This is a genomic window from Pseudoxanthomonas suwonensis J47 (genome assembly GCF_000513955.1).
Lineage (GTDB): Bacteria > Pseudomonadota > Gammaproteobacteria > Xanthomonadales > Xanthomonadaceae > Pseudoxanthomonas > Pseudoxanthomonas suwonensis_C.
In genome coordinates, this window is record NZ_AZUZ01000006.1 from 1 (window position 1) to 56,152 (window position 56,152).

The window sequence follows — 56,152 nt, forward strand, 5'->3', positions numbered from 1 at the left end:
GCAGTACGAGCGGTGAGCCTGCTTGCGCGTGGCGACGCGCCAGTCCTCGCTAGCGCCTGTGTTCAGTCCCGGCGCGGACGCGGAACCGCGCGATGCGCCATACCCCTGTGCTGCCGCGGCTCCGTCCGGAGCCGACGCAACCTACGCTGTTGCTGTTGCTGTTGCTGTTGCTATTGCCGTGGCCGTTCCGGCCCACCCGGCAACCGCAACGAACACTACAAAGGCAGCACCTCGACCAGGTCCCCCGTCGCGTAATCGCGGGCCCCCTCCTCCAGCACGATCAGCACGTCGCTGTCGGCGGCGCCGCGCAGGCGGTGGGAACCGTCGGCGGGATTCGGGTAGACCCGCAGCACCGCATCGTCGGACTGGCCCAGGCGACCGCGCAGGAACTCCGCCCGCTCGTGCGCCTTGCGCCACGGCGCCGCCAGCCGCGCACGCCAGCGCGGCCGCGGCTCGCTGCGACCCTGCAGCCTGTCCAGCAGCACCCGCCCGAACACCGTGAACGTCGCCAGCGTCGACACCGGATTGCCCGGCAACGCCAGTACCAGCGCCCGCTCCGCCTCCCCGAACAGCAGCGGCATGCCCGGCCGCATCCGCACCTTCCAGAAATGGATCCGCCCGCGCGACTGCAGCCAGCGCGGCAGATGGTCCTTCTCCCCCGCCGAGACCCCACCGCAGGTCAGCACCACGTCGAAGCTGTCCACCGCATCGCCCAGCACCGCCTCGATCCGCGCCGGATCGTCCGGCAGCGTCGGCCACGCCACCGGCTCCAGCCCTAGCGCGCGCAGCTGCGCCATCAGCAGGTCCCGGTTGCTGTTGTAGACCTGCCCCGGCTGCAGCGGCATGCCCGGCTCGACCAGCTCGTCGCCGCTGGCGAACACCGCCACCGTCGGCCGCGCCACCACCGGCAGCCGGTCGATGCCCAGCGACGCGGCCAGCCCCACGCGCGCCGGCGTCAGCATCTGCCCCGCCTGCAGCACCTCGTCGCCCTCGGCCACGTCCTCCGCGCGCAGGCGCACATGCGCGCCGGGCTTGAGGCCCGCCGGCACGACCACGCGATCGCCCTCGACCGTCGCGTTCTCCCTGATCAGCACCGTGTCCGCGCCCTGCGGCATCGGCGCGCCGGTGGTGATGCGCACGCACTCGCCCGCGGCCACGACCAGGCCAGCGTCGAGTCCCGCGAACTGCTCGCCCACCAGGCGCAGCGTGGTCGGCGCGTCGGCCGACAGGTCGGCGTGGCGCAGCGCGAAGCCGTCCATCGCGCTGTTGTCGAAGGCCGGCAGCGGCGACGGCGCGGTCACGCCGGAAGCCAGCACGCGGCCGTCGGCGCGACCGGTGGCCACGGGTTCCACCGGCAGGCGGCGCGCGCTGGCGACCGCGCGCACGATCTCCAGCGCCTCGGCCAGGCTGATCCGGGTCGGGAATGCTTCTGTGCTCATCGGCGGCTCCGTTGCAGGCTGCTCACGGCAGCGCGATGCGCGCCACGGCCAGGTCCTGCGGGGTGTTGAGATTGCCGAAGCGTACGCCGGCGAAGCGCACGCGTGGCAGCTCCAGCCGTTCCTGCAACCGGCGCGGCGCCAGTTCGCCGGCGGCGATCGCCTCTGTGAGCGCGGTACGCAGCGGTGCCACGCGGTACAGCGCGACCAGTGGCTGCAACGCGTCGTCGTCTTCCGCCACCGCGCCGGCAGCGGAGGCGCCGCTGGCCAGCGTGCGCACCAGGCAGTCGTTCACGTCGAACAGGTCCACCGGCAGGGTCAGCAGCCATGGCGTGGTGCACGCGGCGGCCAGCGCCTCGATCCCTGCCAGCGGCCCACTGTCCGCCGGCAGGCGGTCGGGCACGGCCTGCAGCCCGGCTTCGGCATAGCGCTGCAGGTCGCGGTTGGCGCTGACCAGCACCGGGCCGGTCTCGCCGGGGAAACGGCGGGCGAAGCGCAGCACCTGCGGGATCCCGTCGCGCTGCAGCCAGGCCTTGTCGACGCCGCCGAGGCGGCTGCCGCGGCCGCCGGCCAGCAGGCCCAAGGTCAGCGCATCGGCGGCGAACACCGCCGCCATCTCACTTGCGCTTGACGTGGCGCATGAGCCGGCGCTTGCGCGCGACCTGGCGGTCGGTCAGCTCGTTCTTCTTCCCTTCGTAGGGATTGGCGCCTTCGCGGAACAGCATGCGCACCGGCGTGCCGACCAGCTTGAAGCGCTTGCGGAAGAAGTTTTCCAGGTAGCGCTTGTACGCCTCCGGCAGATCCTTCAGGCGCGTGCCGTGGACGACGAAGGTCGGCGGGTTCTCGCCGCCCGGATGCACGTAGCGCAGCTTGGCGACGTGGCCGCGCACGCTCGGCGGCGGGTTGGTCTCGTACGCGATCTCCAGCGCCTTGTTCACCTCGCTGGTGCTGAAGGTGCGGATCGCCGAGGCGTGGGCGCGGTGGACCGCGCGGAACAGCTCGCGCAGGCCCGAGCCGTGCTTTGCCGAGATGCGCACCGACTCGGCCCAGGGCACGAACGAGAGCTTGCGCGACAGCAGCGCCTCGGCCTGCTCGCGCTGGTAGGTGGTCAGGCCGTCCCACTTGTTGACCGCAATCACCAGGGCGCGGCCGGCGTCGAGCACCGCGCCGAGCACGGTGGCGTCCTGGTCGGTCACGCCCTCGGTGGCGTCGAGCATCAGCACCGCGACCTGGCAGCGCTCGATCGCCTGCATGGTCTTGACCACACTGAACTTCTCGACCGCCTCCTCGACCTTGCCGCGGCGGCGGATGCCGGCGGTGTCGATCAGCCGGTAGAGCTTGCCGTCGCGTTCCAGGTCCGCCGCGATCGAATCGCGGGTGGTGCCGGGGACTTCGGAGGCGATCATCCGCTCCTCGCCCAGCAGGCGGTTCACCAGGGTCGACTTGCCCACGTTGGGGCGGCCGACGAAGGCGATGCGCAGGCGGTCCGGATCGTTGTCCAGCTCCTCGCCGCTGCCCTCTTCCGGCAGGCGATCGAGGACCTCGGCGTGCAGGTCGTCCAGGCCCTGGCGGTGGGCGGCGGACACGGCCAGCATGTCGGCGAAGCCGTAGCGGGCGAACTCGCCGCGCACCGCTTCCTCGAAGGTGCCGTCGATCTTGTTGACGACCAGCAGCGTCGGCCGCGCCAGCTTGCGCAGCCAGGCCAGGATCTCGTCGTCCAGCGCCGAGGTCCCCTCGCGGCCGTCGACCACGAACAGGATCAGGTCGGCCTCGGCCGCCGCGGCGCGGGCCTGCCGCGCGGTCGCGCCGGCCAGGCCTTCTTCCTCGCCGGCGATGCCGCCGGTATCGACCAGCAGGAACGGCCGGTCGGGGTCCAGCCGGCACACGCCGTAATGGCGGTCGCGGGTGACCCCGGGTTCGTCGTGGACCAGCGCGTCGCGGCTGCGGGTCAGCGCATTGAAAAGAGTCGACTTGCCGACGTTCGGCCGTCCGACCAGGGCAACCAGCGGCAACATGGCGCGATCCCTGCCTGCATCCGTCCGTCAGTCCAGACGGAAAGCGGTCAGCCCGCCTTCGACGTTCTGCACCACGAGGATTCCATCGGCCACCTGCGGCTGGCCCTTTACCGCCTTGCCACCGACGCGCTCGCGCGCGGCGAACTGGCCGTCGGCCAGGCCCAGCCAGTGCACGTAGCCGTCGTAGTCGGCGACCACGGCGTAATCGCCGTGCACCGCCGGGCCGGTCAGCGAGCGGCGCGCCAGCGCCGGCTGCGACCACAGCGCCGCGCCGCTGTACTTGTCGAGCATGTACACGGTGCCCGCCGGGCTGGACAGCAGCAGGCCGGACGGCGCCGCGGCCATGCCGCCGATGCCGCCGTGCTCGCTCTGCCACATCGGCCGGCCGCTGGGGCCGTCGATGGCGATGGTGCGGTTCTTGAAGCTGCTGGCGAACAGCTGGGTCCCGTCGATCAGCGGCGCGCTGTCCACGTCGGACATGCGCTCCAGCTCGGTGCGGCCCTCGCCGGTGCCGACCATCTGCTCCCACAGTACGCGGCCGTCCTGCAGCGCGATCGCGGTCAGGGTGCCATCGTCGTTGCCCGAGAACAGTACCCCCGGGCCGTAGGCCAGCGGCGCGTTGCCGCGCACGGTCAGCGGCGGCAGCTCGTGCTCGCTGAACCAGCGGCGCTCGCCGCTGGAGGCATCGAAGGTCGAGATGCGGCCGTCGTTGCTGCGCACGATGACCAGGCCCTGGACCACCAGCGGGGCCACGATAACCTCGCTGGTCACCTTGGCGCGCCAGCGCTCGCTGCCGTTGGCGGCATCCAGCGCGATGACTTCGCCGCCCAGGCCGCCGACCACGACCAGGCCCTCGCCCACGCCGGGGCCACCGGCCAGGCGCAGGCCTTCCTTCTTGTCGGCCTTGAAGCGCCACGCTTCCTTGCCGGTGTGCAGGTCCAGCGCGGTGACCGTGCCTTCGGCGGCGGCCGCGTACACGCGACCATCGGCCAGCGCCGGGGTCTGGCGCGCGCCGATGCGCTGCTCGCCGTCGCCGAGGTTGGCCGACCAGATCTTGCGCGGCTTGATCGTGGCCTGGAAATCGACCAGCTCGGCCGGTTCGGCCGCCTTCTTGGCCTCCGCGTCCTTGCCGGCGAACCAGCCCTTCATGGTCGAGCAGCCGGACAGCGCAAGCGCCAGCAGGCCGGCGCCGGCAACGGCGCGGATCGTGTTACTGGTCAGCATGTCAGGTCGCCTCCGCCGGCTCGGGCACCTGGCCGCCGGTTTCCTGGAGCTTGAGTTCGATGCGGCGACGGGCCGGCGAGGCCACGTCGGTGCCGGTCAGCGCTTCGGCGTAGGCGTCGCGCGCCTCGTCGCGCTTGCCGGCGGCCAGCAGCGCGTCGCCGCGCAGTTCCAGCGCGGTGCTGCCGGTGTCGCCTTCCAGCTGCTTCAGCGCCTCGTCCGGCTTGCCGGCAGCGGTATACAGCTGGGCCAGGCGCTCGTCGACCACGGCCTGCAGGGCCGGATCGGCGTGGATGCCACTCAGCGTGGCGATGGCTTCGTCGATCTTGCCGGCCTCGACCTGGGCCTTGGCCACGCGCAGCGCGGCGAGGGTCGCGTAGGTGCCCTCCTGCCCGGCCAGCAGCTCGCCGGCCTTCTCGGTCTGCCCGGCTTCCAGCTGCTTCATCGCCTCGGCGTAGGCGGCGTGCGCCTGCTGCTGCTGTTGCGCCTGGTGGCGGCCCCACCACTGCCAGCCATAGATCGCGGCGATGCCCAGGGCCAGGCCGCCCAGGATGCCCAGTGCGTTGTTGCGGAGCCAGGCGCGAACGCGTTCGCCCTGTTCGTGCTCGTCCAGCAGGTCGTCGATTGCCATGCAGTTCCCTGCCCCGCGCGGTGGCCGGCGGGGGCTTGCGTGTTGCCTTGTGGTGGAGCGCCGGCCGCGCCGGCTTATTCGGCAGCGGTGACGGAACCGTCAGAGGATACCGCAAAGCGGGCGACGTTCGCCCGCTGGTACGGCGTCAGGTCCACGATACTGCCGGATTGCTGAACACGTACCACCGAGGCATTGCCCAGCACCACGCTGCCCACCGCGGCCGGATCGAGGCGGCGGCTCTCGCCGGCGCGCATCAGGCCCTGCTCCACCACGCGGCCGTCGCGGCCACTCACCTGCATCCAGCTTTCGCCGCTGAATTCGAGCTGGAGGACGTCGTCGCCCACCGGGGCGGCGGCGGCACGGCCCACGGCCGGCGCCAGCGAGGCCATGTACGGGCCGCTGGTTTCCGGCTGCGCCGGCGGCGGCGCCGGCAGGCTGGACTGGGCCGGCACGTCGGCGACCAGCGCCGGCGGCACCGCGTCCAGCGAAGCGGTCGCCGGCGGGGCCTCGGTGAGGTGCGAACGGGTGGCCAGCCAGACCGGCACGGCGATGGCGATCGTGATGACGCCATAGACCATGCGCCGGCCCATGTTCTCTACCCAGCGCTGGTAGCGCGGGGTGTGCGCATGGCTGACCAGCTCCAACGGCACGGCCGGGGCCACGGTGGTCTCCAGGAACGGCTCGATGTCGATGCCGAGCAGCTTCGCGTAGCTGCGCAGCTGGCCGCGCACGAACACCGTCGCGCCGATCACTTCCCAGCGCCCTTCCTCGAGCGCCTCCACCACGTGCAGCGGCATGCGCAGGCGCGACGCCACTTCCGGCAGGCCCAGCCCGGCCGCCTCCCGAGCCTCGCGCAGGCGCGCACCACAACCAAGCGCATCACCCAGGATGTTCGCGCTGGAATCGTGCATCACTGTGGATCTTCCCCGGTCTTTGCAGTCGCGGCCTCCGGGAACTCCGCCCTGAGCCGCTGTTGGTACCGACTGGCGGCCGCCCTGTCGCCAAGCCTTTCTTCGATCCTGGCCGCGAGTTGTAACACGGATGCGTCGGCCGGCCCAGCGGCCAGTCTACGTTCCGCGAACGCACGCGCCTCGAAGTAGTTCCCCTGGCCATATTGATACTCGGCCATGCTGGCCAATGCATGGATATTCCGGGGTTCGATTTCCAGAGCGCGACGCAGGTCACGTTCGGCACGCTCGCGCTGCCCCGTTCGCAGGGCGCAGCTGCCGGCATTGGCCAGGGCCGAGCCGGGGGTGCGGTAGCCCGGCGAGGCCAGCGCCCGGTCGAACCAGACCAGCGCCTCGGCCGGGTAGCCGTTGGCGCACAGCCAGGCGCCGTAGTTGTTGAGCACGTCGCCCCGCTCCGGGGCCAGCTCGGCGGCGCGGCGGTAGTGCTGGCCGGCCACCGCGGCATTGCCCTTGCGGCTCTCGATCGCGCCCAGCAGCGTATAGGCGTCGACCGCCGACGGGTCCAGCTTCAGGGCCTTGCGCACCTGCGCCTCGGCCGCGTCGAACTCGCCGCCGGCGAAGCGCTGCCCCGCCAGGCCCAGCAGCTCGACCACCTGGACCCGGCGCTTCGTATCCGGGCCGTCCTGCAGTCTGTAGGTCGGGGCGACCTGCTCGGTGCCCTTGATCTTCGGAGGTTTGACCTTCGCCGGCCTGGCGCACGCTGCGGCCAGCAGCGCGACGGCGATGGCGACCAGCAGCAGCCGCGGCTCAGGCCGCATGGCCATCCATGTGCCCGGGATCCTGGCGCTCGAGCTGGCGCCGGAACTCGGCCTGGCGCCGGGTGCGGTCCATGACCTGGCCCTTGAGCTGGCCGCAGGCCGCGTCGATGTCGTCGCCGCGGGTGCGGCGGACCATGGTCAGCACCTGCGAATCGAGCAGGATCTTCTGGAAGGCGCGGATGGTCGCCTCGTCGGAGCGCTCGTAGCGGGTGCCGGGGAACGGGTTGAACGGGATCAGGTTGACCTTGCCCGAATCGCGCGCCTGCACCGCGTTGTCGAACTGGCGCATCAGCTTCGCCAGCTGGCGGGCGTGCTCGGGCTGGTCGTTGACGCCCTTCATCAGGGTGTACTCGAAGGTGACCGACTCGCGCTTCTTGTTGGCGCGCAGGTAGCGCGCGCAGGAGGCCATCAGCTCGGCGATCGGGTACCTCCTGTTGAGCGGGACCAGGGTTTCGCGCAGCGCATCGTTCGGCGCATGCAGCGAGACGGCCAGCGAGACGTCGCTCTCCACCGAGAGCCGGTCGATCATCGGCACCAGGCCGGAGGTCGACAGGGTCACGCGCTTGTTGGCCAGGCCGTAGCCCAGGTCGTCGCGCATGATGCTCATCGCGCGCACGACGTTGTCGAAATTCATCAGCGGCTCGCCCATGCCCATCATCACCACGTTGGTGAGGCGGCGCTGCTGGTGCGGCACGTTGCCCAGGTGGCGCGCAGCGACCCACACCTGGCCGATGATCTCGGCGGTGGTCAGGTTGCGGTTGAAGCCCTGGGTGGCGGTCGAACAGAAGGTGCAGTTCAGCCCGCAGCCGACCTGGGAGGACACGCACAGCGTGCCGCGGCCCTTGTCGGGGATGTACACGGTCTCGATGGCGTTCTTGCCATCGGCGCCCATCGCCAGCAGCCACTTGTGGGTGCCGTCGGCGGAGGGCTTGTCGAACACGACGTTGGGGACGACGACCTCGGCATGCGCATGCAGCTTGGCACGCAGCGCCTTGCCGAGGTCGGTCATCTGGTCGAAGTCGGTGACGTAGCGGTGGTGGATCCACTTCATCACCTGGTGGGCGCGGAACTTCTGCTCGCCGAGGACCTCGACGAAGAAGCGCTCGAGCCCGGCACGGTCCAGCTCGAGCAGGTTCTGGCGCGCGGCCACGGGCGCGGCGATCGGCTCGCCGGTGGTGGTCACGCTGGGGATCTGCGGGAGTGCGGACACGTGCTTCGACCTTCTACTTCAACGCGCTCAGCGCGAAACGACTTCGGTGGCGGCGAAGAAGTAGGCCACTTCGATCGCGGCGTTCTCGACCGAGTCCGAACCGTGGGCGGCATTGGCGTCGATCGACTCGGCGAAGTCGGCGCGGATGGTGCCCGGCGCGGCTTCCTTCGGGTTGGTGGCGCCCAGCAGCTCGCGGTGCTTCAGCACGGCGTTCTCGCCTTCCAGGACCTGGATCATCACCGGGCCGGAGATCATGAACTCGACCAGCGCGTTGAAGAACGGACGCTCGCGGTGCACGGCGTAGAAGCCCTCGGCCTCGCGGCGCGACAGCTGCTTGTACTTGGCGGCCACGACCTTCAGGCCGGCCTTCTCGAAGCGGGAGTAGATTTCGCCGATGACGTTCTTGGCGACGGCATCGGGCTTGATGATCGAAAGGGTGCGCTCCAGCGCCATTGTCTGTGTTCTCTGGTGAAGGACGAGGATTCCGGACCAGGACGGCCCGAGGTTAGCACGAAAAACCCGCGTCGGGACGCGGGCTTAGCTTCAAATGCGTAGCGCAATTCTAACATCGCGGCGGCCCGGGGTGCAGGCCTCCCGGGCGACCGTAAATGCTGCATTGCAAAATGACCCGGCCGGGGCGCGGGCCTAGGATTAAAACAATCGTTTGATCTACTGGATCCACCAATGGCCCGGGCCGCGCACTTCTCCACCAAGGACCGGATCCTCGGCGCCGCCGAGGAACTGTTTGCCCAGCACGGCTTCGCCGCGACCTCGCTGCGCCAGGTCACCAGCCTGGCGGCCGTCAACATCGCTGCGGTCAACTACCACTTCGGCTCCAAGGAAAACCTGGTCAACGAGGTCTTCCGCCGGCGCATGGACGGCATGACCGCCGCCCGCCTCGAGCAGCTGGAAACCGCCCTGCGCGAGCATCCGGGCGAGCTGGAACCGATCCTCGCCGCGTTCATCGAGCCGGCGCTGGCCCTGGCCCAGGACCGAAACGGCGGCGCCTCCTTCGTCCGGGTGATCGCCCGGGCCTACGCCGAGCACAACGAGAGCCTGCGCAAGTTCCTGTCCGACCACTACGGCCACGTCCTGCGCGAGTTCGGCAAGGCGCTGCACGCCTGCCTGCCGCAGCTGGACAAGGAAACCCTGTACTGGCGTCTGGATTTCCTCGCCGGCGCCCTGACCTATGCCATGTCCGATTTCGGTTTGATCAAACGCCCGGCCAGCGCCAGCGAGGCTGCCCATCGGGCGAGAGCCGCCCGCGAACTCATCCGTTTCGCCGCCGCCGGGCTCCAGGCTCCGGCGAAGTAATCATTCACAATCAACAGGTTGCCAGACATGTCTGAGAAACTGCTTGTACGTCGCGCCGCCGTGCTCGGTGCCGGCGTCATGGGCGCCCAGATCGCCGCCCACCTCACCAATGCCGGTGTTGACACCGTCCTGTTCGACCTCGCCGCCAAGGAGGGCCCGGCCGACGGCGTGGTCCTCAAGGCCATCGCCAACCTGGGCAAGCTCAGCCCCGCCCCGCTGGCCAGCAAAAAGCTGGCCGAGGCGATCACACCGGCCAACTACGACACCGGCCTGGAGCAGCTGCGCGACTGCGACCTGATCATCGAGGCCATCGCCGAACGTATGGACTGGAAGCAGGATCTCTACAGGAAGATCGCTCCGTTCGTGAACGACACCGCGGTGCTGGCGTCCAACACCTCCGGCCTGGGCATCAACGCCCTGGCCGGCGTGTTGCCGGAGCAGCTGCGCCACCGCTTCTGCGGCGTGCACTTCTTCAACCCGCCGCGCTACATGCACCTGGCCGAGCTGATCCCGGCCGACACCACCGACAAGGCGGTGCTGGAGGGCCTGGAGACCTTCCTGACCACCAACCTCGGCAAGGGCGTGGTCTACGCCAAGGACACCCCGAACTTCATCGGCAACCGCATCGGCGTGTTCTCGATCCTGTCGGTGATCCACCACACCCGCCAGTTCGGCCTGGGCTTCGACGAAGTCGACGCGCTGACCGGCCCGCTGGTCGGTCGCCCGAAGTCGGCGACCTACCGCACCTCCGACGTGGTCGGCCTGGACACCATGGCCCACGTCATCAAGACCATGGCCGACACCCTGCCGCAGGATCCGTGGCACAGGTATTTCCAGTCGCCCGACTGGCTGCAGGCGCTGATCGCCAAGGGCGCGCTGGGCCAGAAGGCCGGCGCCGGCATCTTCCGCAAGGTCGGCAAGGACATCGTCGTCCTCGACCTGGAGAAGCAGGACTACCGCCCGGCCGACCGCAAGGCCGCCGACGAGGTCGTCGAAATCCTCAAGACCAGGAACCCGGCCGAGAAGTTCGCGAAGCTTCGCGAGAGCCAGCACCCGCAGGCGCAGTTCCTGTGGGCCGCGTTCCGCGACCTTTTCCACTACAGCGCCTACCACCTGGCGGACATCGCCGACACCGCGCGCGACGTGGACCTGGCCATCCGCTGGGGCTACGGCTGGTCCCTGGGCCCGTTCGAGACCTGGCAGGCTGCCGGCTGGAAGCAGGTGGCGCAGTGGATCGCCGACGACATCGCCGCCGGCAAGGCCATGAGCGACGCCCCGCTGCCGGCGTGGGTGCTCGACGGCCGCGAGGGCGTGCATGCCGCCGAAGGCAGCTACAGCCCGGCCAGCAATACCCTCGTGCCGCGCTCCTCGCTGGCGGTGTACAAGCGCCAGCGCTTCCCGGATCCGCTGCTGGGCGAGAAGTTCGACCAGGGCACGACGGTCTACGAGAACGAAGGCGTGCGCATGTGGCACGACGGCGACGCCATCGCCGTGGTCTCGTTCAAGACCAAGATGAACACCGTCTCCGACCACGTGCTTAACGGCCTGCAGGAAGCGATCTCGATCGCCGAGCGCGACTTCGAGGGCCTGGTGATCTGGCAGCAGAAGGAGCCCTTCTCCGCCGGCGCCGACCTGGCTGGCGCGCTGGGCCTGCTGCAGGCCGGCAAGGTCGACCAGTTCGAGGAGATGGTCGCCAACTTCCAGCGCACCAGCCAGCGCATCAAGTACGCGCTGGTCCCGGTGGTCGCGGCCGTGCGCGGCCTGGCCCTGGGCGGCGGCTGCGAGTTCCAGATGCACAGCGCCCGCACCGTGGCCCACCTGGAGAGCTACATCGGCCTGGTCGAGGCCGGCGTGGGCCTGCTGCCGGCCGGCGGCGGCCTGAAGGAACTGGCGGTGCGCGCCTCGCGCGCGGCCGGCCCGGGCGGCGACGTGTTCGCGGAGCTGAAGAAGACCTTCGAGACCGTGGCCATGGCCAAGGTGTCGACCTCGGCCGTCGAGGCCAAGGAGCTGGGCCTGCTGCGCCCGACCGACCGGATCGTGTTCAACGCCTACGAGCTGCTGCACGTGGCCAAGGCCGAGGCCCGCAACCTGGCGGAGGGTGGCTACCGCCCGCCGCTGCCGGAGCGCCGCATCCAGGTTGCCGGCGACGTCGGCATCGCCACGTTCCGCATGCTGCTGGTCAACATGCTCGAGGGCCGCTTCATCAGCCCGTACGACGACGAGATCGCGACCCGCATCGCGACCGTGGTCAGCGGCGGCGAGGTGGACCGCGGCTCGCTGGTCGACGAGGAGTGGCTGCTCAGGCTCGAACGCAGGCACTTCGTCGAGCTGGCGCAGCAGGAAAAGACCCAGGCGCGCATCGGCCACATGCTCAAGACGGGCAAGCCGCTGAGGAACTGAGATTCGTGATTCGGGATTGGGGATTCGCAAGAGCGCATCCCCAGCCAGGAAACCATTGATGCCGGCATGAAGGGTTCGATCCGGGGTCCGCTTTTGGACTCACGGATCACGAATCCCGAATCCCGGCTTTCGGAGAAAGCCATGACCAAGCAGATCCAGGACGCCTACATCGTCGCCGCCACCCGCACCCCGGTCGGCAAGGCGCCCAAGGGCGTGTTCCGCAATACCCGTCCCGATGACATGCTCGCCCACGTGCTCAAGGCCGTGGTCGCGCAGGCGCCGGGCATGGACGTCAACCGCATCGACGACGCCATCATCGGCTGCGCGATGCCCGAGGGCGAGCAGGGCATGAACGTGGCGCGCATCGGCGTGCTGCTGGCCGGCCTGCCCAACACCATCGCCGCGCAGACCATCAACCGCTTCTGCTCCTCGGGCCTGCAGGCCGTGGCCCTGGCCGCGGACCAGATCCGCCTGGGCAATGCCGACCTGATGCTGGCCGGCGGCACCGAGTCGATGTCGATGGTGCCGATGATGGGCAACAAGGTCGCCCTGTCGCCGTCGGTGTTCAAGGACGACCACGTCGCCATCGCCTATGGCATGGGCATCACCGCCGAGAAGGTCGCCGAAGAGTGGAAGGTCTCGCGCGAGGACCAGGACGCCTTCGCCCTCGCCTCGCACCAGAAGGCGCTGGCCGCGATCGCCGCCGGCGAGTTCAGGTCGGAGATCACCCCGTACGAAGTGGTCTCGCACGTGCCCGACCTGGCCGGCAATACCATCGCGCTGAAGAAGCGCCTGGTCGACACCGACGAAGGCCCGCGTCCGGACACCTCGCTCGAGGGCCTGGGCAAGCTGCGCCCGGTGTTCCGCAACGGCCAGTTCGGCGGCAGCGTCACCGCCGGCAACTCCTCCCAGATGAGCGACGGCGCCGGCGCGGTGCTGCTGGCCTCCGAGCAGGCGATCAAGGACTACGGCCTGACTCCCCTCGCCCGCTTCGTCAGCTTCTCGGTCGCCGGCGTGCGCCCGGAAGTGATGGGCATCGGCCCGATCGCCGCGATCCCGAAGGCGCTCAAGCAGGCCGGCCTCACCAAGGACCAGCTGGACTGGATCGAGCTCAACGAAGCCTTCGCCGCGCAGGCGCTGGCGGTGATCCGCGACAGCCAGCTGGACCCGTCCAAGGTCAACCCGCTGGGCGGCGCCATCGCCCTGGGCCACCCGCTGGGCGCGACCGGCGCCATCCGTACCGCCACCCTGGTCCACGGCCTGCGCCGCCGCCAGCAGAAGTACGGCATGGTCACCATGTGCATTGGCACCGGCATGGGCGCGGCGGGCATCTTCGAGGCGCTCTGAGGCCTCGCCCACCGCAGGAACGAAAACGGCGCCCGATGGGCGCCGTTCTCGTTTGCAGCTTCCGGATCCGGAGACCGGTCAGCTGCGCTTCTCGTCCAGCGCCGCGAGCATGGCCGCACGCGCGGCCGCGCCGTGCTTCGGGTGCTCCAGCGCGAAGTGCACGGTGGCCTGGATCAGGCCGATGTGCGCGCCGCAGTCGAAGCGACGGCCCTCGAAGTGGTAGGCGTCGATCTGGCCGCCGGCCTTGATCACCCCGGCGATCGCGTCGGTCAGCTGGATCTCGCCACCGGCGCCACGGCCGGTCTTCTCCAGCGCCTGGAAGATGCTGCCCGGCAGGATGTAGCGGCCGACCACGGCCAGGTTGCTCGGCGCGTCCTCGGGCTGCGGCTTCTCGACCATCGCCTCGATGCGGCCGCTGCGGCCCTTGAAGTCGCGGGTGGCGACGATGCCGTAGCTGGAAGTCTTCTCGTGCGGCACCTCTTCCACCGCGATCGCGCCGCCGCCGGTGCGCTCGGCCAGGTCGGCCATCTGCTTCAGGCAGCCATCGCCGCGGTTCCACATCAGGTCGTCCGGCAGCAGCACCGCGAAGGGCTCGTCGCCGACCACGTCCCTGGCGCAGAGCACCGCATGGCCCAGGCCCATCGCTTCGGGCTGGGTCACGAACACCACGCGGACGTGGTCGGGGAGCGGGTGGCGCACCTGCTCGAGCTGCTCGAGCTTGCCGCCCTGCTCGAGCTTGTGCTCGAGCTCGTAATGCTTGTCGAAATAGTCGGCGACCGCGTGCTTGTAGCGGTTGGTGACGAACACCAGGGTATCGCACCCGGCTTCGATCGCCTCGTCGACCGCGTACTGGATCAGCGGCCGGTCGATGATCGGCAGCATTTCCTTGGGTACGGTCTTGGTTGCGGGCAGGAACCGGGTTCCGAGGCCTGCAACGGGGAAAACTGCCTTCCTGATACGCCTCAACGTCATCTTGTGGATCTAGCCTCGCGAGCTGGGAAAGGGACCACGGTGGCACCGGCGTCGGCCTGGCTGGCCACTTCCGCGGGAACGAACTCGGGGATCACCTCACACAGTACCTGGCGCAGCGTCAGCTCGTCGTAACGGGCCACCGCCTCACGCATACGCTCCACCCCCGCGATGACGCGGTCGGCGGACAGTTCACGTTTCCCCGCCTCAAGTATCTTCGAATGCGAGGTCGGGCGGTAGTGTTCGTCGGCGTAGAACAGGGTCTCGTGCAGCTTCTCGCCGGGCCGCAGGCCGGTATACACGATGGCGATGTCCCTGCCCGGCTGCTTGCCGGCCAGGCGGATCATCTGCTCGGCGAGCAGCCGGATCGGCACCGGCTCGCCCATGTCCAGCGTGTAGATCGCGCCATGCGAACCGGAGGCCGCCGCCTGCACGATCAGCTGGCAGGCCTCGGGGATGGTCATGAAATAGCGGGTCACCTCCGGGTCGGTCACGGTCACCGGACCGCCCTTGCGGATCTGCTCGCGGAACAGCGGGACCACGCTGCCGGCCGAGTCGAGCACGTTGCCGAAACGCACGGTCACGAAGCGGGTGCCGCCGTCTTCCTCGTCCAGCGACTGGGCGATCATCTCGGCGAAGCGCTTGGTCGCGCCCAGCACGTTGGCCGGGTCGACCGCCTTGTCGGTGGAAATGAAGACGAAGGTCCCCACCCCGTTCTCGCGGCACAGCCGGGCCACGGTGTCGGTGGCGAGGATGTTGTTGCGCACGGCCTCGCGCATCTGCGCTTCCAGCAGCGGGACCTGCTTGTAGGCGGCGGCATGGAAGACCGCGTCGGGCTGGCCCAGGCGCAGCGCGTGCGCGGTCACCGCCGGATCGCCGCAGTCGCCGAGCACCGCTTCGATCTCGAGGTCGGGGAAGGCGCGGCGCAGGTCGCCATGGATGGTGATCAGGGCCAGTTCGTCGATCTCCAGCAGCACCAGGCGGCGCGCGCCATGGCGTGCGCACTGGCGGCACAGCTCCGAACCGATCGAGCCGCCGGCGCCGGTCACCATCACCGTGCGCCCGCCCAGCCAGCCGCGGATCAGCTTCCAGTCCGGGGTCACCGGCTTGCGCCCGAGCAGGTCCTCGATCGCCACTTCCTTCAGCTCGCCCGGCAGCGCCTGGCCTTCGAGCACGTCGCTCAACCGCGGCACCATCCGGAACGGCAGGCCGGTGCGCTCGCAGATCGCCATCACCCGCTGCATCGCCGCGGCGTCCAGCGACGGCATGGCGATGACCAGCATGCCGGCGGCGGTCTCGCGGGCCACCGTCGGCGCGTCCTCGAGGCGCCCGAGCACCGGCACGCCGTGCAGGCGGCTGCCGCGCAGGCGCAGCGAATCGTCGAGGAAACCGACCGGCTCGAACGCGCCGGAACGGCGCAGGTCGCGGACCAGCGACTCGCCGGCCTGGCCGGCGCCGAGGATCAGCACGCGGCGCGCGGCGAGGTTGCGCTGCCGCACATGGTGGTCCTTCCACACCCGGTACAGCAGGCGCGGCATGCCCAGCAGCACGGTGAGCGCAAACGGATAGACCACCAGCACCGTGCGCGGCACCGAGTCGAGCCGGTTGTACACGGCCAGGCCGACCACGATGACGACGAGGCCGACGACGCTGGCCTTGAAGATGTTCCAGAGGTCGGGGACGCTGGCGAAGCGCCACAGTCCGCGGTACAGGCCCACCTGCCAGAACACGATCGCCTGGGCAGCGAAGACCCAGGCGATGGACGGGGAAAACGACAGCAGGGGCCAGGCTTCGTGCCGGCTGGCGTAGCGCAGCACGTGCATCAGCTGCCAGCAGATGTATACCATCGCCAGGTCGTGGGTGACGACGGCAAGGCGGGTCAGGGTCGCGGCGGTTTTAGAGCCCGGGTTCATGCGTCCTCTCGACTGGGATTCCCTGGAGCCAGGCTCCTCCGGAGGACGGCCCAGCCCACGGCCGCCACGGCAACCCACAGTGCGACACCCTCCCCCCGGAGCGACGACGCGGCGTTGTCCAGAAACGCGGCAAGGATAATTGCGACAATGCTGAACGAGGCGTAGAGCATCGTCACAAACATATGACTCCGGCCTGACTGGACCCAGCGCTGGTACAGATGTGTGACGTGCGGCTCCCACCAGCGCTCGCCGCGCAGGGCCCGGCTGGCCAGGGTCATCGAGGCGTCGACCAGGAACGCCGACAGCGGAAGCAGCAGGAGCAAAGCCCCCTCCCCGCCCAGCTGTGGCCCGGCCGCGGCGGCCAGCGCGGCCAGGGCGTAACCCAGCGTGCCGCTGCCGACGTCGCCGAGGAAGATCCGGGCCCGGGGGAAGTTGAACGGCAGGAAAGCGGCCGTTGCGACGGCCAGGGCTAGCCCGGCAGCGGAGGTGCCGGGTGCCAGCCAGGCGAAGGCGGCCGCGGCCAGCATCGCCTGGCTCGCCGCCAGGCCATCGATGCCGTCCATGAAGTTCCAGACGTTGACCAGCACCGGGACCAGCGCCGCGCCCAGCAGCGCCCAGCCCCAGTGCGTGCCGCCGGCGAGCATGCCCCACCCCAGCGTGAGGCCGGCCAGGCATTGCACCACCAGGCGCAGCCATGGCGAAAGCGGACGGTGGTCGTCGACCCAGCCGATGCCGGCGACCAGCACCAGGCCGACCGCATAGCCGGCCAGCGGCGCCAGCGGTTTGCCGGTGGTGGCCAGCAGCACGCACCCGGCAAGCAGCGCGCAGGTGATGCCGATGCCGCCGCCGCGCGGCGTGGGCACCGAATGGCTGCGGCGCTCACCCGGCTGGTCGAACAGCTGGCGCCGGCGCGCGTAGGCCAGCGCGGCCCAGGTCGCCAGCGCGGCGACCAGTGCGTGCAGCCCCAGCCAGGGAGCCAGCATCAGACCACCGCGTAGTTCTGCAGCGGCTTGACCGTGCCCCACTCCTTGCAGCTGGGGCATTGCCAGTGGTGGGTGCGCGCACCGAAGCCGCAGCGCGTGCAGCGGTAGCTCGGGTTGCGGACCAGCAGCTGGTCGGTGATGTGCTTGAGGTCGTGCAGGGTCGCGGTGCTGTCGGCGCCCACCGCCAGGGTGAGGTCGATCAGCGCGGCCTCGCCGCGGACCGAAGGCCGGTCCTTGAGCTGGCGGCCGAGGTAGTCGCGCGCGGCCTTGGTGCCTTCCTGCGCCTCGATCAGGCGGGTCAGCGCCAGCACCGGGGCGATGCCGCGGTAGTGTTCGGTCATCTCGGCGAGGAACGCGCGCGCGCCGGCGGTGTCGCCGACCTGGCCGTAGCACGACAGCAGGCTCGGCAGGAACTCCGGCAGGTAGTCCGGATCGTGGCGCGCGGCGCGCTCGAAGGCGCGGATCGCCGCTTCCGGATTGCCCGAATCGGCCTCGATGCGACCCTCGAGAATGCCGGCGCGCACGCTGGTCGCGTCGGCCTGGTAGGCGCGGGCGATGGAGGCGCGCGCGGCGGCGAGGTCGCCGTTGGCGCGCTGGCGCTCGGCCAGTTCGCATTCGAACTGCGAGACCAGCTTGCCCATCGGCTCGCCGGTGACTTCCTCGTAGCGGGTGGCGTTGTCGATCGCCCGCTCCCAGTCGCGCTCGGCCTGGTAGATGCCGATCAGGTGCTTGAGCGCCTGCGGCGCGCGCTGGTCGATCTTGGCCAGGTCGGAGAACACGGTCTCGGCGCGGTCGAGCAGCCCGGACTTCATGTAGTCCTCGCCCAGCGCCAGCAGCGCCTGTACGCGCTGCGCGTCGGACAGGTCGTTGCGCTGGACCAGGCCCTGGTGCAGGCGGATCGCGCGGTCGACCTCGCCGCGGCGGCGGAACAGGTGGCCCAGCGCGACCTGGGTCTCGAAGGTTTCCTTGTCCAGCTCGGCGATGTGCAGGAACAGCTCGATCGCCTTGTCCGGCTGTTCGTTGAGCAGGTAGTTCAGGCCGCGGAAGTAGGTGCTGGACAGGCGGCTGACCTGGGTGTCGCCATGGCGCTGGCCACCGCGGCGGCCGACCACCCAGCCGGAAACGGCGGCCAGCGGCAGCAGCAGGAAGAACCAGAACCACTCGTTGAGGAATTCCATGGGCTCAGGCGTCCTGGAAAGGGGGCCGTGGCGCCTCGGCCGGAGGCGGGGTGGTCGCGGCGGGCCGGCTGGCGCGGCGCAGCCGCGCCTGCAGCGGCAGCACGGTGGTGGCCATGACGATGCCGCCGCCCAGCAGCACGCCTGCCAGCAGCGACACCATCACCGCGATCCCGGTGGTGGTGACGATCTCCGCCAGTCCGAAGTCGAGGACGATGCGCTGCGTATTGAGCGAACCGATAACCAGGCCGGCGGCCAGGAAGGCCACCAGTACCAGCAGGCGAAGAAGGGTCATTGGGCCGACTCCCGGGAAAGCCGGTCAAAGCTTAACGGACGGAGCACCGCCCGGTCGACGCGCGCTCAGGCGCCCTCGTCGGCGGAGGCCGGCGCGGGCAGCACGTCGCTGACCTTCTCGCGCAGCTCCTTGCCCGGCTTGAAATGCGGGACATGCTTGCCCGGCAGCGCGACCGAATCACCCGTCTTCGGGTTGCGGCCCAGGCGCGGCGGGCGGTAATGCAGGGAAAAACTGCCGAAGCCGCGGATCTCGATGCGGTCGCCGGAGGCGAGCGCGCCGCCCATCATCTCCAGCAACGACTTGACGGCGAGGTCCACGTCCTCGGCCTTCAGGTGCGACTGGCGACGGGCCAGGATCTCGATCAGTTCGGACTTGGTCATCTCGGGCTTGGCTGGATCCGGGTGGGACAGGCCACGGCGGCCCGGGAACCCGGGCCGCCGTGGTGACTGCGTTTACTGCTTACTCGGACTTGTTGCCCAGCTGCTCGCGCAGGAGCGCGCCCAGCTTGGTGGTACCGCCGGCGGCCGACTGGTATTCCTCCAGCACTTCGCGCATCTCGGCGTCGTCCTTGGCCTTGATCGACAGCTGCAGGGTGCGGCCCTTGCGGTCCATGCCCACGAACTTGGCTTCGACCTTGTCGCCGACCTTCAGGTACTGGCTGGCGTCGTCCACTCGCTCGTTGGCGATGTCGCGCGCGGCGACGTAGCCCTCGATGCCGTCGGCCAGTTCGATGGTCGCGCCCTTGGCGTCCACTTCCTTGACCACGCCCTCGACCTTCGAGCCCTTCGGATGGGCGGCCATGTACTGGCCGAACGGATCCTGCTCCATCTGCTTCAGGCCGAGGCTGATGCGCTCGCGCTCAGGGTCGACGGCCAGGACGACGGCGTCCAGGGTGTCGCCCTTCTTGAAGTTGCGCAGCACGTCCTCGCCGGTGGTGTTCCAGCTGATGTCGGACAGGTGCACCAGGCCGTCGATGCCGCCATCCAGGCCGATGAAGATGCCGAAGTCGGTGATCGACTTGATCTGGCCGCTGACCTTGTCGCCCTTCTTGTGGATGGCGGCGAAGGTCTCCCACGGATTGGCGGCGACCTGCTTCATGCCCAGCGAGATGCGGCGACGCTCCTCGTCCACGTCCAGAACCATGACCTCGACCTCGTCGCCGACCTGCACGACCTTCGACGGGTTGACGTTCTTGTTGGTCCAGTCCATCTCGGACACGTGCACCAGGCCCTCGACGCCCGGCTCGATCTCGACGAACGCGCCGTAGTCGGTGACGTTGGAGACCTTGCCGAACACGCGGCTGTTGGCCGGGTAGCGGCGGGCGATGTTGTCCCACGGATCCTCGCCCAGCTGCTTCAGGCCCAGCGAGACGCGGTTGCGCTCGCGGTCGAACTTCAGCACGCGGACGTCCAGCTCGTCGCCGACGTTGACCACTTCGGACGGATGGCGGACGCGCTTCCACGCCATGTCGGTGATGTGCAGCAGGCCGTCGATGCCGCCCAGGTCCACGAACGCGCCGTAGTCGGTCAGGTTCTTGACCACGCCCTTCAGCACGGCGCCTTCCTGCAGCTTCTCGAGCAGCTGCTCGCGCTCTTCCGAATGCTCGCTCTCGACCACCGCGCGGCGGGAGACGACCACGTTGTTGCGCTTGCGGTCCAGCTTGATGAGCTTGAACTCAAGCTCCTTGCCTTCCAGGTAGGCCGGGTCGCGCACGGGGCGCACATCGACCAGCGAACCCGGCAGGAACGCGCGGACGTCCTTGATGTCGACGGTGAAACCACCCTTGACCTTGCCGCTGATGCGGCCGGTGATGGTCTCGTTCTTCTCGAGGGCTTCCTCAAGCTCGTCCCACACCATCGCGCGCTTGGCCTTCTCGCGCGACAGCACGGTCTCGCCGAAGCCGTTCTCGATGGAGTCGAGCGCGACCTTGACCTGGTCGCCCACGCCCACGTCGATCTCGCCGGCGTCATTCCGGAACTGCTCGATCGGCACGATGCCTTCGGACTTCAGACCGGCGTTGATCACCACGACGTCGCCGCGGACTTCCACGACGGTGCCGACGACGATCGCGCCCGGCTTCAGCTTGGCCAGGTTGGTCTGGCTCTGTTCGAACAGCTCGGCAAAAGATTCGGTCATTGTTGAATACTCGGTTGAACACACGGACGGGACGCCACCTGCGTGGCCACTTCCCGCCCCCCTGATCGGTCCACGGATGGACCCTGTGTGGTTGGTTGGAAAAAACCGCCGCGGTCGTCCGCGACGGCGCCTTTGGCGCTTGCGCGCCTCCTGCTGCGTTGAAGCCCCTGCGGGGATGCGATCAGCCGGCGCGCGCCGGCACCAGGGCCAGGACGCGGTCGACGACTTCCTCGATGGCCAGGCCGGTGGTGTCGATGATGACGGCGTCTTCGGCCGGCTTCAGCGGCGCCACGGTGCGCTGGGCATCGCGGGCATCGCGGGCGAGGATCTCCCGCAGCAGACCGCCTAAGGTAACCGAAACCCCTTTTTCCTTCAACTGGTTATGCCGCCTGCGGGCGCGCTCCTCGGCGCTGGCGGTCAGGAACACCTTGGTGGTGGCGTCCGGGAAGATGACCGTGCCCATGTCGCGGCCGTCGGCGACCAGGCCCGGTTCCTGGCGGAACGCCCGCTGCCGCTCCTTCAGTGCCGCCCGCACCTCGGGGATGGCGGCGATGGCCGAGGCCAGGGTCCCGGTGGTCTCCAGGCGCAGCTCGTCGGTGGCGTCCACCCCGTTCACGAAAACCCGCAGGCTGCCGCCCTCGTCCCGGAACGCGATGTCCGTATCGAAGGTGCAGCGGACCAGGGCCGCCGGGTCGGACAGGTCCAGGTCGGCCCAGCTGGCCGCCACGCCCACCGCCCGGTAAAGTGCGCCGGAATCCAGGTAGTTCCAGCCCAGGCGGGACGCCACCAGGCGGCTGACCGTGCCCTTGCCGGCCCCGGACGGGCCATCGATGGTCAGGACCGGGACGGGATTGGACATGGGCGGCTCCGAAGGCTTGGCAGTGCGTGAAGCCGGCAATTGTAGCCCGCCCCCGCCGTCCTTCCGCCCGTTTTTTTCGCAAACGCTTGAACCTCCAAAGGAAAGCCCGTTAGAATGGCGGGCTAATTGCACGCCCTGGCCACCCCGGCCCTGGCATTCCCATCCGTCGTCCTCCCGAGGTGTGTCATGAAAGTCCTGTCCTCCCTGAAGTCGGCGAAGACCCGTCACCGCGACTGCAAGGTGGTCCGCCGCCGCGGCAAGGTCTTCGTGATCTGCAAGTCCAACCCGCGTTTCAAGGCCCGCCAGCGCTGAGCCGGCGGCGTCCCGGCCTCGGCCGGCACGCGGAACGACGCGAAGGCCGCAGCAATGCGGCCTTCCGCGTTTCCGGGCCCCGCGATCCGGGTGCGTCGGCCGGGAACCGGGCGCGGCACCATGGATGTTGACGCCCGCCGCACAACGTCCGGGGCCCTTCTGCTTACAATCGGCGCCTGGCGCAGGCCCGGCCTGCCATCGCCGCCGAAGCGGCCATCCACGGGGAGAGCAACGCGATGAAGCACCATCCGAAGACCCTGATCCTGCTGGCCCTGCTTGCCGCCTGCGGCACGGCCGGCGCCGAGACCCTGCTGGTCGAGCGCGTCGCGCAGAAGCCCGCGGTGGCCCAGCCGGCCCGCGGCCTGACCATGGCCGAGGTGGAAGCCCGCTTCGGCGCGCCCAGCGAGAAGCTGGACCCGCGCGGCGGGCAGAAGCGCCAATGGCCGACGATCAACCGCTGGGTCTACCCGGACTACGTCGTGTACTTCGAGAAGAACCGGGTGATCGACGTGGTCGCGCACAAGGCCAGCCCCGAGGAAGTGGGCCCGAAACCGCCGATCCGCTGACACCTTCCCGCGGCGCAGGCACGACTGACGCGCGGGAACCAGGGGAAGTTTCCCCGCCAGTCGCCCGCGCGCACCCGCGCCGGGATTCGAGAACGACCCGGGCCCCGCCCGGGCATTGCAGACAGCACGAGCATGACCGAAACCCTGCGCTTCCCCGCGGAGTGGGAACCCCAGTCCGCGATCCTCATTGCGTGGCCGCACGCCGGTACCGACTGGGCCGACCGGCTCGGCGAGGTCGAGGAGACCTACATCGCCCTGGTCGCGGCGATCACCCGCTTCCAGGACGCCTGGATCTGCGTGGCCGACGACGACGTCGAGACCTATGCCGAGGCGCGCCTGCGCTCGGCGCGGATCGACATGGAGCGGGTCCGCTTCATCCCGTTCGACTACGACGACACCTGGCTGCGCGATTCCGGGCCGATCACCCTGCGCGAAGGCGACGGCTTCCGCGTGCTCGACTTCCGCTTCACCGCCTGGGGCGGCAAGTTCGAGGCCGGCCGCGACGACCGCCTGGTCGAGGCGCTGGCCGCGCAGGGCCTGTTCGGCGACGCCAGGCGCCAGCGCATCGATTTCGCCCTGGAAGGCGGCGGCATCGAGACCGATGGGGCCGGCACCCTGCTCACCACCTGGCGCTGCCTGCACGAACGCCACCCGCAGGCCAGCCGCGAGGAGCTGACCGCGAAACTGGCCGGCTTGCTGGCCCAGGACCGTGTGCTGTGGCTGGACCACGGCTACCTGGAGGGCGACGACACCGACGCCCACATCGACACCCTCGCCCGCTTCGCGCCGGGCGACGCGATCGTGTTCCAGGCCTGCGACGACGCAACCGACAGCCACTACGCCGAGCTGAAGGCGATGGCCGACGAGATCGCCGCGCTGCGCACCGCCGACGGCCGTCCCTACCGCCTGTTCCCGCTGCCGTGGGCGGCGCCTGTGCTGGACGAAGGCCGCCGCCTGGCCGCCTCCTATGCCAACTTCCTCATCGTCAACGGCGCGGTGCTGATGCCGGCCTATGGCGACCCGGCCGACGAACGCGCCGCGGCCGTGCTGGCCGAGGCCTTCCCGGGCCGCGAGATCGTCCAGGTCCCCTGCCGCCCCCTGATCTGGCAGAACGGCAGCCTGCACTGCATCACCATGCAGCTGCCGGCCGGCCTGGGCCGCTGATCCCGCCCTGCCGTGACGCCGGCGCCGCGATCGCGGCGCCGGCCTTCCCGGACCATTTCCACGTCCACCTGCGCGTCACCTGCGCGGGTGGCGATCGCCCTACAATGCCCGCATGACCAACAAGACCCTCACCGTCGCGCTGATCCAGGAGCGCAACCACGGCGATGCCGCAGCCAACCTCGCCATCATCGAACAGCGCGTGGCCGAGGCCGCCGCGCAGGGCGCGAAGCTGGTCCTGCTGCAGGAACTGCACAACGGCGCCTACTTCTGCCAGCACGAGTCGGTGGTCGAGTTCGACCTGGCCGAACCGGTCCCCGGCCCCAGTACCGAACGGCTGGGCGCGCTGGCGAAGAAGCACGGCGTGGTCATCGTCGGCTCGCTGTTCGAACGCCGCGCCGCCGGCCTGTACCACAACACCGCGGTGGTCCTGGAGAAGGACGGCACCCTGCTGGGCAAGTACCGCAAGATGCACATCCCGGACGACCCGGGCTTCTACGAGAAGTTCTACTTCACCCCGGGCGACATCGGCTTCAGGCCGATCGACACCTCGGTCGGCCGCCTCGGCGTGCTGGTGTGCTGGGACCAGTGGTATCCGGAAGCGGCGCGCCTGATGGCGCTGGCCGGCGCCGAGATGCTGCTCTACCCCACCGCGATCGGCTGGGATCCGGACGATGCGCATGACGAGCAGACCCGCCAGCGCGACGCCTGGGTGCTGAGCCACCGCGGCCATGCCGTCGCCAATGGCCTGCCGGTGCTGTCGTGCAACCGCGTCGGGCATGAACCCTCGCCGCTGGGCGCCTCCGGCATCCGCTTCTGGGGCAACAGCCACGTGCTCGGCCCGCAGGGAGAGTTCATCGCCGAGGCCGGCACCGAGCCGACCGTGCTGGTGTGCGAGGTCGACCTGCAGCGCAGCGAGCACGTGCGCCGGATCTGGCCGTTCCTGCGCGACCGCAGGATCGACGCCTACGGCGACCTGCTCAAGCGCTACATCGACTGAGGCGGCCGCGCCCGTGACCGTGTCGATCCGCGAAGCCACGCCGGCCGACGTGCCGGCGATCGCCGCGATCTACGCCGCGGAAGTGCGCGACCACGTCAACACCTACGAATACGACGTCCCGGAAGAGGCGGAGATGGCGCGGCGCATGCGCGCCATCGTCGAGGGCGGCTATCCGTACCTCGTCGCCGAGTGCGAGGGCGAGGTTGCCGGCTACGCCTATGCCAGCAGCTACCGCGCCCGCATCGGCTACCGCCACACCGTCGAGAACTCCGTGTACGTCGCCGCCGGCCAGCAGGGCCGCGGCATCGGCACGGCGCTGCTGGAGAGGCTGGTCGCCGAATGCGAGGCGCGCGGCTTCCGGCAGATGATCGCGGTGATCGGCGAGCCGGCGAACACCGCGTCGATCCGCCTCCACGAGAAGGCCGGTTTCCACCTGGTCGGCATCTTCCGCGGCATCGCCTGGAAGCATGGCCGCTGGCTGGATACCGTGCAGATGCAGCGCCCGCTGGGCGCCGGCAACCAAGAGCCCCCGAATGACCGATGACACGCTGAACCCCGCCCCGGCCGATGCCGCCGCCGATCCGCTGCACGGCCAGCCCGTACAGGTGGTCGAGCGCGATGGCGTGCGCTACACCCTGCTCGGCACCGCCCACGTCTCCCAGGCCAGCATCGACGCGGTGCGCGCGGCCATCGACAGCGGCGCCTACCAGGCCGTGGCGGTGGAGCTGGATCCGGGCCGCCTGCAGTCGCTGACCGATCCGGACGCGCTGTCGCAGCTGGACATCGTCCGGGTGCTGCGCGACGGCAAGGCGCACCTGTTCGCCGCCAACCTGGCGCTGGCCGCCTACCAGCGGCGCCTCGCCGAGCAGCTCGGCGTCGAGCCGGGCGCCGAGCTCAAGGCGGCGGTGCAGGAAGCGCGTGCCCGCGACCTGCCCTTCCACCTGATCGACCGCGAGGTCGGCCTGACCTTCCGCCGCGCGATGCAGCGACTGGGCTGGTGGGGCCGCGCCAGGACCGGCGCCGGCATCCTGCTGGCGATGGTCGGCGACGACGAGATCGCCGAGGACGACATCGAGAAGCTCAAGGGCGGCGACGTGCTGGAGGCCAGCTTCGGCGAGTTCGCCGCACACAGTCCCGCCCTCTACGAAAGCGTCATCGCCGAGCGCGACCGCTACATGGCCGCCAACCTGCGCGAGCTCGCCGGCGGCGATGCGCGCGAGGTGCTGGCGGTGGTCGGCGCCGGCCACCTGCCCGGCCTGGCCCGGCACCTGCGCGAGGACGTGGAGGATCCGGCCACGGTGCGGCGCTCGCTGGAGACGGTGAAGCCCAAGTCGCGCGTGCCATGGATGGAACTGGTGATCGGCGCGTTCCTGGTCGGCGGCTTCGCCTGGGGCTTCTGGCAGGGCGGCGTGGACGTGGGCTCGGACCTGCTGCTGCAGTGGGTGCTGGCCACCGGCATCCTCGGCGCCATCGGCTGCGCCATCGCCGGCGGCCATCCGCTCAGCATCCTGGCGGCCTTCATCGCCTCCCCGCTCACGCCGCTGCACCCGGCGCTGGCATCGGGCACGGTCAGCGCCTTCGTCGAGGCCACCCTGCGCAAGCCGACCTACGCCGACTTCATGGCCCTGCGCGACGACGTGCAGACCGCGCGCGGCTGGTGGAAGAACCGGGTGGCCCGCGTACTGCTCAACTTCTTCCTGACCAGCCTCGGCACCGCGATCGGCGTGTGGACCGGCGGGCTGCGCATGCTCGGCCGCCTGTTCGGCTGAGCTTCCGCGACACCGCACCGGCGCCCCGTCGGGGACGCCGGTGCACCACCCTCACTCCAGGTGCATCGCCGCCACCGCGGCGGCATTGGGGACCGTGTCCTGCACGCCGCGGGCGCGCCGCACCAGCCGCGCCACGCCGTTGCGCAGGTCGTCCAGGATCGCGTAGATCGTCGGCAGGAACAGCAGGCTGACCACGGTCGAGAACGCCAGGCCGCCGGCGATGGCGCGGGCCATCGGCGCGTAGGCCGGGCCGTCGCCGCCCAGCTGGGTCTGGGCCAGCGCGATCGGCACCATCGCCAGGATCGCCGTGCCCATCGTCATCAGGATCGGGCGCAGGCGCTCGCGGCTGCCCTCGACCAGCGCGTCGGTGCGCGACATGCCGCGGCGGCGCAGGTTGTTGATGTGCTCGACCATCACGATGCCGTTGTTCACCACCACGCCCATCAGCACCAGGATGCCGATGAAGGACATGATCCCGAACGTGGTCCCGGTCAGGGCGAACAGCCAGAACACGCCGAACACCGAGAACAGCACGCCGCTCATGATCGCCGCCGGGAACAGCAGCGACTCGAACACCGCCGCCATCACGATGTAGATCATCACCAGCGCGATCAGCAGGTTGAACATCATCTGCGCGCTGGCCTCGTCCTCCTCCTGGAAGGCGCCGCCGTCGAAGGAATAGGTGTAGCCGGCCGGGAAGGACATGCCCTTCAGCGTCTCCTCCATGGCCTTGCGCGCCTCCGGCACGGTGACCTTCTCGGCCAGGTTGGCCTGCACGGTCAGCGTGGTCTGGCGGTTGGTGCGCTGGACCTGGGTGGCCGAGGGGGTCACCGCCACGTCGACCAGGGCCAGCAGCGGCACGGTGCGGCCGTCGGGCGCGCGGACCATGAACCCGGACAAGTCCTCGGTGCCGTACTCCTCGGCGCCGGCGAAGCGCACCCACACCGGCACCTCGTTCTCGCCGCGGCGGAACTCGCGCAGGGGCGCGCCGCGCAGGGCCAGGCCGACGAACGAGGCGACCTGCTCGGCGCTGAAGCCGAACGCCGCCGCGCGCTCGCGGTCCACCCGCACCTTCAGCTCGGTGTTCTGGTCCCCGGAGTTGACCCGCACGTCGCGCAGCTCCGGGCGCCGCCCGAGGATCGGGATCAGCTCGTCGGCGATCTCCGCCAGCGTCTGGGTCGAGTCGCCGACCAGCTGGAAGGACACGTTCTGCCCCGGCTGTCCGGCGCCGCCCTGCCCGCCACCCGGGCTGCCCACGCCGATGGTCGCGCGCGCCGACTTCGGCACCTCCTTGCGGATCAGCTCGATCATCGGCTTGAGGTCGCGCACCTTGTCCGTGTCGAACTTGACCATGGTGCCGCCCCATTCCTGCTCGCTGTAGTAGGAGTAGATCTGGGTGATGTGGTACTTCTCGCGGTTGGCGTCCAGGAACTGCTCGACGCGCAGGATCTCGTCGGACATCTGCTCCCTGGTGTAGGCGCCGTTCCACTGGTAGAAGAGCTGGACCTGGTCGCCTTCGCCGTTGCCGAACATGTCGAACTTGGTGAACTTGATCGGGATGAAGCTGACCAGCACCACCAGGATGATGCCCAGCACGCTCCAGCCGCGGTGTTCCAGGGTCCAGCGCAGCAGGCCGGCGTAGCGGCGCTGCATGCGCGGGATCAGCCCGGACGGGTCGTGCACCATCGGCGGGGTCTTCAGCCGCGCCGAGATCATCGGGATCAGGCTCACCGCGACCAGCCACGACGCCAGCAGCGACACCGAGATGGTGATCGCGATCTGGCCCAGGTAGATGCTCAGGAAGTTGCGCTCGCCGAACAGGTTCGGCACGAACACGATGCAGTGGCACAGGGTGCCGGCCGACAGCGCGATGGCCACTTGGCGGGTACCGACGATCGAGGCGAGCACCGGGTTGCCCGGGTACTTCTCCCGCTCCTGGTAGATGCTCTCCACCACCACGACGGCGTTGTCCACCAGCATGCCGATCGCCAGCAGCAGGCCCATCATGGTCAGGATGTTGAGGGTCACGCCGGCGAAGTACATGAAGCCCAGCGTCATCACGAAGCAGATCGGGATGGCCAGGGTCACCATCGCCACCGACGGCCAGTGGCGCAGGAAGAACCACAGCACGATGATCGACAGGACCAGGCCGATCGCGCCGGCCTCGGCCAGCTCCAGCAGCGAGGAGGTCACGCTCTCGCCCTGGTTGTCGATGATCTTGATCTGCACGTCGCCCAGGTGCGGCTGGGCGCGGATCGCCTCGACCTCGGCCAGGGCCCGGCTGGAGACCTCGACCAGGTTGGCGTTGCGCTCCTTGAAGATGTCCAGGCCCACCGCCGGGCGCCCGTCCAGGCGCCGGCCGTAGTCCATCCGCGCCGGCTTCAGGCGCACGTCGGCGATGTCGCCCAGGCGCACGTTGTTCGGGCCGACCGGCAGGTCGCGCAGCTGCTGCAGGTCGGTCATCTCGCCCACCGGTTGCACGCGCAGGCGCTGGCCGGCGTCGCTGATGGTGCCGGCGGAGATCGAGAAGTTCACCGCCTGCAGGCGCTGGGTCAGCTCGTTGAGGCTGAGGTCGTGCGCGGTCAGCCGATCCTGGTCGATCGCGATCTCCACTTCGTTCGGCGGCGCGCCGGACACCTGCACCCGGGCCACGCCCGGGATGCGTTCCAGGCGGCGCTTGAACTCGCGTTCGATCATGTCGTACGCGCCGGTCAGGTCGCTGTTGCTGGCCAGTCGCACCCGCAGCACCGGCATGTCCGTGGTCGAGAACTTGAACACGAAGTAGCGCTGCAGGTCATCCGGCAGCTCGTCGCGGATCGCGTCCAGGCGCTCGCGGGCCTCGGACGCGGCGATCGCCACGTCGCGGTCCCAGTCGGCGAACTGGATGAAGATCTGCGCGCCGTCGGCCTTGGCGTTGGACTCCATGCGCTTGATGCCGGCCATGGTCGACAGCGCTTCCTCCGCCGGGCGCAGCACGGTCCGCTCCACCTCTTCGGGCGTCGAACCGGTGTACGGCAGCTGGACGAAGATGAAGGGCGGCGAGACCTCCGGGAACGCCTCCAGCGGCAGCCGGAACGCGGCGATGGTGCCGATCACCAGCAGCGAGATGAAGAACATCACCGCGGTGACCGGACGCCGGATGCTGAACTCCGCGACGCTCATGCGGGCTGGCCCTCGCCTTCGGCGCTGGCGGCCGCGTCGGCCACCTCGCGGGCACGACGGCCGCGCTCGCGGTAGTACTCGTCGGCGCGGCGGTCCAGCAGGTCGTACACCACCGGGATTACCACCAGGGTCAGCAGGGTCGAGACGATCAGGCCGCCGATCACGGTGACCGCCATCGGCGAGCGCACTTCCGCGCCCGGGCTGCCGAACAGCGGGGCCAGCGCCAGCGGCAGGAAGCCGAACACCGTGCACAGCGTGGTCATCGCGATCGGGCGCAGGCGCGAACGGGCGCCCTCGACCAGGGCCTCGCGCTTGGCCACCCCGGCCTCGCGCAGCTGGTTGACCTTGTCGACGAGGATGATCGCGTTCTTGGTCACCAGGCCCACCAGCAGGATCAGGCCGATGAACACCACCACCGAGATCGCCGAACCGGTCAGGAACAGCGCACCGATCGCGCCGACCAGGGCCAGCGGGATGGTGAACAGGATGACGAACGGGTGCAGCAGCGACTCGAACTGCGAGGCCATCACCAGGTATACCAGGAACACCGCCAGGCCGAAGGCGAACAGCAGCGAGCGCACCGACTCGGCAAGTTCCTCGCCCTGGCCGCCGATGTGCATGCCGACGCCGGCGCCGATCGGGTTTTCGGCGACCATCGCCCGCACTTCCTCGACCGCGGTACCCAGGTCGATCCCGCGCAGGTTGGCCGAGACGATGGCCACGCGCACCTGGTCGGCGCGGTGGATCTCCGACGGACCGGTGGTGGCGACCACGTCGGCCACGGCCGACAGGGTCACCGGCCGGCTGCTGCCGGGGTTCACGATCAGCCGGCGGATGCTATCCACCGAGGCGCGGTCGTTCTCCTGGGCGCGCACCAGCACGTCGATCTTGCGGTCGCGGAAGCTGTAGCGCGTGGCCACTTCGCCGCGCACCTTCTTCACCACCACGTCGGCGATCTGGCGCGTGGTCAGGCCTAGCGCGCCGGCACGCTCCTGGTCGAAGCGGATCTGGATCTCCGGGAAGCCCTGCTCCACCGTCGACTTGACGTCGGCGTAATGCGGGTTGGCGCGCAGCATCGCCGCCAGCTTCTGCCCGGCCTGCTCGATCGAGGCCAGGTCCTGGCCGCGCAGTTCCACTTCCAGCGGCGTGGACGAGCTCAGCAGCTGCGGCCGGCTGAAGTCGACCTGCGCGCCCGGCTGCCCGGCCATCGAGGCACGCAGCGCCTCGGTGGTGGCCTGCTCGACGCGGGCGCTGCCGCCGTTGGCCATGACCACGGTCAGCTTGCCGATGTTCTCGCCGCTCTCGGTGGGGTTGGCGTCCAGCCGGGTCCCGCTGCCGCTGACGCCGTACAGCGCCTGGATGCCCTCGGCACTGGCGTGCTTGCGCTGCAGCTCGCGGACCAGCGCGTCGGTCTGCGCCAGCGGCGTGCCCGGCGGCAGCTTCACGGTCATCTCGAAGCGGTCCTGGGCCAGCTGCGGGATCAGGTCGGCGCCCAGGTACGGCACCGCCAGCAGGGTCGCGGCGAAGGCGCCGGCGGCCAGCCCCAGCACCAGCTTCGGCCGCGTCAGCGAGGCTGGCAGCAGGCGCATGTAGCCCGCCTCGGCGCGGTGGTACGGCGCCATCGCCAGGTCGCTGGCCTTACGCATCACCGGGCCGACCACGCGGACCACGCCGCGCCACAGCCGCACCACCAGCCAGGCGGCACCGAAGAACAGCCCGCGCACCAGCGCACCGACGCCACGCCCAGTCGCCGCCACCGGCTTCTGCCAGCGCGACTGCGGACGCCACTGCGGATGCGGCGCCTCTTCCGGGAAGGCCAGCGGCGGCCGGCCCTTCAGCGAGCTCAGCATCGGGATCAGGGTCATGGCCACGACCAGCGAGATCGCAATGGCGATGGCCACGGTCAGCGCCTGGTCGCGGAACAGCTGGCCGGCGATGCCCTGCACGAACACCAGCGGCAGGAACACGGCGATGGTGGTCAGCGTGGAGGCCACGACCGCCATGCTCACCTCGCGGGTGCCGGTGATCGCCGCCTGCAGGATGCCCAGGCCGCGTTCGCGCGCCCTGGCGATGCTCTCCAGCACCACGATCGAGTCGTCCACCACCAGGCCGGTGGCCAGCGCCAGGCCGCCCAGCGACATCACGTTCAGGCTCAGGTCCAGCTGGTCCATGAAGAAGAACGTGGTGATGATCGACACCGGCAGCGACAGGCTGATGACGAAGGTGCTCCAGCCGTCGCGCAGGAACAGGAAAATGATCAGGATCGCCAGGATGCCGCCGATGACCGCGTCCTTCTTGACGTCGGCGATGGCGTGCTCGATGAACAGCGACTGGTCGTCGATGATGGTCAGGTCGACATCCGGCGGGACCTGCCGCTTCAGCTGCTCCAGGCGCGCCTTCAGCGCCTTGGCAGTGGCCACGGTGTTCGCGTCGCCTTCCTTGTAGATCGCCAGCTCGACCGCTTCCTTGCCGGCCAGGCGGATGATCGCCTCGCGCTCCTTGTAGCCCTGGCGCACCACGGCCACGTCCTTCAGGCGCACCGGCATGCCGCCGGCGATGGCGCTGCTGTTCGAGGACGAGGCGCTCTGCACCGACTGGGCCGCGGCCAGCACGCTGGCGTTGCCCGAGGCGGCGGCGATCGCCGCCATCTGCTGGGCCGCCGCGGCCGCGGCGTTGTCGCCGCCGCTCTGCGTGGTTACCAGCATCTCGCGGATCTCCTCCACGGTGGCGAACTGGTTGACCGTGCGCACCAGGTAGCGCTGCGAGCCTTCCTCCAGGCGGCCGCCGGAGATGTTGATGTTCTCCTGCTGCAGTCGCTGGATGACGGTGTCGATCGGCAGATTCAGCTGGGCCAGCTTCTGCTGGTCGATCTCGACCTGGATCTCGTCCTCCAGGCCGCCGCCGACCTTGACCGCGGCCACGCCGGCGACCGGCTCCAGGCGCTTCTTCAGGTCCTCGTCGGCATAGCGGCGCAGCCCGGTCAGCACGCGCACGCTCTCGGCCTCGCTGGCGGTGTCGCCCTTGGCCGACAGGGCCAGGCGCAGGATCGGCTCGGTCGACGGATTGAAGCGCAGCAGCACCGGGGCCTTGGCCTCCAGCGGCAGCGACAGCACCTCCATCTTGTCGCGGACTTCCAGGCTGGCCTGGTCCATGTCCGTGCCCCAGGCGAACTCCAGCACCACGTCGCTCTGGCCGGTGCGCGACACCGACTTGAGCTTGCGCAGGTTCTTCACCACGCCGACGGCTTCCTCCACCGGCTCGGTGATCAGGGTCTCGATCTCCGACGGCGCCGCGCCCGTGTACTCGGTGCGCACGGTCAGGGTCGGATAGCTCAGGTCCGGCAGCAGGTTGACCTTGAGGCTGCCCAGCGAGATCAGGCCGAACAGCACCATGGTCACGGTGATCATGGCGATGGTCACGCGGCGGCGGGTGGAGAACTCCACCAGGCCGCCGCCCGGCCGGCCCGCGCCGGTCTCGTGCGGTCCGTGCACGGGGGCGCTCACTGGCCGGCACCCGTGGCTGCGGCGCCGGTACCGGCAACGGCCTTGTCGGCCTGCTTGCCGTTGGCAGCGGTGATCACCTGCACCGCACTACCCTCGCGCAGCGCGACCTTGCCGGCGGTGACCACCTGCTCGCCCGGCTTGATGCCTTCGCGCACCTCGATCCACTCGCCGTCGGCGTAGCCGACCTTGACCGGCACGCGCGAGGCCTTGCCATCGCGGATCACGAACATCGCCGGGTCGCCGTCGTCGAGCAGGGCCACGCGCGGCACCACCAGCGCGTCGGGGCGCTGGTCGTAGTCGATGCGGATGCGGCCGAACATGCCCGGCTGCAGCGCGCCGCCGCCGTCGAAGGCGGCGATCACGCGGAAGGTGCCGCTGCCGGCGTCCACCACCGGGGCGACGCGGTCGACCACGCCCTGGAACGCCCGGCCCGGCAGCGCGTCGACCTGCATCAGCACCGGCAGGCCGGCCTTCATCGTCGCCAGCTCGCGCTCGGGCACGTTGAGCGTGGCCTCCAGGCGCGAGTCGTCGACGATGCGCAGGATCGGGGTGTTGATCTGCACGAAGTTGCCCGGCTTGATCGAACGCGACGCGACCACGCCGGAGATCGGCGCTTCCACCGTGGTGTACGACAGCTCCAGGCGGGTCATGTTGTACGTGGCGCGGGCGTTCTCCAGGTCGTAGCGCATCTGGTCGACCTCGCCGGCGCTGATCAGCTGCTGGGCGACCAGCTGCTGGGCGCGCTTGTAGTTGTTCTCCAGCTTGCGCATCTGCGCCTCGGCCTGGGCGACGCTCAGGCGGGCGCGGTCCGGATCCAGCCGCAGCAGCGGTTGCCCGGCCTTGACCTGCTGCCCTTCCTCGACCAGCACGGCCAGGGCCACGCCGGAGGTCTTGGCCACGACCTGGGACTCGGCCCGCGGCTCCAGTGCGGCGGTGCCGGCGTAGCTGGCGGCGATTGGCCGGCGCGCGGCCTCGACCACCTCGACCGGGATGGCCTCCACCTCGGACGACTTGGTCTGGGCCTGGGCCTCGGCCGGGCCGGCCCCGCCCTTGCAGGCGGCCAGGGTGGTGGCGATGACGAGTGCGAGGGCGGCGGTGCGCAGTCCGTTGCGCAGGTACGCGGAGTGGCGGCTGGCCATGGAGGTATCCGTTGGGTGGTCTGAGGGGGGGCCCGGGGTGGGCACGTGATCAGGTGTTGTATGCAAGTAGATCACCCGGACGGCTGGGCGCCATGCGCCGAAGGTCATGGTGTCTCCCGACGGCCGGCCGGACCCCGGCATTGATCGCGCTCATGGACAGAAGTTTCCAGTTGCGCTAGCGCGTGGCTATACTGCGGCGACCTCGCGGCCGGCCCCATTCAGCCGGCCGTCCACCTTCCGCGACCGACCCCGGACCACCGAATGATGCGCCCGCTGCCGCTAGCCGCCTGCCTTGCCCTGGTCTCCGTACTGACGTTCTCCGCCACCGCACAGGAGGCTGCCCCGGCAGCCGAAGCGCCGGCCACCGAGGCCGCCCCCGCCGCCGAAACCGCCCCGGCCCCCGCCGCCACCGGCAACCCCGAGGCCGGCCGCCAGCTGGCCTACACCTGCCAGGGCTGCCACGGCATCACCGGTTACAAGAACGCGTATCCCAGCTACAAGGTGCCGAAGATCGGCGGCCAGTCGGCCGAGTACCTGGCCCAGGCCCTGCACGAGTACCAGGAGGGCAAGCGCAAGCACCCGACGATGCGCGCCCAGGCCGAGAGCTTCTCGGACCAGGACATCGCCGACATCGCCGCCTACCTGTCCACCCTCAAGTAAGAGCAGCCGCCACCCATGCCGAACGCCGTGACCGCTTCGCGTCTAGCCATCGCCCTGACCGCCGCCCTGGTGCTGGCGGCCTGCTCCGGGCAGCAGGGTTCCCATTCCACCGAGGGCGAAGGCCACGCCCAGGCCAGTTCCTCGGCCGGCCTGCCCGACGGCCGCATCGCGGTCGGCGAGAAGCTGGCCAACGCCAAGGGCCAGGCCACCGGCCAGAGCTGCGTGGACTGCCATGGCGCCGAGGGCAATGCCCCGATCGACGCCAGCTACCCGAAGCTGGGCGGCCAGTACGCCGACTACATCGCCCACGCGCTGCAGCAGTACCGCGCCGGTGACCGCCAGCACGCGCTGATGACCCCGCAGGCCACCGGCCTGGGCGACCAGGACATCGCCGACCTGGCCGCGTACTTCGGCTCGCGCCCCTCGCAGCTGCGCGACCTGGCCGGCGCCCAGTAAGGCCCCGTCCGCCGACGCGACACCCCGGAGGCCCGCGCAAGCGGGCCTCCGCTTTTCCGCGATCACGGAACCGCGGCGCCCGGCCGGGGCACAATGCGGCATGGCCACGCCCCGCCCCGCCGCCAAGCCGCGCCGCGAGCGCAGCACCCCCAGCCTGCGCGAGCGCTTCGACGCGATGCGCAACCTGCCGCCGTTCCTGCGCCAGATCTGGCAGACCAGCCCCGGCCTGACCCTGGCCAGCCTCGGCCTGCGCCTGCTGCGCGCGCTGATGCCGGTGGTCTCGCTGTACATCGGCAAGCTGATCATCGACGAGGCGATCCGGGTGGTCGGCCTGGGCCTGTCCTTCGACGGCCTCGGCGACGCCCTGCGCAGCGGCGCCCTCGACCACCTGCTGTGGCTGCTGGGCGTGGAACTGGCGCTGGCCGTGGCCTCGGACTTCCTCGGCCGGATGGTCAGCTACGCCGACGGCCTGCTCTCGGAGCTGTTCACCAACGCCAGCAGCATCCGCCTGATGGAGCATGCGGCGACCCTGGACCTGGAGGACTTCGAGGACCCGGACCTGCAGGACCGGCTGGACCGCGCCCGGCGCCTGACCATGAGCCGGATGAACCTGATGAGCCAGCTGTTCGGCCAGGTCCAGGACGCGGTCACCGTCATCGCCTTCGCCATCGGCCTGCTGGTCTACGCGCCGTGGCTGATCCTGCTGCTGGCGGTGGCGCTGGTCCCGGCCTTCGTCGGCGAGGCCCACTTCAACGCGCTGGGCTATTCGCTCAACTACCAGTGGACCCCGGAGCGGCGCCAGCTGGAATACCTGCGCCAGACCGGCGCCAGCGTCGAGACCGCCAAGGAGGTGAAGATCTTCAACCTCCACCGCTTCCTGATCGACCGCTACCGGACCCTGGCGCAGAAGTTCTACCTGGCCAACCGGGCGCTGGCGCGCAAGCGCGCCCTGTGGGGCACGCTGCTGGCCGCGCTGGGTACGCTGGGCTACTACGTGGCCTACGCCTACATCGCCTGGCGCACCGTGCGCGGCGACTTCAGCATCGGCGACCTGACCTTCCTGGCCGGCAGCTTCCGCCGCCTGCGCCAGCTGCTGGAAGGCCTGCTGGTCGGCTTCTCCCAGGTCGCCGGGCAGGCCCTGTACCTGGACGACCTGTACTCGTTCTTCGAGATCGAGCCGGAGATCGCCTCGCGCCCGGACGCGGTGCCGGTGCCGCGGCCGATCGAGCGCGGCTTCGTCTTCGAGAACGTCGGCTTCCGCTATCCCGGCGCCGAGCACTGGGCGCTGCGCGGACTGGAATTCGAGCTGCGCGCCGGCGAGGTGCTGGCCCTGGTCGGCGAGAACGGCGCCGGCAAGACCACCCTGGTCAAGCTGCTGGCGCGCCTGTACGACCCGGACGAGGGCCGGATCCTGCTCGACGGCCGCGACCTGCGCGACTACGACCTGGACGACCTGCGCGCCAACATCGGGGTGATCTTCCAGGACTTCGTCCGCTACCACCTCACCGCCGGCGAGAACATCGGCGTGGGCCGGATCGAGGCGATGGACGACATCGGGCGGATCCGCGCCGCCGCCCACCGGGCCATGGCCGACGAGGTCATCGAGCCGCTGCCGGAAGGCTACGACCAGCTGGTCGGGCGCCGCTTCAAGACCGGCGTGGACCTCTCCGGCGGGCAGTGGCAGAAGATCGCGATCGCCCGCGCCTACATGCGCGACGCCCAGGTCATGATCCTCGACGAGCCGACCGCGGCGCTGGACGCGCGCAGCGAGTTCGAGGTCTTCCAGCGCTTCAAGGAGCTGTCGCACGACCGCACCGCGGTGCTGATCTCGCACCGCTTCTCCAGCGTGCGCATGGCCGACCGGATCCTGGTGCTGGCCGGCGGCAAGGTCGAGGCGTCCGGCACCCATGCCGAACTGATGGCGCAGGGCGGCCGCTACGCGGAATTGTTCGAGCTGCAGGCGGCCGGCTATCGTTGAGGCTTCCGCGCCCAACGACAGGATGCCGCCATGCGCCGGCCGATTACCGCCAGCCTCACCCTCGCCCTTGCCCTGCCCTTCGTCCTGGCCGCCTGCCAGCCGCCGCAGGAGCCGGCCGCCTCCACGCCCGCGCCGGCCAGCGAACCGGCGCGCAACGTGGCCAGCGACCAGGGCCAGGCCAGCCTTACCATCATCGCCCGCGGCCTGTCGCATCCGTGGGCGGTGGCGCCGCTGCCGGACGGCGGCTTCCTGGTCACCGAGCGCGGCGGCAGCCTGCGCCGCATCGGCGCCGACGGCAGCGTTTCCGCGCCGCTGGCGGGGGTGCCCGAGGTTTCCGCCCGCGGCCAGGGCGGCCTGCTCGACGTGGCCCTGGCGCCGGACTTCGCCAGCAGCCGGCGCATCTACCTCAGCTATGCCGAGCCGGGCGAAGGCGGCCTGTCCGGCACGGCCGCGGCCTACGCCACCCTGGGCGACGACCGCCTCGAAGGCCTGACCGTCATCTACCGCCAGGAACCCAAGCTCAACACCGAGAACCACTACGGCTCGCGCTTCGCCTTCGACGGCAAGGGCCACGTCTTCATCAGCCAGGGCGAGCGCACCCTGAAGATGATGTCGCAGGAGCTGGACAAGCTGCAGGGCAAGCTGGTGCGCCTGGACCTCGACGGCAACGTGCCGGACGACAACCCCTTCGTCGGCCAGGCCGGCGCCCGCCCGGAAATCTGGAGCTACGGCCACCGCAACTCGCAGGGCCTGGCCTTCGACCCGCGCACCGGCAAGCTGTGGGAGAGCGAGCACGGCCCGCGCGGCGGCGACGAGATCAACCTGCCGAAGCCCGGCCGCAACTACGGCTGGCCGGTCATCACCCATGGCATCGACTACTCCGGCAAGCCGATCGCCGAGGCCGTCGGCAAGGAGAAGGACGGCATGGAGCCGCCGCACTTCGTCTTCGAGGTCTCGCCGGGCCTGTCGGGCATGGCCTTCTACACCGGCCGCCCCGGCAAGCCGTGGAACGACAGCCTGTTCCTGGGCTCGCTGGCCCAGCGCAACCTGATCCGCCTGCAGCTGGAAGGCGACCGGGTGGTCGGCGAGGAACGCCTGCTGGGCGACCTGGGCGAGCGCATCCGCGACGTCCGCCTGGGCCCGGACGGCAACCTCTACCTGGTGACCGACGAGGACGACGGCAAGCTGCTGAGGCTGGCGCCGCCGCAGGGCTGAGGCAGGCCTGGGACGGTGCCGGCCGGGCCCGGCACTGATCCTGCTCAAGGCCGGTTGGGGACGGTCGGCTACAATAACCGGGATAAGTCCAACCCGACCTCCCCCGATGTCCTCTGCCTACGGCACCGAGACGGTGCTCGACGTCCGTCACTGGACCGACGCCTACTTCAGCTTCACCACCACCCGCGACGACGGATTCCGCTTCGAGAACGGCCAGTTCGTGATGATCGGCCTGCCGACCGAGACCGGCCGGCCGATCATGCGCGCCTACTCCATCGCCAGTGCCAACTGGGAGGAGCAGCTGGAGTTCTTCTCGATCAAGGTCCAGGACGGCCCGCTGACCTCGCGCCTGCAGCACATCAAGCCCGGCGACAGCATCCTGATCGGCCGCAAGCCCACCGGCACCCTTCTGATCTCCGACCTGCACCCCGGGCGCAACCTGTACCTGCTGGGCACCGGCACCGGCCTGGCGCCGTGGCTGTCGGTGATCAAGGACCCGGAGACCTACGAGCGCTTCGAGCGCGTGGTCCTGTGCCACGGCGTGCGCCACGTCGAGGACCTCGCCTACCGCGACTACTTCGAGAAGGAACTGCCGCAGCACGAGTTCCTCGGCGAGATCATCCGCGAGAAGCTGCTGTACTACCCGGCGGTGTCGCGCGAGGACTTCCCGAACCGCGGCCGCCTCACCGACCTGATGGCCAGCGGCGCGATGATGCGCACGCTCGGCATCGAGGACCTGGACCCGAAGCACGACCGCGCGATGATCTGCGGCAGCCCGCAGATGCTGGCCGACTTCCGCGCCCTGCTCGACAGCCGCGGCTTCACCGCTTCGCCGCGCATCGGCAGCGCCGGCGAGTACGTGTTCGAGCGCGCCTTCGTCGAGAAGTGACGTTCCGCCGCCCCGGGGCGGCGTGCTAGCGTGCTCCCCGACGGGGAACGGGGAGCACGAAGATGGGGAGCACGAAGATGCCGATGCGATGGCTGCTGCTGGCCGGCCTGGCCGTGTCGACCTGCCTGGGCGCGAAGGAACTGCCACCATCGCCTGGCGTCGGCGAGATCCCGCCGCAACTGCTGGGCAAGACCCGCGACGGCCGTCCGGTCGACCTGGGCGACTACCGCGGCAAGGTCACCATCGTCACCTTCTGGGCGTCGTGGTGCGGTCCCTGCCGCAAGGAACTGCCGGTGCTGGCGCGCTTCCAGGACGTGGTCGGCCGGGACGCGCTGGAAGTGGTCGCGGTCAACTTCAAGGAGCCGCGCAGCGACTTCGTCGCGCTGGTGCGCGCCAACAAGGGCATGGACCTGACCTTCGTCCACGATGCCGATGGCGCGACCAGCGACCTGTACGGCGTGCGCGCGATCCCGCACATGTTCATCCTCGACCACGACGGCACGGTGGCCTACGTGCACCGCGGCTACTCGGAGAACGCCCTGCCCGGGATCATCGACGAGATCCTGTCGCTGCTGCCGGACGAGGTGAAGAACCGGCCCTCGGCCTCGGCGGCGAAGCGCTAGCCGGCCTTCAGCGCCCGCTCGATCGGGTGGACCAGCGATTCCGGCCGGTCGCGCGGCGCATGCCGCGACAGCACCTGGCCGTCGCGCCCGAGCAGGAACTTGGTGAAGTTCCACTTGATCCTGGCGGTGCCCAGCACCCCGCGCTTCTGCTGCTGAAGCCACTGCCACAGCGGATGCGCGCCCGGCCCGTTGACATCGATCCTGGCGAACATCGGGAAGGTCACGCCGAAATTGAGCGCGCAGAAGTCGCGGATCGCCGCCTCGTCGCCCGGTTCCTGGTGGCCGAACTGGTCGCAGGGAAAGGCCAGCACCACGAAGCCGCGGTCGCGATACTGCTGCCACAACGCCTCCAGTCCGGCGTACTGCGGGGTGAAGCCGCAGCGCGAGGCGACGTTGACCACCAGCGCCACCTGCCCGGCGAATTCGCCCAGCTGCCGCGGATGGCCGTCGATGTCGATCGCGGAAAAGTCGTGGAGGTTGGTCATCGGTGTCGCGCGCCGGTGGTGCCACAAGCATACGTGTGCGGTTGCCCGGCCGCCTGCGCCCGCCAATCGCAATGCAGACTGAGACCATGCGGCATGCCCGCGGCGTCCTGTGCCATTGGTCACGGGGCGTTACTCCCGGCACTGGGGTAGATTGGGAAGATTGTCCCCCGCAGGATCCGCTGCAATGAAGAAAACCGGCCTTTACCTGGCGCTCGCCGCCGCCCTCGGACTTGGCATGACCGCCTGCAACCGCACCGACAGCCCCGCGCCCGGCAGCGCCGAGCAGGCCGCCGCGGCCGACTCGCAGCAGAACCCGTTCTTCGTCGAGAGCGACCTGCCGCTGCAGTACCCGCGCTTCGACCAGATCAAGGACAGCGACTTCGGCCCGGCCTTCGACGCCGGCATGGCCGAGCAGCTGAAGGAGATCGAGGCGATCGCCAACAACGCCGAAGAGCCGACCTTCGAGAACACCATCCTGGCGATGGAGAACAGCGGCCAGGTGCTCGGCCGCGCCGCCGCGGTGTTCTTCAACCTGTCCAGCACCGACACCAACGACGCGCGCAAGCAGATCGACGCCGACTACTCGCCGAAGTTCGCCGCGCACCGCGACGCGATCTACCTGGACGGCAAGCTGTTCGCGCGGATCCAGGCGCTGTACGAGAAGCGCGAGTCGCTGGGCCTGGACGCCGAGGGCCTGCGCCTGGTCGAGCGCTACTACAACGACTTCGTCCGCGCCGGCGCGCAGCTGTCCGACGCCGACAAGGCCCGCCTGAAGGAAATGAACGCGCAGCTGGCCACGCTCGGCACCCAGTTCGACCAGAACGTGCTCAACGAGGTCAATGCCTCGGCCGTGGTGTTCGACAGCGCCGACTTCCTCGCCGGCGCCAGCCAGGCGCAGATCGACGCCGCCGCCGCCGAGGCCGCCAAGCGCGGCCTGGAAGGCAAGTACGTGGTCACCCTGCTCAACACCACCGGCCAGCCGCCGCTGAGCTACCTGAGCAACCGCGAGGCGCGCCAGCGCATCTTCGAGGCCTCGATCGCCCGCGGCAGCCGCGGCAACGAGTACGACAACACCGGCGTGGTCGCGCAGGTGATCAAGCTGCGCGCCGAGCGCGCGAAGCTGCTGGGCTTCCCGAACCATGCCGCCTACGCGCTGGCCGACGCCACCGCCAAGACCCCCGAGGCGGTGAACGAGATGCTCGGCAAGCTGGCCCCGGCCGCGGTGGCCAACGCCCGGCGCGAGGCCGCCGAGCTGCAGAAGATGATCGACCAGGAGCAGGCCGCCAAGGGCGAGCCGGGCTTCAAGCTGGAGCCGTGGGACTGGGCCTACTACGCCGAGAAGGTGCGCCAGGCCAGGTACGACTTCGACGAGTCGCAGCTCAAGCCGTACTTCGAGATGAAGAACGTGCTGGAGAACGGCGTGTTCTACGCCGCCACCCAGCTGTACGGCATCACCTTCAAGGAACGCACCGACCTGCCGAAGTACCACCCCGACACGTGGACCTACGACGTGTTCGACGCCGACGGCTCGCAGCTGGCGATCTTCATCTTCGACCCGTTCGCGCGCGAGTCCAAGCGCGGCGGCGCGTGGATGAACTCCTACGTCGAGCAGTCGAAGCTGCGCGGCACCAGGCCGGTGGTCGCCAACCACCTGAACATCCCGAAGCCGCCGGCCGGGCAGCCGGTCCTGCTGACCTGGGACGAGGTCACCACCGCGTTCCACGAGTTCGGCCACGCCCTGCACGGCATGTTCTCCGACGTGAACTACCCGTACTTCAGCGGCACCTCGGTCCCGCGCGACTTCGTCGAGTTCCCGTCGCAGGTCAACGAGATGTGGGCCGACTGGCCGTCGATCCTGGCCAACTACGCCCGGCACCACGAGACCGGCGAGCCGATGCCGCAGGCGCTGCTGGACAAGGTCCTGGCCGCGGCCAAGTTCAACCAGGGCTTCGCCACCACCGAGTACCTGGGCGCGGCCATGCTCGACCAGCGCTGGCACCAGATCGGCCCGGACCAGGTGCCGGCCGCCGAAGGCGTGATGCCGTTCGAGGCCGAGGCGCTGAAGGCCGACGGCATCTACTTCGCCCCGGTCCCGCCGCGCTACCGCACGCCGTACTTCAGCCACATCATGGGCGGCTACGCGGCCGGCTACTACGCCTACATCTGGTCCGAGGTGCTGGACGCCAACACCCAGGAATGGATCCGCAACAACGGCGGCCTCAAGCGCGAGAACGGCGACCGCTTCCGCGCCACCCTGCTGTCGCGCGGCGGCAGCAAGGACGCGCTGCAGCTGTTCCGCGACTTCGCCGGCCACGATCCGAAGATCGAGCCGCTGCTGAAGAAGCGCGGGCTGGACGCGGCCCCGCGCTGATCCACGCCGACCTGCACCACGACTGCGCCACCTCCGGGTGGCGCAGTCGTTTCCGGCGGTGGAAAACCGCCACCGTTTTCCACAGGCGGTGTGGATGGAACGTGCACGAAGCTGTGGATAATCGCCGGAGCGCCAGGCGTGGCGGGGCTGTCAAGAAGGTTGGCGAAAATTTCGCCACGGCCGGGAAACCGCCGCCCTGCCCTCAGCGCGGCGCGACGTAACCGCCCGGCACCCCGCCCGGCGACAGCACCAGTTGCCACAGCTGCGAACGGCGGCAGCGGAAGGTGGCCATCGAGGCGGACAGGTAGAACCGCCACATCCGCCGGAAGCGCTCGTCGTAGCGCGGGTCGAGCCGGTCCCAGGCCGCTTCCACGTTCGCCCGCCACGCCGCCAGCGTGCGCTCGTAGTCGGCGCCGAAGTTGTGCCAGTCCTCCAGCACGAACAGGCCCTCGCTGGCCCGCGTGATCTGCGCCGCCGACGGCAGCATCGAGTTGGGGAAGATGTAGCGCGCGATCCACGGGTCGGTGCGCTTCACCGAGAGGTTGCTGCCGATGGTGTGCAGCAGGAACAGGCCGTGCTCCGGCAGGCAGCGGCGCATCACCTCGAAGTAGGTGCGGTAGTTGCGCACGCCGACGTGCTCGAACATGCCGATCGACAGCGCCGCGTCGAACGGCTCGTCCAGGTCGCGGTAATCCTGCAGCCGGATCTCCACCGGCAGGCCGGCGCACAGCTCGCGTGCGTACTCGGCCTGCTCGCGGGAGATGGTCACGCCCACGCCGGACACGCCATAGCGTTCGGCGGCGAACTTCAGCGCCTCGCCCCAGCCGCAGCCCACGTCGAGCACGCGCATGCCCGGACGCAGCCGCAGCTTGCGGCAGACCAGGTCGAGCTTGGCTTCCTGCGCCGCGTCGAGGTCGTCGGCATCGCGCCAGTAGCCGCAGCTGTAGACCAGCCGCCGCCCCAGCATCGCCGAGTACAGGTCGTTGCCCAGGTCGTAGTGGCGCCGCCCCACCTCGCCGCTGCGCCGCCGCGACTGCGGGTTGAGCAGGCGCGCCTCCAGCGCGTCCCACACCTCCCCCAGGCCGTGCACGCGCCGGTCCAGCCGCGCCTGCATCAGCCGCGCGAGGAACCCGTCCAGCGAGCGCACGTCCCACCAGCCGTCCATGTAGGACTCGCCCAGGCCCAGCGAACCCTGCGCGAGCACGCGCGTGTACAGGCGCCCGTCGTGGACCTGCAGGTCCCAGTCGCGGTCGCCGCCGATGCGCACGCCGGCCTCGGCCAGCAAGGCCTCGACCCTCCGCTTCGCGCGCGCCGCCAGCGCCATCGCCCGTCAGCCGGCGAACAACCCGCGGACGTCGTCCGCCAGGTACGGCATCAGGACCGAGGCCGGAACCTCGACGGTCTGCACGCCGTCCGCGTACGGCCCCACCTGGTACGGCGGGAACACGAAGCGCAGCGCGCCGATCCGGCCGTCGGCGCCGGGCACCGGCTCGAACTGGGCGAAGTTCTCCGGCCTGGGCTCGGTGCCCTGGTCGATGGTCTTCAGCGCCATCGCCAGCAGGTTGGCCCGCTCCTCCGGCGCCAGCGCCTCGTCGGAGGCGCGGATGTGGGCGGCGGTGCCGAGCTGCTCGCCGATATAGGCGGCCACCGGCTCCCAGCCCTCGCGCGAGGCCAGCAGGCTCTCGGCGGTCAGCATGCGCTGCTGCTTCGGCAGCCAGACGAAACGCGCCACCAGCGGCTGGCCATGCGCGCCGCCGGTATAGAGGCTGCCGTCGGCGGCCACCGCGACCACGTCGGCGGTCCGCACCAGCTGGCGGAAGCCCAGCGACAGCTCGTAGGGCGCGGTCGGGTTGGCGTCGAGCCCGGCCACGGCCTGCTGCAGCTCGGCGCGCGCCGCCTCGGCGTAGCCGTGGAGGGCGCGGGCCAGGCCCGGCTCGGCATCGATGCCCGGCGGGTAGCTGATCCCGACCACGTAGCGCGGGTCGGTCTCGATCACGTCTTCCAGCACCAGCGGCGTGGCCGTGGTGCCCGGCCCCTCGCCCGCGGCCTCCGCGCCGGCTTCGGCCTGCGGGGTGGCCGGGGCGGGCGCGGGCGCCTCGCGCCGGCACCCGGCCAGCAGGGCCAGGGCCAGCAGCGCCGGGATGGCAGGCCAGGTGTGGGTCGGATTCATGCTCATGCTGCACCTCCTCTGTGCACCGGCATGCGGACCATGCCGGCAGTGTAGTCATTCCCCGACCAGGTCGGCGTAGTCCGGATGGCGGGCGATCCAGGCCGCCGCATAGGAACAGGCGGGGACCACCTTCCAGCCCTGGCTGCGGGCGTGGTCGAAAGCGGCCTGGACCAGGCGCCCGGCCAGCCCCCGGCCACCGATCGCCTGCGGGACCCCGGTATGGTCGATGACCATCCGCCCGTCGGGGGCGCGGTGGTAGACCAGTTCCGCCAGCTGGCCGTCCAGCTCGAGCTGGAAACGCTGGCCGGAGGGGTCGTGGCGGATTTCGGGCTGGTCGTTCATGTCGGGGGCTCCTAGGGGCAAAAACAGACGCATTGCGTCACATTCTGGCCGTGATGCAGGGCAGAAAGGGCGCTGCCTATGCTGAACAGGCTGGCTGAACCGCTCATCAAGGCCGCGTGAATCTGGCATGTCTCCTGCTTCAACCCCGTCAAGGAGACATGCCCGGCGCCGGGCAGAGAGCACAGACGATGGATGCATTCGAACGTAACACCGCCAGCGAAATGGACAACGACGCCTCCCTGCTGGAGGGCCTGTTCCAGCTGGCCGTGAGCGGCCATACCGAGGGCTGGGAGTACGAGCACCTCGCCGCCGAGGTCTACCAGCGCCTCGAGCACGCCTACGCCGCCGAACCGCAACCGCACTGATCAACGGTTCCAGGGGGAGACGGGCGCAGGAGGGGGCGGCCCGTCCCACAGCCCCGCCCATCGGGCGGGGCTGTTTTTTTTCGGCCCCCGTCAGCGGCGGTCGCGCTTGCGCTGGTTGCGCCGGTCCTGGGTACCGGCACTGCCCTGGGTCGCGCGCAGCCGCGCTTCCCCCGCATGCAGGTCCTGCAGCGTCGCCGGGTCGGCGGTGCCGGCCTGCGCGGCGCCGGGGTCATGCCCGCCATGGGGATCCTCGAGCAGCCGCCACGGCGGCGTCTGCTTCGCCTGCTCCTGCTTCGCCTCCAGCAGTTCGCGGGTATGGGTCAGCGCGTCTTCCGGCGTCGGCGCGCTGGACGGGACGGGGGGCGCCTCGGGCGGCCTGCGCCGGGAACGGGCGGGCGACTTCGCCTCGCCGGCCCCTCGCGCCGTCCTGGCAGCGGTCTTCCTGGCCGTAGGGCCCCTGGCGACCTTGCGCGGCGCCTTCTTCGCGGCCGTCTTCCTGGCGACGGTTTTCTTCGCCACCGCCTTCCTGGCCCTCGTATTCTTCGCCGTCGCCCTGGGCGGCGCGGCCTTCTTCGCGGCCTTGCGGACGGTCTTCCCCGCAGGCGCCTTCTTTGCTGCCGCCTTCCTGGCCGGTGCCTTCTTCGCCGCGACCCTGCCGGTCGCCTTCTTCCCCGGGGTCTTCGCTGCCGCGGTCTTGCGGGTGGCGGTCTTCGCAGCCTTCTTCGCGGTCTTCTTCGTGGCTTTCTTCGCGATCTTCCCGGCCGCCTTTTTCGCCGCCGTCTTCTTCGTCGCGCTGCGGGAGCCGGTTTTCCGTGCCGTGCGGGTTGCCATCTCCACCTCCGTCTGTCGGACGGAGGCGACGGTGGCATGCCCGGCATTCACGCCGGGTGAGCGCGCCGGCTCAGCGGAAGCTCGGGTTGAGCAGCTGGCCGAGGAACACGTTCACCAGCCGCGGCTCCATCGCCAGCATGAACATCACGCCGAACACCGCGCCGGCCAGGTGCGCGCTGTGGTTGACGTTGTCCCCGCCCTTGCGGTCCATCCAGATGCTGTAGCCGACGTAGAACACCGCGTACAGGATCGCCGGCGCCGGGATGAAGAACACGAAGATCAGCGACCACGGCTGGATCAGGATGAAGGCGAACAGCACCGCCGACACCGCCCCGGAAGCGCCCAGGCTGAAGTAGTTCGGGTTCTTCTGGTTCTTCAGGTAGCTGGGCAGGATCGAGACCACCAGCGCGGCCAGGTAGAACAGCGGATAGGTCAGCACGCTGCCGGTCAGCTGCCGCATCACCTGCTCGATCAGCCGGCCGAAGAAGAACAGCGTGACCAAGTTGAACAGCAGGTGCGGGAAGTCCGCGTGCAGGAAGCCGTAGCTGACCAGCCGCCAGTACTCGTGCTTGCGCGCCACCGCCGGCGGCCACAGGATCAGGCGGTCGACGATGCGGCGGTCGTTGAAGGCCAGCCACGACAGCAGCGCGGTGGCGGCGATCAGCAGCAGGGTGATGGGGCTGGACATCGCGATCCTCAGGTTCCGGCCGGGCGGTAGTTGTCGACCATCCGGTAGCTGCGCGCGTACAGCCCGAACACCAGCGCCGCCACCAGGGCGAATGCCGCGAAGAAGAACATCTGGAACGCGGTCGTGCTCAACCCGGTGCCGGCGATGCTGCCGGTCACCGTGTCGTTGCGCACCGCCGCATTGGCCAGCAGCACCCACAGGTTGCCGATGGTCGTGGTCAGGTTCCAGAAGCTCATGACCACGCCCTTCATCGCCGCCGGCGCCTGGCTGTAGGCGAACTCCAGGCCGGTGGCCGAGACCAGCACCTCGCCGAAGGTCAGCAGCGCGTACGGCAGCACCTGCCAGACGATCGACATCGGCTCGCCGCCGTCCATGACCACCTGGATGCCGCCGATCACGATCCACGACAGGCCGCTGAAGGCGATGCCGGCGGTCATCCGCCGCAGCGCGGTCGGCTCCCAGCCGAAGCGGCGCAGCGCCGGGTACAGGACCAGGTTGTTGAACGGGATCAGGATCATCACCAGGGCCGGGTTCAGCGCCTGCATCTGCGAGGACACGAACCACTCCGGCTTGGTCATCTCGTTGCCCTGGATCACCCAGGTCGAGGCCTTCTGGTCGAACAGCGAGAAGAACGGCGTGGTCAGGGCGAAGATCACCAGCACCCGCAGCACGCTGCGCGCACCGTCCACGGCCACGTCGGAGTGCACGCCGCGGGCGCGCTCCAGCTGCATCCAGGCGCCGCCGCCGACGCCGGCCAGCAGGACCACCAGCGCCACGCACAGCGCGATGACGAAGCCCAGCGACGGCACCAGCGCCAGCGACGCGACCGCCAGCGCCACGCCGGCCACCGCCAGCCACAGTCCGCCCCGGCCCTGCCCCGGCGCCTGCGCCAGCAGCGCGGTGCGGATCACCTTCGAGAACGCATCCGGGTCCTCGGTGCGCGCTGGCGGCAGCATCACGTAGCGCTTGCGGCCCAGCCAGAACACGAAGGTGGCCACGAACATCAGCAGGCCGGGGATGCCGAACGCCACCGCCGGGCCGAAGTTCTTCAGGAACAGCGGCATCAGCAGCGAGGCGAACAGCGAGCCGAAGTTGATGATCCAGTAGAAGGCGTCGAAGACGATCTTCGCCAAGTGCTTGTTCGACTGGTTGAACTGGTCGCCCATGAACGAGGCCACCAGCGGCTTGATGCCGCCGGCGCCCAGCGCGATCAGCGCCAGGCCGGTGAAGAAGCCGGCGCGGTTGTCCTCGAACAGCGCCAGGCAGGCATGGCCGGCGCAATAGACCAGCGAGAACCAGAGGATGGTGTTGTACTTGCCGAAGAAGCGGTCGGCCAGGTACCCGCCCAGCAGCGGGAAGAAGTACACACCGATCATGAAGGTGTGCATCAGGTCCTTGGCGGCCAGTTCCCGCTCCTGCCCGGCCATGATGTGCTGCAGCAGGGTCGAGGTGATCAGGAACTGCACCAGGATGTTGCGCATCCCGTAGAAGCTGAAGCGTTCGCAGGCCTCGTTGCCGATGATGTTGGCGATCTGGCGGGGCATGCGCGCCTTGGCGGCGGCGGTATCGGTCATCTCGGGGTCTGTCGCAAAAGAAGCCGAGGGTACCCGATCCGCCGCAGGCACCGGAACCCGGACGCCCGGCGCGGCGGCCCGGCATGGCCCCCGCCGGCGGCCGGCTGGCATCATGGCGGCTTGCCCCTTGCCGGACCCGTCCCGACCATGCCCTCGCGCGCTCCCTGGCTCCGCCTCCTGTCCATCCCGCTGGCCGTGATGTCGGCGCTCGCTCCCGCCGCGGCCGCCACGCCGCCGGCCGCGAACCCGGACCTGTCCACGGTTGCCGAGCGTTCCGGCTTCCAGCGCACCGGCCGCTACGCCGAGGTCGGGGAACTGGCCGCCGCGTTCCAGGCGCGCTGGCCGGACCGGGTGGCGGTCCGCAGCTTCGGCACCACGCCGGAGGGCCGGCCGATGCACGTGCTGGTGGTGACCGCCACCGGCGCGTTCGAGCCGGAAGAGGCACGCCGCCGCAACCTGCCGGTGGTGCTGGTCCAGGGCGGCATCCACGCCGGCGAGTCCGACGGCAAGGACGCCGGCTTCCTGGCCCTGCGCGAGGTGCTCGAGGGCAAGGCCGCGCCCGGCGCGCTGGACCGGCTGGTATGGCTGTTCGTGCCGGTGTTCAACGTCGACGGCCACGAGCGCTTCGGCCGCTGGAACCGTCCCAACCAGCGCGGCCCGGAGGAAATGGGCTGGCGCACCACCGCGCAGAACTTCAACCTCAACCGCGACTACGTGAAGGCCGACTCGCCGGAAATGCGGGCGATGCTGCGCCTGGTGCAGGAATGGGACCCGCTGGCCACGGTCGACCTGCACGCCACCGACGGCGCGCAGTTCGAGCACGACATCTCCTTCCAGGTCGAACCGCTGCACGCCGGCGACGCGGCCCTGCGCGAGATCGGCCGCGCCTGGCGCGACGGCGTCGCCGCCGACCTGGCGGAAGCCGGTTCGCTGCCACTGGTGTTCTATCCGGAGTTCGTGGTCGAGGACGATCCGGCCTCCGGCTTCGAGGACGGGGTGGCCCCGCCGCGCTTCTCGCACGGCTATTTCCTGCTGCGCAACCGCCTGGGCATGCTGGTCGAGACGCACTCGTGGAAGCCGTATCCGGAACGCGTGCGCGCCACCCGCAGCGCGGTGGTCTCGGTGCTGGAGCACATCGCCCGCGAGGGTGCGAAGTGGCGCCGCATCGCCAGCGAGGCCGATGCCCGCGCCGCGCGCCTGCCCGGCAGGGAGGAGCCGCTGGCGTGGAAGGCTACCGACGAGGCGCGCACGGTCGAGTTCCGCGGCTACGCCTACACGCGCACGCCGTCGGAGGTTTCCGGCGCGCTGATGACGCGCTACGACGAGACCACTCCGCAGGTCTGGCGCCTGCCGCTGCGCGACCACGTGGTACCGGCGCTGAGCGCCACCGCGCCGCGCGCCGGCTACCTGGTGCCGCCGGCGTGGGTCGATTTCGTGCGCCCCACGCTTGATGCGCATGGCGTGTCCTACCGCCGCCTCGACCAGGCCTGGCCGGCCGCGCCGGTACAGGCCTTCCGCAGCGAATCGCCGGACTTCGCCGCGCGCCCGGTGGAAGGCCGGCAGCGCCTCACCGTGCAGGGCGAGTGGAAACCGGAAAGCCGCGACATCGGCGCCGGCGCACTGTACGTGCCGGCCGGCCAGCCGCTGGCGCGACTGGTGCTGGCCCTGCTGGAACCGCAGGCGCCGGACTCCCTGGCCGCCTGGGGCGGGTTCAACAACGCCTTCGAACGCAAGGAGTACATGGAGCCGTACGTGGCCGAAGAGGTTGCCCGGCAGATGCTGGACGCCGACCCTGCGCTGCGCGAAGAATTCCGCCAGCGCCTGGCCTCGGACCCGGGGTTCGCCGCCGACCCGGATGCGCGCCTGGACTTCTTCTACCGGCGCCATCCGGCCTGGGACGAACGCTACGGCCTGTACCCCGTGTTGCGCCTGGACCAGCCCCCGCCCGAACGCTGAGCCGCCATGAACGCCGCCCTGCCCCGCTTCCTCGCCTGCCTGCTGCTCTGCGTCGGCCTGACGGGAGGCGCGGCGGCGGCGAATGACGACGACGGCGCGGGTGCCACGCACGCCGCGCCGGACTTCACCCTCGTCACCCTCAACCTGTACCACGACCGCGACGACTGGCCGCGGCGGCGCGAACAGATCGTGGCCGAGCTGCGCCGCCTGCAGCCGGATGCCGTCGCGCTGCAGGAAGTCCTGCAGCACGAGGACCTGCCGAACCAGGCCGCGTGGCTGGCCAACGAAATGGGCTACGACTGGCATTTCGTCACCACCGATCCACCCAGCCAGTCTCGGCGCTACGGCAACGCCGTGCTCACCCGGCAGGCGCCGCTGGAGCTGGGCGAGACCCTGCTGCATCCGCTGGAGGACCACCGCACCGCCGGCTTCGTGCGCGTGCTCGCCGGTGGACGGCCGCTCAACCTCTACGTCACCCACCTGTACTGGGCGCCCGATGGCGCGGAGACGCGCGCCCGCCAGCTGGCCGACCTGATGGCCTACATCGAGGCGACTTCCGCCGGCGCGCCTTCGCTCATCGCCGGCGACTTCAACGCCGAAGCCGACGCGCCGGAGCTGCACCCGCTGCGCGAACGCTGGATCGACGCCTGGACCGCGCTGCATCCGCACGTCCCGCTCGCCGAAGCCACCACGCTCAATCCCGCCTACTTCACCGTGCCGGCGCGGGTCGACCACGTGTTCGTGGAAGCCGGCCGGCTGAAGCCGGTGGAGGCGCGGCTGCTGTTCACCGAAGCGGACGCGGAAGGCACCTGGGCCTCCGACCATCGCGGCCTGCTGGTGCGCGTCCGCCTGAAGGAGCACGCCGGCGCGGCGGCCGCGCCGTGATGCCTGCCGCGGTTTAATGTTTCGCACACGCAGCCTTCGCGCGATGCGTGCGTGGCGAACGCGAGGATGCCGGTTCCCCTTCGATCCGACAGGAACCGCACGATGAGCCATCTCACCGGGAAACGCGTCGCCATCCTCGCCAGCGACGGCTTCGAGGAATCCGAACTGCTGGAACCGCTGCGCGCCCTGCGCGAACACGGCGCCGAGGTCGACGTGGTCTCCCCGGGCAGCGGCACGATCCAGGGCATGCGCCACTTCGACAAGGGCGAGAGCGTCAAGGTCGACCGCAAGGTCGGCGATGCCAGCGCCGGCGACTACGACGCCCTGGTCATCCCCGGCGGCCTGTTCAATCCGGACGCGCTGCGCAACGACGACGACGCGATCCGCTTCACCCGCGCCTTCTTCGAGGCCGGCAAGCCGGTCGGCGCGATCTGCCACGGCCCATGGGTGCTGGTGAACGCCGGCGTGGTCGAGGATCGCGAGCTGACTTCGGTCGCGAACATCCAGCGCGACCTGGAGAACGCCGGCGCCCGCTGGGTCGACCGCGAGGTCGTCGTCGACCAGGGCCTGGTCACCAGCCGTACCCCGAAGGACCTGCCGGCGTTCTGCGCCAAGCTGGTCGAGGAGATCGCCGAGGGCCGCCATGCCGGCCAGGAGGCCGCCGCATGAGGAAGATGCTGCAGGGCACCGCCCTGGTCGCCGGCGGGCTGGCGGTACTGCTGCTGGCTGCCTGCCGCCCCGATGCACCCGAGGCCACGCCGGCCGAAACCGCCGCCAGCAGCGTCCAGGACGCCGCCGCGCCCCAACCTGCCGCTGGCGAAGCGACCCTGGACCCGGCTGCACCGCCGCCGGGCGCCACGGCCGAGGCCACCGCGGTGGTCAACACCCACTGGCAATGCGGTGACCAGCGCGTAGCCGTACGCTTCGACAATGCGGCGCAGACGGTCACCGTGGTCCACGACCGCGGCGAGATGGTCCTGCCGCAGGAGATGGCAACGAGTTCTGGACCAAGGGCCCGACCGCCACCCTCACCCTGTCCGGTACCCCTGCACGCGAGTGCAGCGAGATCGGCGCCAACGGCGCCCCCTGACCCGTCCCCGAGGCGGAAAGGAAACGGCCCCGCATTGCGGGGCCGCTCCATATCCGGAAGTCGCAAGGACCACTCAGGCGGCCGTGGCCGAGCGCAGCGCAGCGATGCGCTCGGACAGCGGTGGGTGGCTCATGAACAGCCTGCGCAGGCCCTGGCCCATGCCGCCGGCGATGCCGAAGGCCTCGACCTGCGCCGGCAGCGTGCTCTGGCCCTGGTTGAGCGACAGCCGCTCCAGCGCCGCGATCATCTTGTGGCGGCCGGCCAGCTGCGCACCGCCGGCGTCGGCGCGGAACTCGCGGCGGCGCGAGAACCACATCGCGATCATGGTCGCGAACAGGCCGAACACCATCTCCAGCACCAGGACGATGGCGAAATAGGCCATGCCGCGGCCCCCGCCCTCGCGGTTGCCGGACAGGTAGGTGTCAACGATGCCACCCACCACCCGCGCCAGCACGATCACGAAGGTATTGAGGACGCCCTGCAGCAGGGCCATGGTCACCATGTCGCCGTTGGCGACGTGGGTGATCTCGTGGCCGAGCACGGCCTCGGCCTCGTCGGCGTTCATCTGCCGCAGCAGCCCGGTGGACACCGCGACCAGCGCGTTGTTGCGGTTGGCGCCTGTGGCGAAGGCGTTGATCTCCGGCGCGTCGTACACCGCCACCTCCGGCATGCCGATGCCGGCGGCCCGGGCCTGGCGCTGCACGGTGGCCAGCAGCCAGCGCTCGGCGTCGTTGCGCGGCTGGGTGATCACCTGCGCGCCGGTGCTGCGCTTGGCCATCCACTTGGACAGCATCAGCGAGACGAAGGAACCGCCGAAGCCGAACAGCCCCGCCATGATCAGCAGCCCGCCCATCTGGCCCGGGTGCACGCCCAGGACCGACATGATGATGCCGACCAGGAACAGCACGGCGAGGTTGGTGGCGAGGAACAGCGCGATGCGGGTGAACATTGCGAAGGGTCTCCGGGAGCGTGACGGTCTGCCGGCGGTAATGGGTGCGGCATGGCTTGAAATCAAGGGCGGCGCGCCGCGACCATGCGCCGATGAGTTCCCCCGCCGACACGACACCGGTGCCGTACCGCGGCCGCTTCGCGCCCTCGCCCACCGGACCGCTGCATGCCGGATCGCTGGTGGCGGCCTTCGGCAGCTGGCTGCTGGCACGCGCCGCCGGCGGCGAGTGGCTGGTGCGGATCGAGGACATCGACCCGCCGCGCGAGGTGCCCGGCGCCGCCGACGCGCAGCTGGCCGCGCTGTCCGCGTTCGGCCTGCTCGCCGACCGCCCGCCGGTGCGGCAGAGCGAGCGCCACCACCTCTACCGCGCCGCACTCGACCGCCTGGTCGAAGCCGGCCTCGCCTTCCCCTGTGCCTGCAGCCGCAGCGAACTGGCCGCGCAGTCCGGCATCCACCGCCAGTGCGTGGGCCCGGCTTCGCGGCGCACGCCGGCCTGGCGCCTGCGCGTGCCCGACGGCAGCGTGATCGCGTTCGAGGACGGGCTGCAGGGCCCGGTGGTGCAGGACGTGGCCGCGGAGGTCGGCGACTTCCTGCTGCTGCGCGCCGACGGCTGCTGGGCCTACCAGCTGGCGGTGGTGGTGGACGACGCCGACCAGGGAATCACCGATATCGTCCGCGGCGCCGACCTGCTCGATTCGACGCCGCGGCAGATCCTGCTGCAGCGCGCGCTCGGCCTGCCCACGCCGCGCTACCTGCACCTGCCGCTGGTGCTGGACCCGGAGGGCCACAAGCTGTCCAAGTCCAGCGCCGCGCAACCGGTGGACCCGGCCGATCCGCTGCCGGCCCTGCGCCGTGCCTGGGCCCAGCTCGGCCAGGATCCGGCACCACTGGAGGGCGCCGGGAGCGTCGATGCACTGCTGCGGTGCGCGCTTCTGCACTTCGACAGGGCACGGTTGCCGGCGCGCTTGCACTTTCATCGTGCCACCACTACAACTGGCGCCGATCACCCTGAATGCGCCTCCGGAGGCACCACGTCATGAGCAGTCGCGTTGCACTGGTTACCGGCGGCACCGGCGGCATCGGCACCGCGATCTGCAGGAAGCTGGCCGACATGGGCCACCGCGTCGCGACCAACTACCGCAACCAGGAAAAGGCCCTGGCCTGGCAGGCGCAGATGAAGGCCGACGGCTACGAGGTCACCCTGGTCAAGGGCGACGTCACCTCGCCCGAGGAAGCCGAGGCGATGGTGCGCGAGATCGAGGCGAAGCTCGGCCCGGTCGAGATCCTGGTCAACAACGCCGGCATCACCCGCGACGGCACCTTCCACAAGATGACCGCCCAGCAGTGGAACGAGGTCATCAACACCAACCTCAACTCGGTGTTCAACGTCACCCGCCCGGTGATCGAGGGCATGCGCGAGCGCAAGTGGGGCCGGATCATCCAGATCAGTTCGATCAACGGTCTCAAGGGCCAGTACGGCCAGGCCAACTACGCCGCGGCCAAGGCCGGCATGCACGGCTTCACCATTTCGCTGGCGCGCGAGAACGCCAAGCTCGACATCACCGTCAACACCGTCTCGCCCGGCTACGTGGCCACGGACATGGTGATGGCGGTACCGGAAGATGTGCGCGCCAAGATCGCCGCGGACATCCCCACCGGCCGCCTCGGCCGACCCGAGGAAATCGCCTACGCGGTGGGCTTCCTGGTCGACGAACAGGCCGCCTGGATCACCGGTTCCAACCTGGACATCAACGGCGGCCACCACATGGGCTGGTGAGTGCCGGCTGGCCCCGGGACCGGTGGCAGTTGCTTCCGCTGCTGCAGTGCGCCATGCTCGGCGCCACTTGAAGTCTGCCCGCGAGCGCCCGATGGCTGCCACCCGCATCATCAAGAAATACCCGAACCGCCGGCTTTACGACACCGAGATCTCCAGCTACATCACCATCGAGGACGTGCGCCAGCTGATCCTGGACGGCGAATCCTTCGAGGTCCGCGACGCCAAGAGCGGCGAGGACCTGACCCGTTCAGTCCTGCTGCAGATCATCGCCGAGCAGGAACAGGACGGCGAACCGATGCTGTCGACCCAGCTGCTGAGCCAGATCATCCGGTTCTACGGCGATTCGCTGCAGGGCTTCATGGGCAACTACCTCGAGCGCAGCATGCAGCTGTTCCTCGAGCAGCAGCAGACCTTCCGCCAGCAGATGGGCAACCTGCTCGGGCAGACGCCGTGGACGGCGATGAACCAGCTGACCGAGCGCAACCTCGAGATGTGGCAGGAATTCCAGCGCAGCCTGGCCGCCAACCTCGGCCGCCCCACCGGGACCGGCCGCGGCGAACCCGAACGCGGCAGCGGCACCGGCGGCAAGCGCCGCTGACAGCATGG

51 protein-coding genes are annotated in these 56,152 nt (G+C 70.1%); 23 read left to right on the forward strand and 28 right to left on the reverse strand.

All coding sequences use genetic code 11. From position 1 onward, the window contains the following. Positions 1–215: 215 nt before the first annotated feature. The 9 genes from M503_RS0101355 to ndk form a co-directional block, all read right to left on the reverse strand. Positions 216–1,439, reverse strand: coding sequence for a molybdopterin molybdotransferase MoeA (locus M503_RS0101355; protein ID WP_028919461.1), 1,224 nt, complete (start codon positions 1,437–1,439; stop codon positions 216–218). 22 nt (positions 1,440–1,461) lie between these two features. Continuing rightward, positions 1,462–2,052: an NTP transferase domain-containing protein gene (locus M503_RS0101360; RefSeq protein ID WP_028919462.1), complete on the reverse strand. Its 591-nt coding sequence runs from the start codon at positions 2,050–2,052 to the stop codon at positions 1,462–1,464. 1 nt (position 2,053) lies between these two features. Next, entirely contained in the window at positions 2,054–3,451 is a 1,398-nt protein-coding gene (gene der / locus M503_RS0101365) for a ribosome biogenesis GTPase Der (RefSeq protein WP_028919463.1), read from the reverse strand. Positions 3,452–3,478: 27 nt separating this feature from the next. Next, entirely contained in the window at positions 3,479–4,675 is a 1,197-nt protein-coding gene (gene bamB / locus M503_RS0101370; RefSeq protein ID WP_028919464.1) for an outer membrane protein assembly factor BamB, read from the reverse strand. Between the two features lies 1 nt (position 4,676). Beyond that, a complete protein-coding gene (locus M503_RS0101375) occupies positions 4,677–5,303 on the reverse strand; it encodes a YfgM family protein (protein ID WP_028919465.1) in 627 nt (208 codons plus the stop codon). Between the two features lie 74 nt (positions 5,304–5,377). Next, positions 5,378–6,217: a helix-turn-helix domain-containing protein gene (locus M503_RS0101380; protein WP_028919466.1), complete on the reverse strand. Its 840-nt coding sequence runs from the start codon at positions 6,215–6,217 to the stop codon at positions 5,378–5,380. Further along, positions 6,214–7,005: a type IV pilus biogenesis/stability protein PilW gene (gene pilW / locus M503_RS0101385; RefSeq protein ID WP_024867956.1), complete on the reverse strand. Its 792-nt coding sequence runs from the start codon at positions 7,003–7,005 to the stop codon at positions 6,214–6,216. Before pilW ends, M503_RS0101380 begins: the two co-directional genes overlap by 4 nt. A gap of 13 nt (positions 7,006–7,018) precedes the next feature. Continuing rightward, positions 7,019–8,221 (reverse strand): 23S rRNA (adenine(2503)-C(2))-methyltransferase RlmN, encoded by a 1,203-nt coding sequence (gene rlmN / locus M503_RS0101390; protein WP_155951946.1) that lies wholly within the window; start codon positions 8,219–8,221, stop codon positions 7,019–7,021. A 45-nt stretch (positions 8,222–8,266) separates the two neighbouring features. Beyond that, positions 8,267–8,692 carry a nucleoside-diphosphate kinase gene (gene ndk, locus M503_RS0101395; RefSeq protein WP_024867958.1) on the reverse strand — a complete coding sequence of 142 codons (426 nt, stop codon included), beginning with the start codon at positions 8,690–8,692 and terminating at the stop codon, positions 8,267–8,269. Between the two features lie 231 nt (positions 8,693–8,923). Here ndk and M503_RS0101400 point away from each other — a divergent pair, with 231 nt between their 5' ends. The 3 genes from M503_RS0101400 (at position 8,924) to M503_RS0101410 (ending at position 13,300) form a co-directional block, all read left to right on the forward strand. Further along, complete coding sequence (locus M503_RS0101400) at positions 8,924–9,553, forward strand: TetR/AcrR family transcriptional regulator (RefSeq protein WP_028919468.1); 630 nt, start codon at positions 8,924–8,926, stop codon at positions 9,551–9,553. A 27-nt stretch (positions 9,554–9,580) separates the two neighbouring features. After that, positions 9,581–11,953 (forward strand): 3-hydroxyacyl-CoA dehydrogenase/enoyl-CoA hydratase family protein, encoded by a 2,373-nt coding sequence (locus tag M503_RS0101405; protein WP_028919469.1) that lies wholly within the window; start codon positions 9,581–9,583, stop codon positions 11,951–11,953. A 141-nt stretch (positions 11,954–12,094) separates the two neighbouring features. Then, a complete protein-coding gene (locus M503_RS0101410; protein WP_028919470.1) occupies positions 12,095–13,300 on the forward strand; it encodes an acetyl-CoA C-acyltransferase in 1,206 nt (401 codons plus the stop codon). Positions 13,301–13,378: 78 nt separating this feature from the next. On the opposite strand, the gene galU is transcribed toward M503_RS0101410, so the two are convergent. The 8 genes from galU to cmk form a co-directional block, all read right to left on the reverse strand. After that, positions 13,379–14,272 carry a UTP--glucose-1-phosphate uridylyltransferase GalU gene (gene galU / locus M503_RS0101415; RefSeq protein WP_028919471.1) on the reverse strand — a complete coding sequence of 298 codons (894 nt, stop codon included), beginning with the start codon at positions 14,270–14,272 and terminating at the stop codon, positions 13,379–13,381. Next, the gene (locus M503_RS0101420) at positions 14,269–16,182 is read right to left on the reverse strand and encodes a polysaccharide biosynthesis protein (protein WP_028919472.1); all 1,914 of its coding nucleotides are present in this window, start codon (positions 16,180–16,182) and stop codon (positions 14,269–14,271) included. The genes galU and M503_RS0101420 overlap by 4 nt, the downstream gene beginning before the upstream one ends. Continuing rightward, positions 16,179–17,165 carry an MraY family glycosyltransferase gene (locus M503_RS0101425; protein WP_037060151.1) on the reverse strand — a complete coding sequence of 329 codons (987 nt, stop codon included), beginning with the start codon at positions 17,163–17,165 and terminating at the stop codon, positions 16,179–16,181. Before M503_RS0101425 ends, M503_RS0101420 begins: the two co-directional genes overlap by 4 nt. Beyond that, a complete protein-coding gene (gene lapB, locus M503_RS0101430) occupies positions 17,165–18,343 on the reverse strand; it encodes a lipopolysaccharide assembly protein LapB (RefSeq protein WP_028919474.1) in 1,179 nt (392 codons plus the stop codon). The genes M503_RS0101425 and lapB overlap by 1 nt, the downstream gene beginning before the upstream one ends. A 4-nt stretch (positions 18,344–18,347) precedes the next feature. Continuing rightward, positions 18,348–18,635 (reverse strand): membrane protein, encoded by a 288-nt coding sequence (locus M503_RS0101435; protein ID WP_028919475.1) that lies wholly within the window; start codon positions 18,633–18,635, stop codon positions 18,348–18,350. Between the two features lie 65 nt (positions 18,636–18,700). Further along, positions 18,701–19,015, reverse strand: a complete 315-nt coding sequence (locus tag M503_RS0101440; protein ID WP_024867967.1) for an integration host factor subunit beta — start codon at positions 19,013–19,015, stop codon at positions 18,701–18,703. Positions 19,016–19,094: 79 nt separating this feature from the next. After that, entirely contained in the window at positions 19,095–20,771 is a 1,677-nt protein-coding gene (rpsA, locus tag M503_RS0101445) for a 30S ribosomal protein S1 (protein WP_028919476.1), read from the reverse strand. Between the two features lie 181 nt (positions 20,772–20,952). Then, positions 20,953–21,630: a (d)CMP kinase gene (gene cmk / locus M503_RS0101450; protein ID WP_028919477.1), complete on the reverse strand. Its 678-nt coding sequence runs from the start codon at positions 21,628–21,630 to the stop codon at positions 20,953–20,955. A gap of 186 nt (positions 21,631–21,816) precedes the next feature. On the opposite strand from cmk, the gene ykgO reads away from it, so the two are divergent. From ykgO to M503_RS0101480, 6 genes are all read left to right on the forward strand, one after another. Continuing rightward, a complete protein-coding gene (ykgO, locus tag M503_RS0101455) occupies positions 21,817–21,942 on the forward strand; it encodes a type B 50S ribosomal protein L36 (protein ID WP_005913193.1) in 126 nt (41 codons plus the stop codon). A 236-nt stretch (positions 21,943–22,178) separates the two neighbouring features. Further along, complete coding sequence (locus M503_RS0101460) at positions 22,179–22,508, forward strand: hypothetical protein (protein WP_024867970.1); 330 nt, start codon at positions 22,179–22,181, stop codon at positions 22,506–22,508. Between the two features lie 132 nt (positions 22,509–22,640). Next, complete coding sequence (locus M503_RS0101465; RefSeq protein WP_028919478.1) at positions 22,641–23,672, forward strand: agmatine deiminase family protein; 1,032 nt, start codon at positions 22,641–22,643, stop codon at positions 23,670–23,672. A gap of 112 nt (positions 23,673–23,784) precedes the next feature. Continuing rightward, positions 23,785–24,669, forward strand: coding sequence for a carbon-nitrogen hydrolase (locus tag M503_RS0101470; protein ID WP_028919479.1), 885 nt, complete (start codon positions 23,785–23,787; stop codon positions 24,667–24,669). A gap of 13 nt (positions 24,670–24,682) precedes the next feature. Then, the gene (locus tag M503_RS0101475) at positions 24,683–25,213 is read left to right on the forward strand and encodes a GNAT family N-acetyltransferase (RefSeq protein ID WP_028919480.1); all 531 of its coding nucleotides are present in this window, start codon (positions 24,683–24,685) and stop codon (positions 25,211–25,213) included. Then, positions 25,203–26,438 (forward strand): TraB/GumN family protein, encoded by a 1,236-nt coding sequence (locus M503_RS0101480; RefSeq protein ID WP_028919481.1) that lies wholly within the window; start codon positions 25,203–25,205, stop codon positions 26,436–26,438. The genes M503_RS0101475 and M503_RS0101480 overlap by 11 nt, the downstream gene beginning before the upstream one ends. A 51-nt stretch (positions 26,439–26,489) precedes the next feature. Here M503_RS0101480 and M503_RS0101485 read toward each other — a convergent pair whose 3' ends face one another. From M503_RS0101485 to M503_RS15395, 3 genes are read right to left on the reverse strand one after another with little or no spacing between them, the layout of a single operon-like run. Next, positions 26,490–29,600, reverse strand: coding sequence for an efflux RND transporter permease subunit (locus M503_RS0101485; protein WP_028919482.1), 3,111 nt, complete (start codon positions 29,598–29,600; stop codon positions 26,490–26,492). Continuing rightward, positions 29,597–33,103 carry an efflux RND transporter permease subunit gene (locus M503_RS0101490; protein ID WP_028919483.1) on the reverse strand — a complete coding sequence of 1,169 codons (3,507 nt, stop codon included), beginning with the start codon at positions 33,101–33,103 and terminating at the stop codon, positions 29,597–29,599. The genes M503_RS0101485 and M503_RS0101490 overlap by 4 nt, the downstream gene beginning before the upstream one ends. Then, on the reverse strand, positions 33,100–34,242 hold the full coding sequence (locus M503_RS15395; protein WP_051414098.1) for an efflux RND transporter periplasmic adaptor subunit: 1,143 nt from the start codon (positions 34,240–34,242) through the stop codon (positions 33,100–33,102). Before M503_RS15395 ends, M503_RS0101490 begins: the two co-directional genes overlap by 4 nt. 264 nt (positions 34,243–34,506) lie before the next feature. Between M503_RS15395 and M503_RS0101500 the strand changes: the two genes are divergently transcribed. The 6 genes from M503_RS0101500 to M503_RS0101525 all read left to right on the forward strand — a co-directional run bounded on the left by M503_RS0101500 (position 34,507) and on the right by M503_RS0101525 (position 40,063). Beyond that, entirely contained in the window at positions 34,507–34,902 is a 396-nt protein-coding gene (locus tag M503_RS0101500) for a c-type cytochrome (protein ID WP_028919484.1), read from the forward strand. A 15-nt stretch (positions 34,903–34,917) separates the two neighbouring features. Then, positions 34,918–35,358, forward strand: coding sequence for a c-type cytochrome (locus M503_RS0101505; protein WP_024867979.1), 441 nt, complete (start codon positions 34,918–34,920; stop codon positions 35,356–35,358). A gap of 100 nt (positions 35,359–35,458) precedes the next feature. Next, positions 35,459–37,336: an ABC transporter ATP-binding protein gene (locus M503_RS0101510; protein ID WP_028919485.1), complete on the forward strand. Its 1,878-nt coding sequence runs from the start codon at positions 35,459–35,461 to the stop codon at positions 37,334–37,336. Between the two features lie 30 nt (positions 37,337–37,366). Next, the gene (locus M503_RS0101515) at positions 37,367–38,551 is read left to right on the forward strand and encodes a PQQ-dependent sugar dehydrogenase (protein WP_081720896.1); all 1,185 of its coding nucleotides are present in this window, start codon (positions 37,367–37,369) and stop codon (positions 38,549–38,551) included. A 106-nt stretch (positions 38,552–38,657) separates the two neighbouring features. Continuing rightward, positions 38,658–39,440, forward strand: coding sequence for a ferredoxin--NADP reductase (locus tag M503_RS0101520; RefSeq protein ID WP_028919487.1), 783 nt, complete (start codon positions 38,658–38,660; stop codon positions 39,438–39,440). 83 nt (positions 39,441–39,523) lie between these two features. Next, positions 39,524–40,063, forward strand: a complete 540-nt coding sequence (locus M503_RS0101525) for a TlpA disulfide reductase family protein (protein WP_028919488.1) — start codon at positions 39,524–39,526, stop codon at positions 40,061–40,063. Here M503_RS0101525 and M503_RS0101530 read toward each other — a convergent pair. After that, positions 40,060–40,548 (reverse strand): glutathione peroxidase, encoded by a 489-nt coding sequence (locus tag M503_RS0101530; protein WP_028919489.1) that lies wholly within the window; start codon positions 40,546–40,548, stop codon positions 40,060–40,062. The genes M503_RS0101525 and M503_RS0101530 overlap by 4 nt on opposite strands. A gap of 184 nt (positions 40,549–40,732) precedes the next feature. Between M503_RS0101530 and M503_RS0101535 the strand changes: the two genes are divergently transcribed. Then, positions 40,733–42,919, forward strand: coding sequence for a M3 family metallopeptidase (locus M503_RS0101535; RefSeq protein WP_037060157.1), 2,187 nt, complete (start codon positions 40,733–40,735; stop codon positions 42,917–42,919). A gap of 202 nt (positions 42,920–43,121) precedes the next feature. Here the strand turns inward: M503_RS0101535 and cfa are convergent, their stop codons facing one another. From cfa to M503_RS0101550, 3 genes are read right to left on the reverse strand one after another with little or no spacing between them, the layout of a single operon-like run. Continuing rightward, complete coding sequence (gene cfa, locus M503_RS0101540; protein WP_051414099.1) at positions 43,122–44,243, reverse strand: cyclopropane fatty acyl phospholipid synthase; 1,122 nt, start codon at positions 44,241–44,243, stop codon at positions 43,122–43,124. A gap of 6 nt (positions 44,244–44,249) precedes the next feature. Further along, complete coding sequence (locus M503_RS0101545) at positions 44,250–45,095, reverse strand: RsiV family protein (RefSeq protein ID WP_028919492.1); 846 nt, start codon at positions 45,093–45,095, stop codon at positions 44,250–44,252. A gap of 48 nt (positions 45,096–45,143) precedes the next feature. Next, positions 45,144–45,431, reverse strand: coding sequence for a GNAT family N-acetyltransferase (locus M503_RS0101550; protein ID WP_028919493.1), 288 nt, complete (start codon positions 45,429–45,431; stop codon positions 45,144–45,146). Positions 45,432–45,619: 188 nt separating this feature from the next. On the opposite strand from M503_RS0101550, the gene M503_RS17570 reads away from it, so the two are divergent. Then, on the forward strand, positions 45,620–45,796 hold the full coding sequence (locus M503_RS17570) for a hypothetical protein (RefSeq protein ID WP_197017163.1): 177 nt from the start codon (positions 45,620–45,622) through the stop codon (positions 45,794–45,796). Positions 45,797–45,886: 90 nt separating this feature from the next. On the opposite strand, the gene M503_RS17880 is transcribed toward M503_RS17570, so the two are convergent. The 3 genes from M503_RS17880 to M503_RS0101570 are packed head-to-tail and all read right to left on the reverse strand — an operon-like array spanning position 45,887 to position 48,889. Next, on the reverse strand, positions 45,887–46,678 hold the full coding sequence (locus tag M503_RS17880) for a histone H1-like repetitive region-containing protein (protein ID WP_155951941.1): 792 nt from the start codon (positions 46,676–46,678) through the stop codon (positions 45,887–45,889). A gap of 19 nt (positions 46,679–46,697) precedes the next feature. Then, a complete protein-coding gene (locus M503_RS0101565; protein WP_028919494.1) occupies positions 46,698–47,315 on the reverse strand; it encodes a rhomboid family intramembrane serine protease in 618 nt (205 codons plus the stop codon). Between the two features lie 8 nt (positions 47,316–47,323). Continuing rightward, positions 47,324–48,889, reverse strand: a complete 1,566-nt coding sequence (locus M503_RS0101570; RefSeq protein ID WP_028919495.1) for an oligopeptide:H+ symporter — start codon at positions 48,887–48,889, stop codon at positions 47,324–47,326. 147 nt (positions 48,890–49,036) lie between these two features. On the opposite strand from M503_RS0101570, the gene M503_RS0101575 reads away from it, so the two are divergent. The 3 genes from M503_RS0101575 (at position 49,037) to M503_RS0101585 (ending at position 52,399) form a co-directional block, all read left to right on the forward strand. Next, on the forward strand, positions 49,037–50,845 hold the full coding sequence (locus M503_RS0101575) for a M14 family metallopeptidase (RefSeq protein WP_028919496.1): 1,809 nt from the start codon (positions 49,037–49,039) through the stop codon (positions 50,843–50,845). A gap of 6 nt (positions 50,846–50,851) precedes the next feature. Then, positions 50,852–51,730, forward strand: coding sequence for an endonuclease/exonuclease/phosphatase family protein (locus tag M503_RS15405; RefSeq protein WP_051414103.1), 879 nt, complete (start codon positions 50,852–50,854; stop codon positions 51,728–51,730). Positions 51,731–51,832: 102 nt separating this feature from the next. Then, positions 51,833–52,399, forward strand: coding sequence for a type 1 glutamine amidotransferase domain-containing protein (locus M503_RS0101585; RefSeq protein WP_028919497.1), 567 nt, complete (start codon positions 51,833–51,835; stop codon positions 52,397–52,399). Positions 52,400–52,893: 494 nt separating this feature from the next. On the opposite strand, the gene htpX is transcribed toward M503_RS0101585, so the two are convergent. Next, the gene (gene htpX / locus M503_RS0101590) at positions 52,894–53,769 is read right to left on the reverse strand and encodes a protease HtpX (RefSeq protein ID WP_028919498.1); all 876 of its coding nucleotides are present in this window, start codon (positions 53,767–53,769) and stop codon (positions 52,894–52,896) included. A 92-nt stretch (positions 53,770–53,861) separates the two neighbouring features. Here htpX and gluQRS point away from each other — a divergent pair, with 92 nt between their 5' ends. From gluQRS to phaR, 3 genes are read left to right on the forward strand one after another with little or no spacing between them, the layout of a single operon-like run. After that, the gene (gluQRS, locus tag M503_RS15410; protein ID WP_051414105.1) at positions 53,862–54,809 is read left to right on the forward strand and encodes a tRNA glutamyl-Q(34) synthetase GluQRS; all 948 of its coding nucleotides are present in this window, start codon (positions 53,862–53,864) and stop codon (positions 54,807–54,809) included. Beyond that, a complete protein-coding gene (locus tag M503_RS0101600) occupies positions 54,806–55,546 on the forward strand; it encodes a beta-ketoacyl-ACP reductase (protein ID WP_028919499.1) in 741 nt (246 codons plus the stop codon). Before gluQRS ends, M503_RS0101600 begins: the two co-directional genes overlap by 4 nt. 22 nt (positions 55,547–55,568) lie before the next feature. Beyond that, positions 55,569–56,144, forward strand: a complete 576-nt coding sequence (gene phaR, locus M503_RS0101605; protein ID WP_081720897.1) for a polyhydroxyalkanoate synthesis repressor PhaR — start codon at positions 55,569–55,571, stop codon at positions 56,142–56,144. Positions 56,145–56,152 lie beyond the last annotated feature (8 nt).

What these genes read in the sequence shown, in the direction of transcription:
- M503_RS0101355 (WP_028919461.1), bottom strand. Translation starts at nt 1,439, where the DNA reads ATGAGCACAGAAGCATTCCCGACCCGGATCAGCCTGGCCGAGGCGCTG.
- M503_RS0101360 (WP_028919462.1), bottom strand. Translation starts at nt 2,052, where the DNA reads ATGGCGGCGGTGTTCGCCGCCGATGCGCTGACCTTGGGCCTGCTGGCC.
- der (WP_028919463.1), bottom strand. Translation starts at nt 3,451, where the DNA reads ATGTTGCCGCTGGTTGCCCTGGTCGGACGGCCGAACGTCGGCAAGTCG.
- bamB (WP_028919464.1), bottom strand. Translation starts at nt 4,675, where the DNA reads ATGCTGACCAGTAACACGATCCGCGCCGTTGCCGGCGCCGGCCTGCTG.
- M503_RS0101375 (WP_028919465.1), bottom strand. Translation starts at nt 5,303, where the DNA reads ATGGCAATCGACGACCTGCTGGACGAGCACGAACAGGGCGAACGCGTT.
- ndk (WP_024867958.1), bottom strand. Translation starts at nt 8,692, where the DNA reads ATGGCGCTGGAGCGCACCCTTTCGATCATCAAGCCCGATGCCGTCGCC.
- M503_RS0101400 (WP_028919468.1), top strand. Translation starts at nt 8,924, where the DNA reads ATGGCCCGGGCCGCGCACTTCTCCACCAAGGACCGGATCCTCGGCGCC.
- M503_RS0101405 (WP_028919469.1), top strand. Translation starts at nt 9,581, where the DNA reads ATGTCTGAGAAACTGCTTGTACGTCGCGCCGCCGTGCTCGGTGCCGGC.
- M503_RS0101410 (WP_028919470.1), top strand. Translation starts at nt 12,095, where the DNA reads ATGACCAAGCAGATCCAGGACGCCTACATCGTCGCCGCCACCCGCACC.
- galU (WP_028919471.1), bottom strand. Translation starts at nt 14,272, where the DNA reads ATGACGTTGAGGCGTATCAGGAAGGCAGTTTTCCCCGTTGCAGGCCTC.
- M503_RS0101420 (WP_028919472.1), bottom strand. Translation starts at nt 16,182, where the DNA reads ATGAACCCGGGCTCTAAAACCGCCGCGACCCTGACCCGCCTTGCCGTC.
- M503_RS0101425 (WP_037060151.1), bottom strand. Translation starts at nt 17,165, where the DNA reads ATGCTGGCTCCCTGGCTGGGGCTGCACGCACTGGTCGCCGCGCTGGCG.
- lapB (WP_028919474.1), bottom strand. Translation starts at nt 18,343, where the DNA reads ATGGAATTCCTCAACGAGTGGTTCTGGTTCTTCCTGCTGCTGCCGCTG.
- M503_RS0101435 (WP_028919475.1), bottom strand. Translation starts at nt 18,635, where the DNA reads ATGACCCTTCTTCGCCTGCTGGTACTGGTGGCCTTCCTGGCCGCCGGC.
- M503_RS0101440 (WP_024867967.1), bottom strand. Translation starts at nt 19,015, where the DNA reads ATGACCAAGTCCGAACTGATCGAGATCCTGGCCCGTCGCCAGTCGCAC.
- rpsA (WP_028919476.1), bottom strand. Translation starts at nt 20,771, where the DNA reads ATGACCGAATCTTTTGCCGAGCTGTTCGAACAGAGCCAGACCAACCTG.
- cmk (WP_028919477.1), bottom strand. Translation starts at nt 21,630, where the DNA reads ATGTCCAATCCCGTCCCGGTCCTGACCATCGATGGCCCGTCCGGGGCC.
- ykgO (WP_005913193.1), top strand. Translation starts at nt 21,817, where the DNA reads ATGAAAGTCCTGTCCTCCCTGAAGTCGGCGAAGACCCGTCACCGCGAC.
- M503_RS0101460 (WP_024867970.1), top strand. Translation starts at nt 22,179, where the DNA reads ATGAAGCACCATCCGAAGACCCTGATCCTGCTGGCCCTGCTTGCCGCC.
- M503_RS0101465 (WP_028919478.1), top strand. Translation starts at nt 22,641, where the DNA reads ATGACCGAAACCCTGCGCTTCCCCGCGGAGTGGGAACCCCAGTCCGCG.
- M503_RS0101470 (WP_028919479.1), top strand. Translation starts at nt 23,785, where the DNA reads ATGACCAACAAGACCCTCACCGTCGCGCTGATCCAGGAGCGCAACCAC.
- M503_RS0101480 (WP_028919481.1), top strand. Translation starts at nt 25,203, where the DNA reads ATGACCGATGACACGCTGAACCCCGCCCCGGCCGATGCCGCCGCCGAT.
- M503_RS0101485 (WP_028919482.1), bottom strand. Translation starts at nt 29,600, where the DNA reads ATGAGCGTCGCGGAGTTCAGCATCCGGCGTCCGGTCACCGCGGTGATG.
- M503_RS15395 (WP_051414098.1), bottom strand. Translation starts at nt 34,242, where the DNA reads ATGGCCAGCCGCCACTCCGCGTACCTGCGCAACGGACTGCGCACCGCC.
- M503_RS0101500 (WP_028919484.1), top strand. Translation starts at nt 34,507, where the DNA reads ATGCGCCCGCTGCCGCTAGCCGCCTGCCTTGCCCTGGTCTCCGTACTG.
- M503_RS0101505 (WP_024867979.1), top strand. Translation starts at nt 34,918, where the DNA reads ATGCCGAACGCCGTGACCGCTTCGCGTCTAGCCATCGCCCTGACCGCC.
- M503_RS0101510 (WP_028919485.1), top strand. Translation starts at nt 35,459, where the DNA reads ATGGCCACGCCCCGCCCCGCCGCCAAGCCGCGCCGCGAGCGCAGCACC.
- M503_RS0101515 (WP_081720896.1), top strand. Translation starts at nt 37,367, where the DNA reads ATGCGCCGGCCGATTACCGCCAGCCTCACCCTCGCCCTTGCCCTGCCC.
- M503_RS0101520 (WP_028919487.1), top strand. Translation starts at nt 38,658, where the DNA reads ATGTCCTCTGCCTACGGCACCGAGACGGTGCTCGACGTCCGTCACTGG.
- M503_RS0101525 (WP_028919488.1), top strand. Translation starts at nt 39,524, where the DNA reads ATGCGATGGCTGCTGCTGGCCGGCCTGGCCGTGTCGACCTGCCTGGGC.
- M503_RS0101530 (WP_028919489.1), bottom strand. Translation starts at nt 40,548, where the DNA reads ATGACCAACCTCCACGACTTTTCCGCGATCGACATCGACGGCCATCCG.
- M503_RS0101535 (WP_037060157.1), top strand. Translation starts at nt 40,733, where the DNA reads ATGAAGAAAACCGGCCTTTACCTGGCGCTCGCCGCCGCCCTCGGACTT.
- cfa (WP_051414099.1), bottom strand. Translation starts at nt 44,243, where the DNA reads ATGGCGCTGGCGGCGCGCGCGAAGCGGAGGGTCGAGGCCTTGCTGGCC.
- M503_RS0101545 (WP_028919492.1), bottom strand. Translation starts at nt 45,095, where the DNA reads ATGAGCATGAATCCGACCCACACCTGGCCTGCCATCCCGGCGCTGCTG.
- M503_RS0101550 (WP_028919493.1), bottom strand. Translation starts at nt 45,431, where the DNA reads ATGAACGACCAGCCCGAAATCCGCCACGACCCCTCCGGCCAGCGTTTC.
- M503_RS17570 (WP_197017163.1), top strand. Translation starts at nt 45,620, where the DNA reads ATGGATGCATTCGAACGTAACACCGCCAGCGAAATGGACAACGACGCC.
- M503_RS0101565 (WP_028919494.1), bottom strand. Translation starts at nt 47,315, where the DNA reads ATGTCCAGCCCCATCACCCTGCTGCTGATCGCCGCCACCGCGCTGCTG.
- M503_RS0101570 (WP_028919495.1), bottom strand. Translation starts at nt 48,889, where the DNA reads ATGACCGATACCGCCGCCGCCAAGGCGCGCATGCCCCGCCAGATCGCC.
- M503_RS0101575 (WP_028919496.1), top strand. Translation starts at nt 49,037, where the DNA reads ATGCCCTCGCGCGCTCCCTGGCTCCGCCTCCTGTCCATCCCGCTGGCC.
- M503_RS15405 (WP_051414103.1), top strand. Translation starts at nt 50,852, where the DNA reads ATGAACGCCGCCCTGCCCCGCTTCCTCGCCTGCCTGCTGCTCTGCGTC.
- M503_RS0101585 (WP_028919497.1), top strand. Translation starts at nt 51,833, where the DNA reads ATGAGCCATCTCACCGGGAAACGCGTCGCCATCCTCGCCAGCGACGGC.
- htpX (WP_028919498.1), bottom strand. Translation starts at nt 53,769, where the DNA reads ATGTTCACCCGCATCGCGCTGTTCCTCGCCACCAACCTCGCCGTGCTG.
- gluQRS (WP_051414105.1), top strand. Translation starts at nt 53,862, where the DNA reads ATGAGTTCCCCCGCCGACACGACACCGGTGCCGTACCGCGGCCGCTTC.
- M503_RS0101600 (WP_028919499.1), top strand. Translation starts at nt 54,806, where the DNA reads ATGAGCAGTCGCGTTGCACTGGTTACCGGCGGCACCGGCGGCATCGGC.